The 53,999-nt window shown below is 59.8% G+C and carries 45 protein-coding genes, 1 tRNA gene and 5 pseudogenes; 37 read left to right on the top strand and 14 right to left on the bottom strand.

Annotated elements, in window-relative coordinates:
- Positions 1-383 precede the first annotated feature (383 nt).
- Positions 384-1,370: a GTP pyrophosphokinase gene (locus tag NKI52_RS29965; protein WP_352700547.1), complete on the bottom strand. Its 987-nt coding sequence runs from the start codon at positions 1,368-1,370 to the stop codon at positions 384-386.
- Positions 1,367-2,413, bottom strand: a complete 1,047-nt coding sequence (locus NKI52_RS29960) for a nucleoid-associated protein (protein ID WP_352700546.1) — start codon at positions 2,411-2,413, stop codon at positions 1,367-1,369. The genes NKI52_RS29965 and NKI52_RS29960 overlap by 4 nt, the downstream gene beginning before the upstream one ends.
- A 1,036-nt stretch (positions 2,414-3,449) precedes the next feature.
- Here NKI52_RS29960 and NKI52_RS29955 point away from each other — a divergent pair.
- Together NKI52_RS29955 and NKI52_RS29950 are read left to right on the top strand one after the other, a co-directional pair.
- The gene (locus NKI52_RS29955) at positions 3,450-4,046 is read left to right on the top strand and encodes a hypothetical protein (protein ID WP_352700545.1); all 597 of its coding nucleotides are present in this window, start codon (positions 3,450-3,452) and stop codon (positions 4,044-4,046) included.
- Positions 4,047-4,662: 616 nt separating this feature from the next.
- The gene (locus tag NKI52_RS29950; protein WP_352700544.1) at positions 4,663-4,938 is read left to right on the top strand and encodes a hypothetical protein; all 276 of its coding nucleotides are present in this window, start codon (positions 4,663-4,665) and stop codon (positions 4,936-4,938) included.
- A 612-nt stretch (positions 4,939-5,550) separates the two neighbouring features.
- Here the strand turns inward: NKI52_RS29950 and NKI52_RS29945 are convergent.
- The 5 genes from NKI52_RS29945 to hemP all read right to left on the bottom strand — a co-directional run bounded on the left by NKI52_RS29945 (position 5,551) and on the right by hemP (position 10,011).
- A complete protein-coding gene (locus NKI52_RS29945; protein WP_352700550.1) occupies positions 5,551-6,171 on the bottom strand; it encodes a nitrogen fixation protein NifQ in 621 nt (206 codons plus the stop codon).
- Between the two features lie 323 nt (positions 6,172-6,494).
- Positions 6,495-6,695, bottom strand: a complete 201-nt coding sequence (locus NKI52_RS29940) for a ferredoxin (protein WP_352491466.1) — start codon at positions 6,693-6,695, stop codon at positions 6,495-6,497.
- A gap of 40 nt (positions 6,696-6,735) precedes the next feature.
- The gene (locus NKI52_RS29935) at positions 6,736-7,953 is read right to left on the bottom strand and encodes a cytochrome P450 (RefSeq protein WP_352700543.1); all 1,218 of its coding nucleotides are present in this window, start codon (positions 7,951-7,953) and stop codon (positions 6,736-6,738) included.
- A gap of 853 nt (positions 7,954-8,806) precedes the next feature.
- Positions 8,807-9,874 carry a hemin-degrading factor gene (locus NKI52_RS29930; protein ID WP_352700542.1) on the bottom strand — a complete coding sequence of 356 codons (1,068 nt, stop codon included), beginning with the start codon at positions 9,872-9,874 and terminating at the stop codon, positions 8,807-8,809.
- Between the two features lie 32 nt (positions 9,875-9,906).
- On the bottom strand, positions 9,907-10,011 hold the full coding sequence (hemP, locus tag NKI52_RS29925) for a hemin uptake protein HemP (protein ID WP_352517086.1): 105 nt from the start codon (positions 10,009-10,011) through the stop codon (positions 9,907-9,909).
- A 588-nt stretch (positions 10,012-10,599) separates the two neighbouring features.
- Between hemP and NKI52_RS29920 the strand changes: the two genes are divergently transcribed.
- The 17 genes and pseudogenes from NKI52_RS29920 to NKI52_RS29840 all read left to right on the top strand — a co-directional run bounded on the left by NKI52_RS29920 (position 10,600) and on the right by NKI52_RS29840 (position 27,262).
- Positions 10,600-10,920: a HesB/IscA family protein gene (locus NKI52_RS29920; RefSeq protein ID WP_352700541.1), complete on the top strand. Its 321-nt coding sequence runs from the start codon at positions 10,600-10,602 to the stop codon at positions 10,918-10,920.
- A 264-nt stretch (positions 10,921-11,184) separates the two neighbouring features.
- Complete coding sequence (locus NKI52_RS29915) at positions 11,185-11,430, top strand: NifU family protein (protein ID WP_352700540.1); 246 nt, start codon at positions 11,185-11,187, stop codon at positions 11,428-11,430.
- Positions 11,381-12,598: a cysteine desulfurase NifS gene (gene nifS / locus NKI52_RS29910; RefSeq protein WP_352700539.1), complete on the top strand. Its 1,218-nt coding sequence runs from the start codon at positions 11,381-11,383 to the stop codon at positions 12,596-12,598. The genes NKI52_RS29915 and nifS overlap by 50 nt, the downstream gene beginning before the upstream one ends.
- Positions 12,595-13,804: pseudogene (nifV, locus tag NKI52_RS29905) on the top strand (homocitrate synthase). The gene nifS and the pseudogene nifV overlap by 4 nt, the downstream one beginning before the upstream one ends.
- Positions 13,801-14,181 (top strand): nitrogenase stabilizing/protective protein NifW, encoded by a 381-nt coding sequence (nifW, locus tag NKI52_RS29900; protein ID WP_352503026.1) that lies wholly within the window; start codon positions 13,801-13,803, stop codon positions 14,179-14,181. The pseudogene nifV and the gene nifW overlap by 4 nt, the downstream one beginning before the upstream one ends.
- Before the next feature lie 177 nt (positions 14,182-14,358).
- On the top strand, positions 14,359-15,210 hold the full coding sequence (locus NKI52_RS29895; protein WP_352472415.1) for an electron transfer flavoprotein subunit beta/FixA family protein: 852 nt from the start codon (positions 14,359-14,361) through the stop codon (positions 15,208-15,210).
- An 18-nt stretch (positions 15,211-15,228) separates the two neighbouring features.
- Complete coding sequence (locus tag NKI52_RS29890; RefSeq protein ID WP_352700538.1) at positions 15,229-16,338, top strand: electron transfer flavoprotein subunit alpha/FixB family protein; 1,110 nt, start codon at positions 15,229-15,231, stop codon at positions 16,336-16,338.
- Between the two features lie 9 nt (positions 16,339-16,347).
- The gene (locus tag NKI52_RS29885) at positions 16,348-17,655 is read left to right on the top strand and encodes an FAD-binding protein (RefSeq protein ID WP_352700549.1); all 1,308 of its coding nucleotides are present in this window, start codon (positions 16,348-16,350) and stop codon (positions 17,653-17,655) included.
- Positions 17,656-17,666: 11 nt separating this feature from the next.
- Positions 17,667-17,966 carry a ferredoxin family protein gene (locus NKI52_RS29880; protein ID WP_023678245.1) on the top strand — a complete coding sequence of 100 codons (300 nt, stop codon included), beginning with the start codon at positions 17,667-17,669 and terminating at the stop codon, positions 17,964-17,966.
- Positions 17,967-18,147: 181 nt separating this feature from the next.
- Complete coding sequence (gene nifA / locus NKI52_RS29875; RefSeq protein ID WP_352700537.1) at positions 18,148-19,911, top strand: nif-specific transcriptional activator NifA; 1,764 nt, start codon at positions 18,148-18,150, stop codon at positions 19,909-19,911.
- Positions 19,912-20,149: 238 nt separating this feature from the next.
- Complete coding sequence (gene nifB / locus NKI52_RS29870) at positions 20,150-21,628, top strand: nitrogenase cofactor biosynthesis protein NifB (protein WP_352700536.1); 1,479 nt, start codon at positions 20,150-20,152, stop codon at positions 21,626-21,628.
- Positions 21,629-21,660: 32 nt separating this feature from the next.
- Complete coding sequence (locus tag NKI52_RS32815; RefSeq protein ID WP_023678248.1) at positions 21,661-21,855, top strand: 4Fe-4S dicluster domain-containing protein; 195 nt, start codon at positions 21,661-21,663, stop codon at positions 21,853-21,855.
- 99 nt (positions 21,856-21,954) lie between these two features.
- On the top strand, positions 21,955-22,275 hold the full coding sequence (locus NKI52_RS29860; protein WP_352700535.1) for a nitrogen fixation protein NifZ: 321 nt from the start codon (positions 21,955-21,957) through the stop codon (positions 22,273-22,275).
- Positions 22,272-22,484, top strand: coding sequence for a putative nitrogen fixation protein NifT (gene nifT, locus NKI52_RS29855; protein ID WP_023678250.1), 213 nt, complete (start codon positions 22,272-22,274; stop codon positions 22,482-22,484). The genes NKI52_RS29860 and nifT overlap by 4 nt, the downstream gene beginning before the upstream one ends.
- A gap of 38 nt (positions 22,485-22,522) precedes the next feature.
- Positions 22,523-23,428 carry an SIR2 family NAD-dependent protein deacylase gene (locus NKI52_RS29850; protein WP_352700534.1) on the top strand — a complete coding sequence of 302 codons (906 nt, stop codon included), beginning with the start codon at positions 22,523-22,525 and terminating at the stop codon, positions 23,426-23,428.
- Between the two features lie 73 nt (positions 23,429-23,501).
- The gene (locus NKI52_RS29845; protein ID WP_352700533.1) at positions 23,502-25,370 is read left to right on the top strand and encodes an ABC transporter ATP-binding protein; all 1,869 of its coding nucleotides are present in this window, start codon (positions 23,502-23,504) and stop codon (positions 25,368-25,370) included.
- Positions 25,370-27,262 (top strand): annotated as a pseudogene (locus NKI52_RS29840) (ABC transporter ATP-binding protein). The gene NKI52_RS29845 and the pseudogene NKI52_RS29840 overlap by 1 nt, the downstream one beginning before the upstream one ends.
- 603 nt (positions 27,263-27,865) lie before the next feature.
- Here NKI52_RS29840 and NKI52_RS29835 read toward each other — a convergent pair.
- The 3 genes from NKI52_RS29835 to nifA (NKI52_RS29825) all read right to left on the bottom strand — a co-directional run bounded on the left by NKI52_RS29835 (position 27,866) and on the right by nifA (NKI52_RS29825) (position 32,147).
- The gene (locus NKI52_RS29835; protein ID WP_352700532.1) at positions 27,866-28,906 is read right to left on the bottom strand and encodes an LLM class flavin-dependent oxidoreductase; all 1,041 of its coding nucleotides are present in this window, start codon (positions 28,904-28,906) and stop codon (positions 27,866-27,868) included.
- A gap of 91 nt (positions 28,907-28,997) precedes the next feature.
- Positions 28,998-30,137, bottom strand: a complete 1,140-nt coding sequence (hisC, locus tag NKI52_RS29830) for a histidinol-phosphate transaminase (RefSeq protein ID WP_352700531.1) — start codon at positions 30,135-30,137, stop codon at positions 28,998-29,000.
- Between the two features lie 237 nt (positions 30,138-30,374).
- Positions 30,375-32,147, bottom strand: coding sequence for a nif-specific transcriptional activator NifA (nifA, locus tag NKI52_RS29825; RefSeq protein ID WP_352566037.1), 1,773 nt, complete (start codon positions 32,145-32,147; stop codon positions 30,375-30,377).
- A gap of 734 nt (positions 32,148-32,881) precedes the next feature.
- On the opposite strand from nifA (NKI52_RS29825), the gene NKI52_RS29820 reads away from it, so the two are divergent.
- From NKI52_RS29820 to NKI52_RS29810, 3 genes are all read left to right on the top strand, one after another.
- The gene (locus NKI52_RS29820; RefSeq protein WP_156937379.1) at positions 32,882-33,091 is read left to right on the top strand and encodes a hypothetical protein; all 210 of its coding nucleotides are present in this window, start codon (positions 32,882-32,884) and stop codon (positions 33,089-33,091) included.
- Positions 33,092-33,145: 54 nt separating this feature from the next.
- Complete coding sequence (locus NKI52_RS29815) at positions 33,146-34,474, top strand: dicarboxylate/amino acid:cation symporter (RefSeq protein ID WP_352700530.1); 1,329 nt, start codon at positions 33,146-33,148, stop codon at positions 34,472-34,474.
- 302 nt (positions 34,475-34,776) lie between these two features.
- The gene (locus NKI52_RS29810) at positions 34,777-35,808 is read left to right on the top strand and encodes a LacI family DNA-binding transcriptional regulator (protein WP_352700529.1); all 1,032 of its coding nucleotides are present in this window, start codon (positions 34,777-34,779) and stop codon (positions 35,806-35,808) included.
- Between the two features lie 581 nt (positions 35,809-36,389).
- On the opposite strand, the gene NKI52_RS29805 is transcribed toward NKI52_RS29810, so the two are convergent.
- Positions 36,390-37,319, bottom strand: a complete 930-nt coding sequence (locus NKI52_RS29805) for a LysR family transcriptional regulator (protein ID WP_352494956.1) — start codon at positions 37,317-37,319, stop codon at positions 36,390-36,392.
- 268 nt (positions 37,320-37,587) lie between these two features.
- On the opposite strand from NKI52_RS29805, the gene NKI52_RS29800 reads away from it, so the two are divergent.
- The 13 genes and pseudogenes from NKI52_RS29800 (at position 37,588) to NKI52_RS29740 (ending at position 51,194) form a co-directional block, all read left to right on the top strand.
- Positions 37,588-38,181 carry a NodA family N-acyltransferase gene (locus tag NKI52_RS29800; RefSeq protein ID WP_352457034.1) on the top strand — a complete coding sequence of 198 codons (594 nt, stop codon included), beginning with the start codon at positions 37,588-37,590 and terminating at the stop codon, positions 38,179-38,181.
- Positions 38,178-38,837 (top strand): chitooligosaccharide deacetylase NodB, encoded by a 660-nt coding sequence (gene nodB / locus NKI52_RS29795; protein WP_352466666.1) that lies wholly within the window; start codon positions 38,178-38,180, stop codon positions 38,835-38,837. Before NKI52_RS29800 ends, nodB begins: the two co-directional genes overlap by 4 nt.
- Before the next feature lie 14 nt (positions 38,838-38,851).
- Positions 38,852-40,210: a chitooligosaccharide synthase NodC gene (nodC, locus tag NKI52_RS29790; RefSeq protein WP_352700528.1), complete on the top strand. Its 1,359-nt coding sequence runs from the start codon at positions 38,852-38,854 to the stop codon at positions 40,208-40,210.
- Positions 40,211-40,258: 48 nt separating this feature from the next.
- Positions 40,259-40,855: a nodulation methyltransferase NodS gene (gene nodS, locus NKI52_RS29785; RefSeq protein WP_031194123.1), complete on the top strand. Its 597-nt coding sequence runs from the start codon at positions 40,259-40,261 to the stop codon at positions 40,853-40,855.
- Positions 40,856-40,890: 35 nt separating this feature from the next.
- A pseudogene (locus tag NKI52_RS29780) lies at positions 40,891-41,136 on the top strand (carbamoyltransferase N-terminal domain-containing protein); the annotation flags it as partial.
- A 43-nt stretch (positions 41,137-41,179) separates the two neighbouring features.
- Positions 41,180-42,091 carry a nodulation factor ABC transporter ATP-binding protein NodI gene (nodI, locus tag NKI52_RS29775; protein WP_023719311.1) on the top strand — a complete coding sequence of 304 codons (912 nt, stop codon included), beginning with the start codon at positions 41,180-41,182 and terminating at the stop codon, positions 42,089-42,091.
- Positions 42,092-42,094: 3 nt separating this feature from the next.
- Positions 42,095-42,883, top strand: a complete 789-nt coding sequence (locus NKI52_RS29770) for an ABC transporter permease (protein WP_352494954.1) — start codon at positions 42,095-42,097, stop codon at positions 42,881-42,883.
- A 67-nt stretch (positions 42,884-42,950) separates the two neighbouring features.
- On the top strand, positions 42,951-43,913 hold the full coding sequence (locus NKI52_RS29765; protein WP_352483784.1) for a LysR family transcriptional regulator: 963 nt from the start codon (positions 42,951-42,953) through the stop codon (positions 43,911-43,913).
- A gap of 8 nt (positions 43,914-43,921) precedes the next feature.
- Positions 43,922-44,184 (top strand): annotated as a pseudogene (locus NKI52_RS29760) (hypothetical protein); the annotation flags it as partial.
- 891 nt (positions 44,185-45,075) lie between these two features.
- Positions 45,076-45,867, top strand: a complete 792-nt coding sequence (locus tag NKI52_RS29755) for a calcium-binding protein (protein ID WP_352483785.1) — start codon at positions 45,076-45,078, stop codon at positions 45,865-45,867.
- 395 nt (positions 45,868-46,262) lie between these two features.
- Positions 46,263-48,032: a type I secretion system permease/ATPase gene (locus NKI52_RS29750; RefSeq protein WP_352700548.1), complete on the top strand. Its 1,770-nt coding sequence runs from the start codon at positions 46,263-46,265 to the stop codon at positions 48,030-48,032.
- On the top strand, positions 48,007-49,320 hold the full coding sequence (locus NKI52_RS29745) for an HlyD family type I secretion periplasmic adaptor subunit (protein ID WP_352548197.1): 1,314 nt from the start codon (positions 48,007-48,009) through the stop codon (positions 49,318-49,320). The genes NKI52_RS29750 and NKI52_RS29745 overlap by 26 nt, the downstream gene beginning before the upstream one ends.
- A 656-nt stretch (positions 49,321-49,976) precedes the next feature.
- Positions 49,977-51,194: a tyrosine-type recombinase/integrase gene (locus NKI52_RS29740; protein WP_352457555.1), complete on the top strand. Its 1,218-nt coding sequence runs from the start codon at positions 49,977-49,979 to the stop codon at positions 51,192-51,194.
- 21 nt (positions 51,195-51,215) lie between these two features.
- Here the strand turns inward: NKI52_RS29740 and NKI52_RS29735 are convergent.
- Positions 51,216-51,291, bottom strand: a tRNA-Ile gene (locus tag NKI52_RS29735).
- Between the two features lie 184 nt (positions 51,292-51,475).
- Between NKI52_RS29735 and NKI52_RS29730 the strand changes: the two genes are divergently transcribed.
- Positions 51,476-52,186, top strand: coding sequence for an SIMPL domain-containing protein (locus NKI52_RS29730; RefSeq protein ID WP_023678276.1), 711 nt, complete (start codon positions 51,476-51,478; stop codon positions 52,184-52,186).
- Positions 52,187-52,312: 126 nt separating this feature from the next.
- Here the strand turns inward: NKI52_RS29730 and NKI52_RS29725 are convergent, their stop codons facing one another.
- Both NKI52_RS29725 and NKI52_RS29720 read right to left on the bottom strand, forming a co-directional pair.
- Positions 52,313-52,672, bottom strand: coding sequence for a hypothetical protein (locus tag NKI52_RS29725; protein ID WP_023678277.1), 360 nt, complete (start codon positions 52,670-52,672; stop codon positions 52,313-52,315).
- A 242-nt stretch (positions 52,673-52,914) separates the two neighbouring features.
- On the bottom strand, positions 52,915-53,361 hold the full coding sequence (locus tag NKI52_RS29720) for a YcgN family cysteine cluster protein (RefSeq protein ID WP_023678278.1): 447 nt from the start codon (positions 53,359-53,361) through the stop codon (positions 52,915-52,917).
- 232 nt (positions 53,362-53,593) lie between these two features.
- Here NKI52_RS29720 and NKI52_RS29715 point away from each other — a divergent pair.
- A pseudogene (locus tag NKI52_RS29715) lies at positions 53,594-53,999 on the top strand (OmpA family protein); the annotation flags it as partial.

Below are 53,999 nucleotides of genomic sequence, written 5' to 3'. Positions count from 1 at the left end.
TCGGAGGACAGCCAGCCGGCCAGATGTTCGAACATCGCCGCCACATCTCAGGTGGCCACCGCTTCCGCGATTACTTCATGTTCGTGCATGAGGCGCATTGCAGCCCGGCTGCTGTAGGGCCGTTGCCGGCCTGGCGGGCTTCGGCTAGGATTTGCGATAAGCTGCCGTCCTGGACGGCGAACTCATTGCGGTTACTCGCCGTCAAATTCGAGAACCAAGATAGTGGCCCCTGTCGGCACAACTACTTCGGTCGAGCGTCTCTCAGGGGGAAATGGGCGACTAATAAGCCGCTGCTTCAGCGCAGGTCCCCTTCTGAGCGACCATTCATTTCGCAAGGCCCACCTCCCATTGACTTGAGCGTCGACGTCTTGGGGCTTTGTGGCCTACTGCGGAAGGGCCAAGCCAAGGTCGGAGTATATCGGCCCGAGTTCCTCGTCCGTCAGCAAACCTGGCGAGGTGGCGATGCTAGGAAAATTGCCCACCACGAAGTAGAGCAACAAGATCGAGGGCAAGGCGAACAGGGCCTGGTCCTCTCGCCGGCCCTTGATGCGTTCCCATATGAAATCCTTGGTGTTCAGCCAAAGGAGGATGTCTTCGATTGAGCTCTCGCCGGCCAGTGGGAGGTAGGCGTCCATCAGCTCGCCGTCGAGAGTGGTGACAGTCGCGTCCAAGCCGATCTTATCTCGGTAGTACACCGACAAGGCGCCGATCAATGCCTTGACGCTCTTGACCGATGCGTCGATGAGGTTGCCAACTTGGCGGAAGTAGTCGTCAGTCGCTTCGATCAACGCCATGGCCTTTGCCGCAGCCCGCATCATCTCAGGCGTCGATTTGACGCTTGGCTTGTAGATTGTGTCGTGGGTAACTTCGCTGAAGGCATGCTGAAGCAGCGTGCGGACCTGGATCTCGCACGGAATGTCCAGCGGTATAGGGACCCCTTCGAAGACGACCCCCGCCTTTGCCCGAACCACGTAGTGGACCGACTGGTACCCGAACTCCCAAGGCTTCCGGGCTCGCTCCTCGGCGAAGTCCCGAGCCTTTTCCCAGAACCAGTATTTGTCGCCGAATTCGGCGATCGCCTTCTCGACGATGGGTATTTCGTCGGAGGTGAGCACGACGAAGCGGATGCCCACCTTGTCCTCGATGTCGTCATACGGGCTTGGGTAGCCCTTGCCGCGATAGAGTGCCTTCTGGATGAGCGACTTGCTTTCCTTCAGCCTGTGCTTAACCGGAAGGCGCAAGAACAGGTCCGGCGCCTCCACTTGGGTCGAGAGCCCGTCGATGACCGCGTGGATGACGAACCTGCCCCAGGCATCGTAGTACTGCTGCTCCGCCTCCCAGCGTCGCAGGATCTCGAGCTCGGTGGTCATAGCTGTTCGGTGACTGGCCTGCGGACCGTGATCCTGGTCCAGCTTGCAGCCTCGCCTTCGGCATCATCACCCGGCGGCACATCCTCGATTGTCACGGTGCGATTCCGTATCGCGTCCGGGGACGCCGATAATTCGATGTCTGGACCGAACTTGTACTTCCGGCGCCGCAGCCTGCCACCCATCTCGCTGATGTCCCGAACCACGGCCCTATTGGTGGGGAATTTCCTGGCTTCGAGGAACTTGTTGAACGGGTCACGCAATTCGGGTGGCAGATACGTGTCGCCGAACTGCTGCGAGGTGAACGTGGGTGCCTGATCTACCTTAACGAAGGCGAATAGCGCGTCCCCCAGGTCCTTTCGGAGATCTCGGTCATTTACCGATGTGCGAACGAATTCCTTTGTGAGATCGAAGAACTTCGCGGTTTCATATTTCCCGCTCTCAGGAAAGGCGCAGCCAAGAAAGCCGTCGTAGAAATATACGGCCGCGTTCTCTCGGCGGGTCGCGGTAATGTTGCTGTCAAACACGAAGCATCGCCAACTTGTGCTCGCCGTGACAGCGACGTCTTCAGAGATGAACAGGGCAAGCTTGTAGAGCCTCGTGGCTGGCGTCAGGAAGATGTTCTCGAGGAATTCGGTCACAACTTTTGCCGCAGCCAGTCGGCGTTGAAAGCCGGACTGCATCTCCGCTTTGATCACCCCGACGAAGGGCTTTCCGTCGCCACCGACTTTCCCATCGAAGACTAGAAGCATTCCCCCGGGAATGCCTCGTGATTTCTGTGCGTCAGCCAGGGCATCGGCCATGTGATTGGAGACGTTGGGAAAATCGGTGTCGGTTGCCAGAACAAGACGTCGAGCGGTTCCAACCACGCTCGCGTCCTCGGTCTTCACTATCCGCATCTCTATGCTTTTGGACTGTGCGGACAGCGCGTCGGTGATACGCATCCCAAAATGACTGACAGCCTTGGCATCCAGTATTTCGAGCTCCTTGCCGTAGAATGGCGGCACTATATTTGGCCCGTCTTTCCTCTGGAATACCTCATGCATAACAACTCGGCCGATAGAAAGATTCTCTACAAACAAAACTGAAACCCCTGCGAAAATATCGAGGTAAATTATTCTAAGTAGGTTAAGAAATGATATCAGAACAAATCAAGAACGCAAGGCCGCCTACGTAAGAACAGTGCGGGAGGAAACTCAGGCATATGCCCTGCCGTTCGAAGCCATGCTGCCAACGCAGCGCGACGCGTTCGAGAGCGGTACCGCCGACGGTGAATTAGCCGAGTGGTCCAGGGTCGGCAGCCGGTTGCTGACCCGCATGACCGAAAGTCAGGACTTTGCCGACGGATGGGTTAATCGTCCAGCCGGGGCCGTATCGATATTCGGTGCAACAGACGGGCAACGCGCCAAGCCTGCGGGCAAGGGGGCAGGCGGATTACGAAGAAAGCCTCATGCCCTTCCTGAAATCGGCGCTGCAGTGGCTAGCTGACCAACGGGTCGTTGTTTTGGGCCGCACGACGCTACCCACAGCCCTTCTCACTGGGCAGGCGGATACGCTCATGAACGGGCTTTCAGGATTGATCGAGCATGTAAGCCAAGCCTGCGCGATGATTCGGATATCGACTATATCCAAAAGCTTCTGGCGATCGCCGCGGCAACCGCGCCGCACACAAGCGCGCCGAACGTCGATCTCATGCTGATAAGGCTGGTTGGCGGCGCGTATGTGACTGCCGGACGAGTCCAGCATGCTCGCAACCTGGCAGAACATGGCCTTCAGGTCGCAGGAGATGATCCGCTGCGGTCGCGTATCGCATGGTACGCTTTGCCGACATTTATCATCGCCTCCACAACCTGACCGAATCGCTTGTCGGAATGGCGTGCGCACTTTCATGCGAAGCGCCAGTCGGCCCCGAAGAAGCATGGTATGAAACTCATGGCCTGATCCGGCTGATGCGTGACCTGAACATGACCGCATTCGCGCGCTCGCTTCTGCCCGTTGCAAAGCAACTCTTCCGGACCATGGGGGTCGCAGGGGCATCGCCTCGAAACGATCGAAGTTGGCCTTCGCTTCCGCGAATTGCTGATGACGATCCCCGCTCGGGAAAACATGGCTGAGTTTCTTGCCACTCTTGCCGATAACTGCCAGACCGTAATCGACCTTCATGACGAACTCGCCCCCGTCTCGATTTTGCTGGCACAGGCGATCCGGATGGCGGAGGTCAATGGAGTTGCCGTACCGGAGAGGACGCGGGAACTGCTGGAGGCGGCCCTGGCAGCACTCGGCGAGCCGAACGCTTCGATGGTCCGGACTCTGTCTGTAGGGGGACCGGCGGCAAAAGATTTATTGTCTTTCGCGAAGCGCCTCGAGCCCGCGCGGCATTCGGAAGAAACGGCATACGATGTTCGTCCCGTGGCAATGGCGGCACGGAGGCTGCTGGCCTCTAAGGAGGCGGGCGACGATGCAAAAGTTGCGGCGTTCGCAATCGAGCTTCTCGCCGACCAGGCAATCAAACGTCAATCCGCCGACAGCGGTTCTGCCCTTCCATGCTTGATCGAGGAGCCTGCAGAAATCACGAAAGAAATCTCGCGCGCCGGTATCAGCGTCACTTGCTCGGTTTGGCGGATACAACCCGTGTGGTGCGCGTTACCGCAGAAGGTGGCGAGTTGTCGGCTACGATAGTTGAACCGGCGGAGGTTTTTTCCAAGGCAGCGTTCGACACGTGGGGGGAACAGTACCCGTACCAATACGCCGTTCGATTCAGACGATCCGAACGTGTTCTACAACAGCATGCGCGAACTTGGGATCAGCGCCGCCCCGACGACGCCCGCTCTGCTTGTTGCCGATGTTGCGCTGCAGCAACTCCCTGCGAACCTGCTCATGGCATCCGGCGAATTGCTCGGCCTGCAGGTCCCCGTGGCGGCCGCACCCTCCCTTTCTTGGCTTAATGAGGCAAGAAACCGCCCGGCAAGGACTGGTGCACCGTTGGCATGGATTCCCATCTCGGACGACCCGGAAGCTGTTCAGACTCTCGGAATGCTGCCGACCGGCTCAGCGGCACGCTTCGCGACCACTCGATCGACCTCCACACAGGGCTTGCGGTTCCGGACCGCTTGAAGGTGCCGAGTTGGCAATAGTCACGGCGCACGGAAGCGTCATTCCGGAAGGCCGGTTCTTTCGGGTTGTCGCAGATGATGCCGATATGAGGCTTACCCCCGACGCAACATCGAGCGCTGTGTGCAATGCAGGCGTTGTCGTTCTTTTTGTCTGTAGCGCCGGCAGGTTTGATAAACACCCCATGGCCGACACAACGACTGGGCTTGCAAAGGAACTGCTCGATCAGGGCTGTTCGGCGGTAGTCGCATCACCGTGGCCGCTCAATGCGAGCGTCCCCGCCTACTGGCTGCCTGCGTTTATGGACGCGTGGTCCGCCGGAGCGACTGTGATCGAGGCGAACTTCGAAGGCAACAAGGCCGTCGAACGCGCCCTCGGAAAGTCCCCCGCAAACCGCCTTGCGCTGACCGTCTTCGGCGATCCCCTGGCGACAAAACGGCGGGAAACAGAACCTGCATGACGTCGAGCACGATTGGGATGAGTCATCAGCTTGCGAATGGGCTAAACGTTCAAGCGGCTCTTGATGAGTGCTCGTTAAATTTATCGCTTATAAGGATAGTCGTCGTGCCAGCCGATCTGCAGGTTTGGGGGACGACAAGACTATTCAACGACCGATAGAGGGCGCATTCCCACCGCTCGCTGGTATCAGCCGCAATGTCCGCTTCTGGGCGAAGACAAGGTTGCCTGAACGTCCTACTTGAGGCGCATAGCTGCCCCAATACGACACGTAGAGTTAAATGCCTTCGTGCTGACGGACAATCTGGCCGCCCCAATGGGTGATCGAGGCGAAACTGTGCACCAGCGCGAACAATGACGGCGGTGAACCGCGGCCGCCCAGGCGCCGCAACCGCCAGGCAGGCGAGCAGCAACGGCCCGGAGAATACCAGTTGCTCGGCGGCGATGGTGCGGGTCGCATCCTGCACCGCCATCATGACGGCGCCCGCCGAAGCGAGCATGGCGAGCAATCGGGCAGCAGGCACAGCATTCAATCCCCGAAGGCGTCAGTCGACATTCGAGAAGAGACATATGGCGCGGCGCGAGCGCTGGGGCTTACGACTGACGGAAGCGGCTCTCAATCCGAGGCGATGCCGTTCTTGATCCGTGTGAGGTGGCTTTCGCCTTCCTCCGGGCCGAAGCAGCTTTCGAAATCATTGCATTCCCGGCAACTGGGCGCGCTGCACAGCGAAAAACCTTCGGCCTCGCAGAGCTTGCGGTAAAAGTATCTCTTCCATTTCATGTTTTGGGTGTTGCCGGCCGCCAGCGTCGGAAAATGCGAGGCGAGCAGGCAGCCGAGGTCGCTTCGATTAAAAAGGCCAAGGTCCTGCCAGAGATGGTCATTGCGCATGGCACGCCGGGCGATGATCTTGGCGAAGCGGGCGCTCGCCGGGTCGCCCGGCCGGGCATGCTCCAGCAGCAGTCCGCGCAGAAGTTCTTCCTCCGGATCCGGCTCGGGCTCGCTCACCTCTTCCAAGGCAAACGCTTTGATAGGAATAGCAGGGAAACAGCGGGCCAGGATATCGCGCAGCTCGGCGCGCGAAAGGCCGGTTGCCTCCGTCACCGTCGCCTCGCCGGCCTCGATCTCCTCGAGCGCACGTGAAAGCACACAGGCAAGCACATGCTGGTCGAACCTCCTCTCCAGCTCGATGTGCGGCCATTGGCCGGTGCTGAGCCGGGCATAATGTTGGGCAAATATGGTGCGTTCTCCTGGTTTCGTCCTATCAAATCATGCAGAGACCCGGCCTGCCGCAACATGGGTCGGGCAGTCCTTCGGTATGGCACTCCGGGTCGCCTCGCGTCGAGTAGTTCGGCAATTCTCGTCTGGTCCATCGGCTCTGACGCAAATTCTGTGATTGGAAGAGGGGTTCGCGAACCCCTGCCCTGCCGTTTGCGCCTCACGGGGAACACTGGCGCCGGAAATGCCCCTGCAGAGTTGGACGTGAACCGTGCGGGACAGAGGTCGCGTGCTGAGTGCGGCCACATGGTTCAAGCCCGCCAGACTCTCGGTTGAATGAGTCCTCAAAGCGCGCAGCGGGTGAGTTCCAGCGCACGTTCAGGACAGGATCGCGCGCCCCGCGATGCAGGCAGTTCCTCCCCTTCCGCAACTTCAATGTCACCAGGCAGGATGTAGCCCTCGTCATCAAGCTTGAAGATGTCCGGCGCTTGCGCCGCGCATCGCGCGTGACCCTGGCATTTGGCCTTTTGGACGATGATGCGCATGGCGCTGCCTCCATTGTCTGTGCCCCGTGTCGGGGCGGGCCTAAGACCAGTCCAGGATCAAATTTTCGATCCCGAACACATGGCCGCCAGAAGTTATCGGAGCCGTACCCTGCTTAATCCTGAAAGCCGGGATGCGCGCCAACCACTCCTCCAGGCCAATGACAATCTCCCGCCGGGCAAGGTGTGAGCCAAGGCAACGGTGGGGACCATAGCCAAACGCTGCGTGGCGGTTGTCCTCCCGCTCCAAATCGATTGTGTTGGGGCATTCGAATTCCGCCGGGTCACGATTGGCAATCATCGTGGCGCAGGAAACATAGTCCCCCTTCCGGATCGGCGCGCCTTCGAAGTCGATATCTTTCGTAGCCACGCGGATCAACTGAATGGGCGGATAGGCCCGCAGCAATTCTTCGGTTGCGAGCAGGATGCGGTCCGGTTCGCTCCGCAGCAATTGCTGATCTTTGAGGTTGCGCGCGAGGTACGCCAAGTCAAAGCCTATAGCTGCTGCGACCGTGTCGAGCCCAGCGACGAAGACAAGCACGCCGATGCCGCGGACTTGGGTGTCCGTCAGCCGGCGGCCCTCGACCTGTGCCTGCACGATAAAGCTCATGAAATCGTCAACCGCCTCCTGGCGGCGCATGGCTGCAAGTTCGTCGATGAATGCCACGATCGTCCGGGCAGCCACAGGTCGTTCCTTATCGTCGCCGTGGAGCAGATCTTTCCCCCAGCCGACGAATGTATCGAGTCGGTCATCGGGCAACCCCAGAAAGCGAAGAAAGGTGCTCACCGCGAAAGGAAAGGCAAAATCCTTCATCACGTCGCAGCTTGTGCCCGACGCGGCGATCCTTTCGATCAGCTCGACCGCCCGTTCGCGGACAGCCGGTTCCAAAGCCAACACCCGCTTTGGCGAAAGCAGCGGATTGAGCAGTGAGCGAAAGACGCCATGGGCCGGTGGATCGAGCTCAAGCGGGATCGTCGGCCAGTTTTCACCCAGTATGGAGGAGAAGATGCTGCGATGGCTGGAAAAAGTCTCTGCGTCCTGCAGCACCTTCCGCTGGTCCGCGGCACGGGTGATGACCCAGGTACCCCGGCCATCTTGCGTGTTGTAGCGGGAGTAAAAGATCGGAGGCCCGTCATGTACGCAAGCGACAGCTGCGTGTGGATCCCCGTTGGGTGTTGGTGGCATCCCTGGCGATGTAAACAGGCTGAAGTCCCTCACCATTTCGGGCGGGACATGATCTGGAACGGGGTTGGTCGCCATTTTGTTTTCTCTACATTGGCGTTCATGGCTCGATTGAGATTGCACCGCTGTTCATAAAGTCGATTTCCAGCATGGGCACGTCTCTTGTCGGGCGCCTTCTAGATTCTGTCGCCTGATACAGCCCACCTGCACCAGCGCGGATGAGATCGGTTGCGAAGTCGATCAGAAGGGGCATCTCCGCCGCGCTGCGGTCATGAAGCAAAGCCGCCGCTTATCCCCGTTAGGGTTGAGAGGCTGGTCAATCACCTCTGAGCTCCGTGACGCACTGCTGATGCCCTGCTGATCAAATTGTCGAAGCAAGTCGCGTGCCGGATAGGCGTACCCATGGCGCTGCACCAAGCAATGCCAGCCTGCACTAGGCCCGCCGCTGATGATCACCTGTCCATCATTCTTAGGACAACGTCCGACAACCGACATCCGTGGTCGGTTTTGTCGAGTCCGCGACATCGGGCTGTTCGGCTTGGCTGCTGCTGCACAGCCTTCCGGTCGACGAGCGAGGAGATCGCTCGCACGGCCCGGATTGAGCAACGACGCGATCCAGCGCAAGGTTCGGGTGCGGTCCGACAAGACCCGGCCGCGCTTCCGCTTCGGTTCGGCGCTGATGGCATATGCGTTGTTGTAGCCGCTGCAAGGATTTCCGGTCAGACGAGCGATGCACTCGTGCGCAGCGATCCGGCCGGCGACGAGCCTGACTGTATCGATGCGGTCAATTCCGGCGTGCACACCTGACCGTGCGTATGCGCTAACACGGCAAGCTCTATCGCACATGGACCTATATTTCCTCGCGAGCCGCAGTCGGAACGTGGTGCCGAGTCCTATGGCGGCCGGTTCAATCCGAGGGCCTGTCGGCACTCTACACATCCCGGCCGGTCGGACCGGGAACGCGTGGCAGACTCTCGGCCAGAAACCGCCAGTCGCTGCGCTCGCGTTCGCCTTCCTTGCGCGTGCCGAAGAACTGGACGATCATCTTGCCGTCGGCGCCATAGGCTTCAACGGACGTGACGTGACCGTCCCTCGTCGGCTTGCGCACGGCCCAGACCTCGCGGATGTGATGAGTCCTAAGATGGAGATGGAAGTTCTCGTCGAGCACATTGATCCGCGGCCCGATCTGCTTCACCGACTTGATCGGGCCGGAATGGATCTGGATGCAACCACGATTGCCGACAAAGCACATGATCGGCATCTCGTCTTCGGCCGCCTGTTGGAACAGGGCGCCAACGGCATCATTGTCGAGCAGCCAGGCGTAATCCTCGTCGGCCATACGCATCGCCTGGCAGCGGCTGAGCTTCAGGGTCTTCAACATATGGTAGAACTGATGCACGTCGCTCAGCCGGCTCCAGTGCTCGCGTAGGTCGTCGACCGTGGCGGCTTGGTCTGGACTCACTGCATTATCGAGCGCCCCGCTCGCCTCGACCGATATGATCGGCTCCTGGTCGGAGGATACAAGCTCTGCCGCCAGATTCTGATAGGCGTGCAGGTTCGAGGCGGGCCTGAGATGTACTTTGTGCATCGCCTCGCCGGTGGCATCAAAGAATTGCAGGCTGCGGCGGATCTCGGCTCCCTCGCGCTTCTCGACGGCGAAGCCATACGCCCACGCTTTCGGGAAGATGCGCAGGTCGATCTCGTCGCCGAGCACCATGGCATGCGGGTTGCCGGTGACCACTTTGTCGTAGACGCCGATCTTTTGGTGCACGGCACTTTGGTTGCGGGTGACCGCCATTACCTCGCCGACCGCTTCGAGGCCGGTCAGCAGATCATCGACGCGCGGCTCGATGCGCACCGCGCCGTGACCACAATGCGCCGCGACCAATTCGGCTTCCGAAATGCCCAATCGAGCGGCGAGATCATGCTCCCGGATTTTCGGATTGTCTTCGCACGCCCGCCGGATTTCGTCCGGCGATGGTTTCTCGCGCTGGTCCATGTCTTACCCCTGCTTCCACCTACGTGTGAGGATCAGCTGCACTGCCGGGGAACCTTCAGCCGATAGGGCGCGCCGTAATGCTCGATCCTGATCTGCTGCTCGCCCAGGAAAAGAGTGTCGCTGGAGAGCGTGCGCACGTCGTCGCACCCGCCCGAAAACCGGGGGTGCTATCGGAGCGGCGAGACCCGAGTGACACGTGCAGGCACATGCCGATGGAATCTCATCGAGCCGGTCGGTGGCCACCGGGCGGTGGTGAGCGATTGTGGGTGTTGTCGCAATCGGCCAATCGGTCATTCGGATGCCACGGGCGGCGCTGCTTCGCCAAACAAAGCGTGTCTGACCCAGTCCTGACATGTTGCTCCCTTGCTTCGCCGCATCGATCGCGAGGGCACCCACGACACGATTGTGGATCGGCAGTCTCTTGCCGCCTCGCCAGTGGAGCTTCAAAAACTGTGCCAATTGCGCCGAAGCAAGCTCAGAAGGAGTCTTCTGTAATGGTCATTGGTTTAATGTGAGTTCAGCCAACAACTCAGGCCCAACATCCCGCGTGGCGGACCCGACAAACCCGACAGTACGTGTCGGTTGGCCGACACCTTCGCAGCAATGGACTCACAAGAACCACCGCAGTGTCAGAGATGCCGCGCTGTGTTGAAACATTTTTTCGCTTTGGCACGGTGCATGCAACCTGATGCGCAAGCACGTCCCGGACTGAGGAGAATGGAGCCATGATTACGCTCACCGACAACGCTGTTGCCGCCATCAAGACTGCTCTTTCCCGCGCCAGCGAGCCGGCGGAAGGCTTTCGCATCATGGTCCAGGCCGGCGGTTGCGCCGGCTTCAAATACTTAATGGGCCTGGAGAGCGTGTCGCGCGAGGGCGACGCGATCACCGAGACAGATGGGATCAAGCTGTTCGTGGACGCGGGCTCCCAACTGCATGTCGCCGGCATGACCGTCGACTTCCTCACCGGGCTCGAATCTTCCGGCTTTGTCTTCGATAACCCCAACGCGCGCGAGAAGTGCGGCTGCGGCAAGTCCTTCAGTTGATCGCCCGAAGCGCCTGTGCGGGTCCATGAAGCGATTGCCGCCGACGGACTCATTTGCGGCAGAGGAGGCTTATATGGCCGGCACAACAGATGTCCCTGTCCTCAAGAACAAAGCAAGGTCGAAGCCGATCTTGGGACCGGCAATCGCTTCAGGTAGGATGCAAAGAACGTCGCCTCCCGAAACAGTTCGGTTCCTAGTGGCACCCAAGCTGCTGGCGGCCAAATCGCGCCGCTGCGCCAAATTCGGCTTATCGATAACGTTGTCGTGTTCGGGCGTCCTTACCTGCGGGCTGACGGCGGCGACTGCGGACTCGTCCATGTCCACGCCGATCCGGTCTACGTCAAACTCTCGGGCGTCTGCGCCGGCCGCCAGTTCGGGCCCATCATCATCAACGGCATACGCCAGAGGCTCAATGAGGCGGTCGCGCGCTCGCGTCATTCCGGTCAACTGAGGATCGCACATGAAACCTGTCTACCTCGACAACAACGCAACCACACGGGCCGATCCTGAGGTCGTGCAAGCGATGTTGCCGTTCTTTAGGGATCAATTCGGCAACCCTTCGTCGGCGCACGCTCTTGGCGCCTCAGTCAGTGCGGCGGTGAGAAAGGCGCGGAGGCAGTTGCAAGCTCTGATCGGCGCGGAGTTCGACGATGAGATCACCTTCACCTCGGGTGGGACAGAAAGCGACAATGCAGCGCTTCTTTCGGCGCTCGAGGCGGCGCCCAACCGAACCGAGATCGTGACGTCCGCGGTCGAGCATCCGGCCGTGCTGACGCTCTGCGCGCATCTTGAGAAGACCCGCCGCGTCAAGGTGCACAGGATCCCGGTGGATTGCCGTGGCCGGCTCGACCTCGACGCCTATATGGCCGCCCTCACCCCACAGGTGGCAATCGTCTCGATAATGTGGGCGAACAATGAGACTGGTGTGATCTTCCCCGTGGCCAGGCTTGCCGAGTTGGCCAAGGAAGTGGGCGCCCTTTTCCATACCGATGCTGTGCAGGCGGTCGGCAAGCTTCCGATGCACCTGAAGTCGACCGCAATCGACATGCTGTCGCTCTCCGGCCACAAGCTGCATGGGCCGAAAGGGATCGGCGCGCTTTTCGTAAAACGTGGCGTCAATTTCCACTCGCTGATCAAGGGGGGCCACCAAGAACACAACCGGCGTGCTGGCACCGAGAATACGCCCGGCATAGTCGGGCTCGGCATGGCGGCCGAACTCGCCTTGAAATTCATGGACGACGAGACCACACGGGTAAAGTCGCTCCGCGACCGTTTAGAGGACGGGATTCTCCAGCGCATCCCAAGCACCTGTGTCACTGGAGATCCCCTGGAACGGTTGCCCAACACCGCAAACATCTCCTTCGAACATGTCGAAAGTGATGGAATTCCACTCCTCCTCAGCCGCGTGGGCATCGCGTGTTCCTCCGGCTCTGCCTGCACCTCCGGCTCTCTGGAACCGAGCCATGTCCTGAGCGCGATGAAAACGCCACACGCGGCAGTCCGCTTCTCCTTGGCGCGGGACAACGGCGAAGCGGACGTCGACCGGGTGCTCGAGGTCATGCCGGCAATCGTGGAGAAGCTGCGTGGCTTTCCCAGTTCTGGGCCGGGTAAGCGAAGCTCCGAAGACGTTCAATCCGGTCTATGCCTGAGCGGCAGCAGAACCGGCTACCGTTCATGACCCGTCATGTCTTTCTCAACGATACGACCTTGCGCGATGGCGAGCAGGCGCCCGGCGTCGCCTTTACCACGACGGAAAAGCAGGAGATCGCCGAGTCTCTTGCGGCGGCCGGCGTCACAGAGATCGAGATCGGCACGCCGGTCATGGGCGCCGACGAGATCGAAACAATTCGCGCCGTGGTCGCGCGGTGTCTCCCGGTTCGGCTCATGGCCTGGTGCCGGATGACGTCGCTGGATCTCGATGCAGCGATCGAGAGCGGCGTCCACGCCGTCAATCTATCGCTGCCTGCGTCGGACATCCAACTTGCCGCCAAGCTCGGCCTCGATAAGGCGGGAGCGCTCCAGGTCATCGAACATATGGTGAGGCGCGCAGCCGCCGCCGGCTTCTTCGTCGCGGTGGGCTGCGAGGATGCCTCGCGGGCCAATCGGGATCATCTCGCCCGCGTCATCGAGACGGCTGCACGCGCCGGCGCAAGCCGCGTCAGGCTAGCCGACACAGTCGGCGTTCTCGACCCGTTTTCGACCTTCGAACTTGTCGCCCAGCTTGTGGCGCAGTCTCCAATCGACCTTGAATTTCATGCGCACAACGATCTCGGACTTGCTGCCGCCAACACGCTGGCCGCGATCCGCGCAGGCGCGCGCCATGCGTCCGTCACCGTCCCTGGGGCTCGGCGAGCGTGCGGGCAATGCCGCGCTGGAAGAGGTGGCCGCCGCGATGGCGGTCTTCGACGGCGCGGATACCGGCATCGAGCTGACCGCATTGCCCGACCTCGCCGCCCAGGTGGCTTGGGCCGCCCGCCGGCAGACCGCGGCCATTAAGCCGGTCGTCGGCGCCGATGTTTTCACCCACGAATCCGGCATTCACGTCGCAGGGCTGCTGAAGGACTCGCGTACTTATCAAGGGCTCGATCCGGCTCTCGTGGGCCGCTGCCGGCGTATCGTCATCGGCAAGCATTCCGGCGCCACTGCGATTGCCCATGTGCTGAGCGAAAGCGGTCGCGATCTCGACCCGGATCTGGCAGCCGCGATGGTGGCCCGCGTCCGGCGCGAGGCGGCCGAGACCAAATCGACCGTCACTGCAACTCAACTGGTCGAGCTCTACGATGGAATGTGCAGCGAGGCATCCCTCGCGGAGCTGTGCGGGTCCAGGTCAGCCGTGCGCGAGCGCACCGACACCACAGTTTTCCGACCAGGGAGAATGCAATGAATTGTTCCGCTGACAGCCGCCCCATCGATGTCACCGACATCCTCGCACGACTGAAGCGCCTGTCGGCTGCGGAGGAGTTCTTCGCAGTCCTTGGCGTCTCCTATGATCCGAAGGTGCTGAATGTCTCGCGGCTCCATATCATGAAGCGCGTGGGCCAATACCTTGCCGAAGAAGATTTCTCCGGTCTGCCCGACCAGGTGATTGCCGCGCGGGTGCGCGCGACGCTCGAACGCGCTTACGAGGACTTCGCGGTTTCCTCGCCGCTCACCCATCGGGTCTTCAAGGTGCTCAAAGACCACGATCCGAACAAACCTGCCACGCCGGGCCGCACCTTTGTCCCGTTCGACTCCGTACTGAAGCGGTTCGGACAAGAATGACCGCGACACGGGTTGCGACGCGACAATGTCGAGAAGCCGACAAATCCAGTCATCACCAGGCGCCCTCAGAAGCAACCAAGCGAAGTTCTAGGAATAGGGGGCAGCGCAAAACAGTTGGCACGAATGATGCGCACCAAAGAGATAACCGCCAAGCCCGCATCCGGACAGGAGCCCCCAATGCACATCGTAATCTGCATCAAGCAGGTGCCGGACTCGGCACAGATAAGGGTCCATCCGGTGACGAACACGATCATGCGCCAGGGTGTTCCGACCATCATCAACCCTTACGACCTGTTCGCCCTCGAAGAAGCCCTCAGACTGCGCGACGCCTATGGTGGCGAAGTCACCGTGCTCACTATGGGTCCGCCCATGGCAGAGGACGCGCTGCGCAAGGCGCTCGGTTACGGCGCCGACCGAGCGGTGCTCTTGACCGACCGCTATTTTGCCGGCTCCGACACGCTGGCGACCTCGTTCGCCCTTTCCCAGGCAATCGCGAAGGTTGGCGAGACGTTCGGCACGCCAGACCTCGTCTTCACCGGCAAGCAGACGATCGATGGCGACACCGCCCAGGTCGGGCCCGGCATCGCCAAGCGCCTCGGACTCCTGCAACTGACCTATGTCGCGAAGATCGCCTCTATTGACCTTGCTGCACGCGAGATCAGGGTCGAGCGCCGCTCCGAAGGCGGCACACAGATGCTGAAGAGCAGGCTCCCTTGCCTCATCACCATGCTGGAAGGCACAAACGAGATCCGCCGGGGCTCGATCCAGGACGCCCTGTGCGCCGCGCGCAGCCAGGTTTTGAAATGGAGTGCGGCCGACGCCGGCATTGAGGATCTCACCAAATGCGGCCTGCGCGGTTCACCGACGGTCGTCAAGCGTGTTTTCGCGCCTCCTGCGCGGGCGGAAAAGGCGGCAAAAATCGACACCGCCGAGATGGCCTTGCGCGATGTCGCTGACGAACTCATCACGGCAATCTTCACCCGCCAGCCGGCATTGGAACATGAGCTCGCCTTCAACGGCGGCGCGTGAGAAGGCAAGGATCAGACGATGTCGAACGCGAACCGAGAAACCCCTCGCCCTGGCGCCGGCCGTGCCGGCATAAAGAAGGAGCTGCCCGCGCATTTCAAGGACTACCGGCACGTTTGGGTTTTCATCGAGCTCGAACGCGGCCAGGTCCATCCCGTATCATTCGAACTGCTCGGCGAAGGCCGCAAGTTAGCACACAAGCTTCAGGTCCAGCTTGCGGGCGTTGTGCTTGGACCGCCGGGAGAGGCCATCGGGAACGCCGTCGCTGAAGCGTTCGCTTATGGCGCCGACCTTGTCTATATCGTCGAGGCGCCGCTGCTCGCCGACTATCGGAACGAGCCATTCACCAAGGCGATGACGGATCTGGTCGATACCCACAAACCCGAGATCCTTCTTCTAGGTGCCACCACACTCGGCAGGGATCTTGCCGGCTCCGTGGCGACGACCTTGCAGACAGGGCTCACGGCCGACTGCACCGAACTCGATGTGGATACCGACGGTTCGCTCGCCGCCACCCGTCCGACTTTCGGCGGTTCCTTGTTGTGCACGATCTATACGCTCAATTTCCGCCCCCAGATGGCGACAGTGCGACCGAGGGTCATGCCCATGCCGCAGCGGGCGGACAAACCGGTCGGGCGTGTCATCCGGCACAAGCTCTCGGTAGCCGAGGACGAGATCGTTACCAAAATCCTCGGCTTCCTGCCGGATAGTCAGTCGGCAAAGGCAAATCTTGCCTATGCCGACGTCGTGGTTGCGGGAGGCCTCGGTCTAGGCGCGGCGGAGAACCTGCAGCTTGTGAAGAATCTCGCGCGAGCAATCGGCGCCGAGCACGGCTGTTCGCGCCCGTTGGTCCAGAAGAGCTGGATGCCAGCTGATCGGCAGATCGGCCAAACTGGCAAGACCATCCGGCCGAAGCTTTACATAGCGGCCGGGATTTCCGGCGCCGTCCAGCATCGGGTTGGCGTGGAGGGGGCGGATCTCATCGTGGCCATCAACACCGACCCGAACGCGCCGATTTTCGATTTCGCTCACCTCGGGATCGTCACCGACGCGATCCGCTTCCTGCCCGCACTGACGGAAGCCTTCACCCGGCGGCTGTCGCCCCACAGTCGCGACAAGCTTGCGAGCTAAGGGATGGACATGATTGAGGAACAATTCGACGCCATTGTTATTGGGGCCGGCATGTCCGGAAACGCAGCTGCTTACACCATGGCCAGCCACGGCCTGAAGGTGCTGCAGTTGGAGCGGGGTGAATATCCGGGCTCCAAGAATGTCCAGGGTGCCATCATGTACGCGAACATGCTGGAGAAGATCATCCCGGATTTCCGGGACGATGCGCCTCTCGAGCGGCATTTGGTTGAACAGCGGCTTTGGGTGATGGACGACACATCCCATACCGGGATTCACTATCGGTCGGACGACTTCAATGAGGCGAAGCCCAACCGCTACACGATCATCCGTGCCCAGTTCGATAAATGGTTTTCGCGTAAGGTGCGCGAGGCCGGCGCGACGGTTCTATGCGAGACGACCGTGACGGAACTCATCCGTGACGCCAAGGACAGGGTGATCGGCGTCCGCACAGACCGGGCCGGCGGAGCCATCTACGCGGACGTGGTCGTCCTCGCAGAAGGTGTATGCGGACTGCTTGGCACGCGGGCCGGCCTGCGCGAGATGCCGAAGCCGCAAACCGTGGCGCTCGCCGTCAAGGAAATGCATTTCCTGCCCGAAGAGGTCATTGAGCAGCGGTTCGCGCTCAAAGGCGATGAAGGCTGCGTGATCGAGGCGGTGGGCACGACCTCCCGCAGCATGGCCGGGCTCGGCTTCCTCTACACCAACAAGGAGTCGATCTCACTGGGCATTGGCTGCCTCGTCTCCGATTTCGCCGCGATGGTCGAGAGCCCTTACGTCCTCCTCGACGCCTTAAAAACCCATCCTTCGATCCGTCCGCTGATCGCCGGCTCGGAAGTGAAAGAATATTCCGCGCATCTCATTCCCGAAGGCGGCTACAAGGCTATTCCGCAGCTCTTTGGCGACGGTTGGGTCGTGGTCGGCGATGCCGCGCAACTGAACAACGCCATTCACCGCGAGGGTTCGAACCTCGCCATGACCTCCGGCCGCATCGCGGCTGAGGCAATCATCGAGGTCAAGAGCCGCAACGGTCCTATGACCAAACGGAATCTCGCCCTTTACAAAGCCATGCTGGACAAGTCCTTCGTGGTCAAGGACCTAAGGAAATACAAAGACATGCCGGCCTTGCTCCACACCAATTCCTGCAATTACTTCACGGCTTATCCGCGGTTGATGTCGCAAGCCGCGCAGAACTTCATGCGTGTCGACGGCACGCCGAAGATCGAGAAGGAAAAGGCGACCACGGCGGCCTTCATCAAGGCGCGCTCGCGCTGGGGGCTGGTCAGCGACGCGGTCCGCCTTGCATTGGCGTGGCGCTGAGGGGAGACGAAATGACGATCGCAGTGACGAAGTCACGTGTCGAGGACAAGCTTTACCAGAACCGCTACTTGGTGGATTCCGGCCGTCCGCATATCAAAGTGCGACCGCACGAGAGGCCAAGCGCGAACTTGCTCGCGCTGACCCACGTCTGCCCGGCGAAATGTTATGAGTTGAACGACAAAGGTCAAGTGGAGATCACTGCCGACGGCTGCATGGAGTGCGGCACCTGCCGGATTTTGTGCGAGACCAGTGGCGAGATCGAGTGGAACTATCCACGCGGCGGCTTCGGAGTCCTCTTCAAATTCGGATGAGGACGCACGCACCGTATCAACAGGGTCAATCTTGGTACACCTGAGGTCGCGACCAACGCCAAGTCTATCTTTGCTTGAATTGCCGCGCCACGAAGAGAAGCTCGTGAATACTGTGCTTTCAGAATTCAGACTCAGACACAAAAGGAGGAGCACTCTGGACGACAACCGCTGAGGTGTTTCCATGGCTCACGTACCGCAAGATCGGGTCGACGAGGTAGCACCTCGGGATACCCGCCCTGAACCGCCCATCAAAAGCATGCCCCAAGCAGATATCGCGCTCAGGGGACTCTACGAGATATCGAAGGTGCTGACCGCCCCCAGCGAGCTGGAGATTACGCTCGCCAATGTCGTGAACATCCTGCCTTCGTATCTGCAGATGCGTCACGGAGCAATCGTCGTCCTGGACGCTGAAGGAGAGCCGGAGATTGCCGCAACTGCCGGCAATACCGACGCACCTCAATCAGGCACTCGCCGCGTCATACCACAGGCCATAACAGATCAAATCGTCGCTACGGGGACGCCGCTCTTCATACCGGACGTCCGCAAGTCCCAACTATTTCAGGCTGACCTTCAAACATCTTCGAGCAGCGGCACCATCCCAATTGCCTTTATCGGTATCCCGCTAGAGGCTGATCATAAAATCCTTGGGACATTGTCGATCGACCGCGCCGGAGACGGCGCCACCGACTTTCGCGACGACGAGGACACATACTTCCTGACGATGGTCGCCAACCTTGTCGGCCGGACGATCCGTCTCCATCGCATCCTGAGTACAGATCGTCAGCGGTCTGTCCATGAGCAATGGAGACCGGAGAAATCGCCCAACGAGGGGAGGACCTACGACCCTGCCCGGCATGCGGAGGTCAAAATCGACGGGATCATCGGGGAAAGCCCCGCACTCAAGCAGGTGCTCGAAACCGTCTCGGTCGTAGCAGGGACCAATTCCACCGTGCTACTGCGGGGTGAAAGCGGCACCGGCAAGGAATTCTTTGCGCAAGCCATCCATAAGCTCTCACGTCGGAGGAAGAAGTCTTTCGTCAAATTGAACTGCGCCGCACTGTCTGAAAGCGTTCTGGAGTCAGAACTGTTTGGGCATGAAAAGGGCGCTTTCACGGGTGCTATCTCCCAGCGCGCCGGTCGTTTTGAATTGGCAAATGAGGGAACGCTGCTACTTGATGAAATCGGCGAGATTTCGCCGGCCTTTCAAGCCAAACTGTTGCGTGTCTTGCAGGAAGGCGAGTTGGAGCGAGTCGGCGGCACCAAAACGCTACAGGTCGACGTGCGCCTCATATGCGCCACCAACAAGGACCTCGAGACGGCCGTCATAAAAGGGGAGTTCCGGGCCGACCTTTATTACCGCATCAATGTGGTGCCAATTATCCTGCCTCCGCTCAGAGAGCGACCCGGCGATATTCCACGCCTTGCGAACGCCTTCCTCAACCGATTCAACAAGGAGAACGATCGCGCACTCGCCTTCGCGCCGTCGGCGCTTGACCTGATCTCGCAATGCTACTTCCCTGGTAACGTCCGCGAGCTGGAGAACTGCGTCCAAAGGACGGCCACACTTGCGCGTTCAAGGACGATCACGCCATCCGATTTCGCCTGTAAGAAGAGCCAGTGCCTTTCCTGGCTCCTCTGGAAGCGAGCCGACCGCTCGAATGGCGGCAATACCATCGACGATCTCGCACGGGTCAACGCAGTGCCGGTCGGATTGCGGCTGCCGGCCAGTCGCATCGGTGCCTCCGCAGGCAACGTATCTCCCCTTGCGGCCGGCGATCCAAACGATCCCGCTTGTCCCCCGCGTCTGACGGAACGCGACCGGCTGATCGACGCGATGGACAAGGCCGGTTGGGTTCAGGCCAGGGCGGCTCGTATCCTCGGCCTCACGCCGCGGCAAATCGGCTACGCGCTGCGCCGATATGGCATCGAGGTGAAGAAATTCTAGACGTCGTGATGACGTCAAACGTAAGTCCGGAGTAGTCTCCCTCACACCCTTCGCGCCCAAGGCTGGTAGCCTTCGCGACCCGATTTGCTTGTCCACTGTCGGAAGCCCGACAAAGATGTGTCGGAGCAATCCGACGGAATCCGACACGAAAGCCAATTCGTGAACCAAAACCGCTCTTTGAGCTGGCATAGCTCTTGCGGTTTGAACTGCGACATTCACCCAGCAACGGAGCCGTTCGATGTCCGCACCGGCAATTTCGCTTGAGAGCCTCAGCACGACATTCGGTGACCAGTTGCTTGCCACCGTGAAAGCCGGTGGCTGCGCGTCTTCGTCCTGCGGCTCGTCGATAAAGCCGGACGACACGGATCCGGCTATCTGGGAGAAGATCAAGGATCACCCCTGCTTTTCAGAAGAGGCGCATCACTATTTCGCGCGCATGCACGTCGCGGTCGCGCCCGGCTGCAATATCCAGTGCAACTACTGCAATCGCAAATATGACTGCGCCAACGAAAGCCGGCCTGGGGTGGTCTCCGAAAAGCTGACACCCGACCAGGCGCTACGCAAGGTGGTCGCGGTCGCCAACGAGGTGCCGCAACTCTCCGTGCTCGGCATCGCCGGACCGGGCGATGCCTGTTACGACTGGAAGAAGACGAAGGCAACGTTCGAACGAGTTGCCAGGGAAATCCCAGACATCAAGTTTTGCATCTCCACGAATGGGCTCGCGCTGCCGGACCATGTCGATGAGCTTGCCGACATGAATGTCGATCACGTGACGATCACCATCAACATGGTCGACCCTGAGGTCGGTGCAAAGATCTATCCTTGGATCTTTTACGACCATCGCCGCTACGTCGGCATCGAAGCCGCCCGGATCCTGCACGAGCGGCAGATGTTGGGTCTGGAGATGCTGACCGCGCGCGGCATCCTCACCAAAATCAATTCAGTGATGATCCCCGGCGTGAACGATGAGCATCTGATCAAGGTGAATAGATGGGTCAAGGAGCGAGGCGCGTTCCTGCACAACCTCATGCCGCTGATTTCGGACCCGGCGCACGGCACGCACTACGGACTGAGCGGGCAACGCGGCCCAAACGCAATGGAGCTGAAGGCTCTTCAGGATCGTGTCGAAGGCGGCGCCCAGTTGATGCGCCACTGCCGGCAGTGCCGGGCAGATGCCGTCGGCCTGCTCGGAGAGGATCGTGGCCAGGAATTCACAGTCGACCGGATTCCCGGCGAGGTCACCTACGATGCCAGCAATCGCAAGGCCTATCGGGAGCTGGTCGCGGAGGAGCGCCGTGATCACGTGGCGGCTAGGAGAGAAGCGATCGGATTGGTCAAGGCAGCGAGCCCCGGCAAGTCCCTTCTCTTCGCGGTGGCGACCAAGGGCGGCGGCCGCGTCAATGAACATTTCGGCCATGCGAAGGAATTCCAGGTTTATCAAGCCTCGCCGAGAGGGATCAGTTTTGTCGGGCATCGGAAGGTGGAGCAGTATTGCCTCGGCGGCTGGGGCGGAGAAGCCGCCCTCGATGGCGTCATCGCAGCGCTTGAAGGCATAGATATCGTGCTGTGCGCCAAGATCGGAAACTGCCCGCAGGATCAGCTCGCCGACGCTGGAATCCAAGCCACCGACGCATATGCCCACGACTATATCGAGACCGCAATCAGCGCGATTTACGCGGCCGCGTCTGGGACCCCCGCACTCGCGGCGACGGCCTGAGCGCGTCTCATCCATTCGGACCAGGAGTTAAAATGGCTTTCAAGATCATCGCATCCCAATGCACCCAATGCGGCGCCTGCGAATTCGAGTGTCCCTCCGGCGCGATCAAGTTCAAAGGCGAGAGCTATGTGATCGAGCCGCAAAAGTGCACCGAATGCGAGGGCGTCTTCGATGCGCAGCAATGTGCCTCGGTATGCCCGGTGCCGAAGACCTGCGTTCCTGCGTGACGGACATTCGGCCGCCGACATGGTCGGGGATGCCTTCGCAGGACGCCTGGAACGCCTTTGTTCACAATCTGCAGCCTCAAGGGAAATCAGGGAACGGACATGTCGCTCGGACGCGAAGAGGAGGTCGAAATCCGCAGGCCTCCACGATTCATGCCGGGAGAGCGGGTACGTGCCACTCGCCACATAAAGAATGACGGCACCTATCCTGGCAGGGAGATCGGCGAAAATCTCGTGCGGAAGGGCGACGAGGGATATGTGCGCGACATTGGCACCTTTCTCCAGCAGTTCTTCATCTATGCGGTCGAATGGATCGACGGTGGCACAGTCGTCGGCATGCGAGCGCGTGAACTGATGAGCCTCGACAAAGCCGAGGTGCCCTGCAGTGCTGATAGCAATACCAATGAAGGGACGGCCAGATGAAAGTCATGATCCGCAGGACCGATGCTGGCTTGTCGGCGTATGTCCCGAAGAAGGACCTCGAAGAGCCGATCATCAAGCTCGAGAAGGAAGAGTTGTGGGGCGGAACTGTGACGCTCAGGAACGGGTGGCGGCTCCTCCTACCCGATCTCCCACGGGATACGCGTCTGCCGATCACCGTCGAGGCAAGGAAGGTTTCCGAAGAGGACTGATGCTGCCCGTTCATAAGGTGCGTCGCGAGGAAACGAGCATGAACACAATCCTGACATCGGGCCACCTGGTCATCGTGCGGGACAGTTTTGCCGAAAAGCTGCTTGACCTTGCGAAGGAAGCGCTCGCCTCCGATGAGGTGATCCCCTATCTCGGTCCGGGTCTTCTTGGGTTCAACTGTGCGGAACCGCCTGTGCCGCATACGCCCGAGGTCGTTGCCGCGGCACTCAATGCACGGGCGCCAGCCCCTTCCAGGATCCGCACCAATATGTGGTCGGTTGCGCAGTTCATCGAACAGCGCCGGCATCGCCGAACGCTTCAAGCTTGGATGACCGACATATTCGCAGCGCCGGTGGCGCCGACCCTCCTCCACGCCTGGCTCGCAAGGCTGCCGCTCTCCCTCATCGTCGACAGCTGGTACGACGGCGCGATGCGCACGGCTCTCGTAGAGACCGGCCGAACGGACGTCGTTGAGATACAAGGCGTCACGCGGGCGAACGAAATCGGTAAAATTTGGACGAAAACCTACGATTTGTCCGGGAGGGAACTCGACCCCCGATCGGGGGCAAAGACGGTTCTCTATACACCTCACGGGAGTATTAGGCCGGCGCAAAACTTTCTCGTCGCAGATTCCGACTATGTCGAAGTCCTGACCGAAATCGATATCCAGACACCGATCCCAGACGTGGTGAAGGAACGGCGCATCACCCGCGGATTTTTCTTCGTTGGCTGCCGCTTCAACGATCAGATGCTGCGCACCTACGCCAGGCAGATCATGAAGCGCTCCCGAGGTCCACATTGCGCGGTAATGGACGCGGAAACGCTGACCAGAAACGAAGCGCGTTTCCTTGCGGCAAGCGGAATCACGGTGATCGACATGCCAGTAAGTGAAGCCGCGGCTCGGCTTATAGGAACGGGCACTGCTGCAGGTGGTGGACAGGATTAACAATGGCGGGCCCCTTTGATGATTGGTCCTTCGGCTTGCCTCGAAGGCGCAAAATGCAGTCGGGAATACACCCGTGAGCAGTGATGCTATCGGCAGCGCAACGAACGCTCTGAATTCGTTGACCCATGTGGAAGCGGCGCGCTGGGGCCGGGATTTGAGTACGCTGTTGCGCATCACGCGTATGAATTTGCGGCATCCCTGGCAGGTCGCCTTCGCTATGGGCTCGACGGTCCTGGCGGCAATCCTCCAGTTGCTCATTCCCCAGCTTCTCGGCCGGGCCGTCGACCTGACCCAGACAGCCATCGGGGGCGGTGTCGCGGGGACCGCGGCAGGACAAGCGCTCTGGATCCCGGCTCTCCTGCTGCTCGCCGTCAGCGCGCTACGCGGCCTTTTCACGATGGCGCAGAACTATTTTGCCGAAGCCGTCGGGCATCATGTCGCGTACGAACTGCGGCTCGCCTACTACGACAAGATCCAGCGTCTCAGCTTTTCCTTTCACGACCGGGTCCATTCAGGCGATCTGATCACCATCGGAATGCTCGATCTCCAAGGCGTGCGGATGTATTTTTCCACCGCGCTCGTTCGCGTGCTCCTGCTCAGCATGCTGATCGGGATCGGCGCCTACATGATGATCTCGACCGATCCCATGCTCGGCCTGATCGCGCTGAGCTTCGTGCCTTTTGTCGCCTGGCGCTCATCGGCCACACAGCTTAGGCTGCGCGCCACCTGGCTCGACCTGCATGAGCGGCTTTCGGTACTAAGCCGCGTGATGGAGGAAAATCTCGCAGGCATCCGCGTGGTCCGCGCTTTTGCGGCTCAAGCCTATGAGATGCTAAAGTTCGACGGCGCTTCCAAGAACGCGCTCGACCTCGCCCACGACCGAGTTGACATCTACGTGCCCAGCACGTCGGCGATGACCTTGTCCTTCTTTTTCGCAATGGGATTGGTGCTCTGGATCGGTGGCAGCAGGCTCGTCGCTGGCGAGATCAGCGTCGGAACGGTGGCGACCTTCCTGACCTTCATGACAATCCTGCAAATGCCAGTCCGCCAGATCGGCCTCATGGTCAATGCCTTTGCCCGCGCTTCTAGCTGCGGTTCGCGGCTTTTCGGTCTCCTCGACCAGGAGATCACAATCAGGGATGCTCTCGAGGCCAGACCGCTCGAGATAAGCGACGGCACTCTGCGCTTCCACAATGTCTCGTTTGCGTACCCCAGCGCCGAAAACCGCGCCATTCTGAAGAACCTCAGCTTTGAGGCCCGTAGAGGCCAGACGATCGCGATCGTCGGTCCGCCGGGTTCGGGCAAATCGACGATGGCTCATCTGGTCCCCCGCTTTTACGACGTGACCGGTGGCGCCATCACGCTGGACGGCCAGGACATACGTAATGTCACCCTCGCGACGCTTCGCAAGGCGGTCGCCGTCGTACAGCAGGATGCATTCCTATTCACCACCACGATCGAGAACAACATCGCTTATGGCGATCCCTGGGCGAAGAGACAGCGAATAGAACGCGCTGGCGAATTCGCCCAGCTCCACAACTACATCCTCGGGCTCCCAGCAGGCTACGAGACGGTCGTGGGCGAACGCGGCGTCTCTCTCTCTGGCGGCCAGCGCCAGCGTCTCACGATTGCTCGCACCATGATGCTGCGCCCCTCCGTCGTCGTTTTCGACGACTCAACGGCGGCGATCGATGCCGGCACCGAGCAGCGCATCCGCGCGGCGATGCGGCGCTTCGCCAAGGATCGGGTGACGATCATCATCGCGCACCGGCTGAGTGCGCTTATGCACGCCGATCAGATCCTTTTTGTCGATAACGGCGAAATCGTAGAACGCGGCACGCATCAAGAGCTTTTGGCGAAGCGGGGACGCTACAGGGCCCTTTACGATCTCCAGACGCGCCCGGGTGATGACATCATGACCCAGTATGGGGGCGCCCGCTGATGGCGCAGGGCCGCGCCGGCGAACTCGAAGCCGAACGTGACGACGGCAGACGCCCTCCGCGCGCCGTTGTCGGCTCGCACCGCATCGAGGAGGAGATGTTCGGCCGGCTTTCGACAAGAGCATCCTCCGGCGCATCTGGACCTTCGTCCGTCCCTATCGGGCCAGGGTAGTCATCACGATTGCAGCAATGCTGATCTTCACCGGGACGCAGCTTCTCATCCCGTTGATCATCCGCTACGCGATCGACCAGGGCATGAACCCGGCAAGGACCGATCGCTCAGCCCAGCTTGCGGCCGTCGGCGCGTTCGTTTTGGCGATTTTGGTCAATTTCGCTGCCGGCTACATGCAGGAAACCGTGGTTGGGAAAGTGGCCGAAACTGTCCTGTTCGACATCCGCCGCGCCATGTTTGGCCATCTGCAGAAGGTGTCGCTCTCCTTCATGGACAAGACCGAGGTCGGACGCCTCATGTCGCGCCTGCAAGGCGACGTCAACTCCATACAGGAATTCCTCGAAACCTCGGTATATTCCGTAGGCGATGTTGCGCTTCTCTTCGGCATCGTTTTCGTAATGCTGTGGCTCGACTTCCGCCTCGGCCTCCTGACGCTCTCGGTTCTGCCGGTCCTGGTGATCGTCCGCATTGTCTGGCTGCCGCGTGCCCGCGCCGCCTTCATGGCTGCACACGAGACTAATTCCGTCGTCAACGGCGCGCTGGCCGAAGCCATTCACGGCGTGCGCACCGTCCAGTCCATGGACCGCCAGCAGGTGAATTTCATCCTTTTTGACGACAAGGCCCATGCCAACCTCAGCACCCACCTGATCGCTGCCAAATATGCACTGGTCATGGTGCCTATCGTCGATGGCCTCACCGGCCTCGCCATGGCCGCCGTTATTGTGGTCGGCGGCTCGATGGTCATGAATGGCCGCATAGATGTGGGCGTATTGGTTGCCTACCTATTTTACATCCAGCGCTTCTTTGACCCGATCCGCTCACTCACCCTGCAATATTCGGTCATGCAGCGCGCCATGGCCTCAGGCAAGCGCCTGACCGATGTGCTCGACGTCAAGATCGATGTTCAGGACAAACCCAATGCCGAGGTGCTTTCGCCCGAAATGGACGGCTCGGTCGAGTTCAGGGACGTCACCTTCGGCTACAATCCGAACCGTTCGGTGCTGAAAAATGTTTCCTTCCGGGTCAATCCCGGCGAGACGGTCGCACTGGTCGGGCCGAGCGGTTCTGGCAAATCGAGTGCGATGGCCCTGGTCCACCGCTTCTATGATGTTCAGCAGGGCCAAGTGCTGGTCGGCGGATATGATGTGCGCGATCTCACCCAGGAATCGCTCGGCCGCCAGGTCGCCATGGTGCTGCAGGAGCCATTCCTGTTCACCGGGACGGTCTTCGAGAACATTCGATACCACAAGACAGAGGCCACGCGAGACAAGGTGATGGAGGCGGCCAAGGCGGTCGGCGCCCACGACTTCATCATGAGCCTCGCCGATGGGTATGAGACCCAACTTGGCGAACGCGGCGATAACTTATCTCTCGGCCAGCGCCAGCTCATCAGTTTCGCTCGCGCCCTCGTCGCCGACGCCAAGATCCTCGTGCTCGACGAAGCTACCGCCAACGTCGACAGCTACACGGAAATGCAGATTCAGAAGGCTCTGATAAAGCTGCTTGAAGGCCGTACTGGCCTCGTGATCGCCCACCGTCTTGCCACGATCCGGGGTGCCGACCGCATCATCGTGCTTCAGAATGGCCAAGTTATTGCGACTGGCAACCACGATCAGCTAATAGCCACAGGGGGCCTATTCCAAACTCTACAATCTGAACTACGCCTCCTTCGACGATATTCCCGAACACGATACGACCGTACAAGCCGGCTCCCAGACCTGACGTCTTGTCGGCCTTGTGGTACTGGCATTGACTTCGGGCGTGCCGGCGGACACTCAGGCCGCCGCAGACGAGGAAGCAGGCAGCATTCATGCAAAGTACTCGCGCAGATCGTGAAGACCGGCTGCTCCAGCATCGTTATCGGACCGCGGTGCACCCCGCGACATCGGGCGAACTCGCTCCAGGTGGTGTCGCTCGGCGTAGCAAAGCCGCTCGCGAGCGCGCCCTCAACAGCGCCGTAGCGAGTGACGGCTTTGCTATCGCCGAGCCGCTGATGAAGCTGGATCTGGGCGCCGCACCGGCGCCGCCCCGGGCGAGAAGAACCTCTGCGGCGGGCTATGGGCAACGAGTAGCGCGAGCGCGACGAGCAGACGCGTGCCGGTATCGTGACGCGCTCGGCCATCATCTCCTTAGGATCGCACAGGTTCACACGATGGCCCAGACGCCAGCCAACGCACAAACCTGGTAATCTGTGCCGCCGGCTCGTCGTCAGTTTGGCCTCACGCCCGATTGCCCGCCCCCATCACGTGCACGCTCGAGCACGTGGATGTGAGCGAGCGCTGTTACTACGAGTTTAACCTTCAGATCTGACCGCGAATTTCATGGTCAGACAAATCGAGCCATGATTTCGGATTGAATGGTCGTCGCGGTGTACAGGGAAGCATCTAGCGGCAGATTTCCAAATGCCAGTTGACAAAGCAGGTAGTTGGCACCTGCCTCTTCCAACTGATCTAACAGAGCTTTTCGCACAGATTCTGCTGATCCTACCACGCACAATTCACGCTCTACTGCCTCATCGAAGGTCAGCGGCAGGTTTGGTGGAGTCGGGATGGCATTAAGGTCGTAAAGGAATTGGAAGCTCTTGAGCCATCGTTCGTAAGCAGGTGCCGCGATCGAATACGCGTCTGTTTCAGAACGCCCAATCACCACCATTCGGAGCAATCCAATAAATAGCGCTCGATCGCCGGTGTCAGTGTTGTCCTCTCGATAGGCGCGGAAGGCATCTGTAGTTTTGCGAACAGAAGAGGAAGGCCCTACACACGCGATGTTTGCTCCATTCGCAGCCGCCCAGGCTGCCGACTCGGGTCGATTGGCGGCGACCCATGTCGGCGGATGTGGACGCTGATGAGGTCTTAGCGTCAAAGGAACGTCATTGAGCTCAAAATGGCGGCCTTGATAGCACAGCGTGCCAACCTTCATGGCATTAACAAGTATTTCAACAAGAATTTCGCTGGCTTCCGCATAGCGGCCCGGCACCGCGTCCGCACCAATCCCGAAGTAACCCAATTCGATCGGGAGAGCACCGCGCCCTATGCCCAGTTCGAGCCTGCCACCGCTCAACTGGTCCAGCATACAGATCTCTTCGAACGCACGCAGCGGATGATAAAGCGCAAGCAGCATCACCAAAGGTCCGAGACGCAGGCGCCGGGTGCGCTGGGCGACGCTCGATAAGAACAGATTCGGCGATGGACCTCTCCCATGGGGGGTACAGTGGTGCTCTGCGAGATGATAGGCATAGAACCCTAGCTGATCGCACGCCTCTGCTAATATCAGGCGATCTTCATACTGCCGGCCGATATCGCGGCCGTCCTCGTCCAGATGATCGAAGATGCCGAAGGCTAGGTTTGAAGGAAAGACGTTTGTCACTCGATATTATCCCCGATTTTAAACAAAAATGTTGTCATGCTTGGGTGACCAAGCAAGTCTAAAGATAGCAATGTGTGATATCGGATTAGCGTCAGCGTACCGAACGAGCAGAGCCTGACGCTCCCCTGCCCGTGGTGCTTGGTATGTTTAAGCTTCCAACTATATCGCGAGCGGCAGCAAGAAATGCATCCAATTGCTCTTTTGTGCCGATGCTGACGCGGATGCAATGTTCCAAACCACTGTCCGGAAAGTAGGCAACGAGTATCTTTTGCCTCTCCAAGGCTGCTTGCCACCATGAGCCGTCCTGTCCCGCTGGCACACGGGCTAGCAAGAAATTTGCGTGGGAGGGCGTTACGGAAAATCCAAGTTGCGACAGTGCGGCTGTCACTCGCTGTCGTTCATGTCTGATGTGCTTGTGGTTCTCTGCGTAGGCGCCGCGATGCGCAAGCACGCTGATACCAACCGCATGCCCGATCACGTTCATGTTGAAGACATTCTGGATGTTGCGCAGCCTGCCAATAATCTCAGGGTGACCGAAACCGAAACCGACGCGAATGCCGGCGGCGGCATAGCTCTTCGAAAATGTTCTCAAGATCAGAAGGTTCGAATAACGGTTGATGAGGCGCAGCCCGTGATCGGGTGCAAAGTCGACGTAGGCCTCATCAAGGACGACCAGGCGATCCGATTGTGCCACGAGGCGTTCGATATTGCTTATCGAGAGGAATGTTCCGGTCGGATTGTTTGGATTGGCCACCAGAATGAACTTGGCGTCTTTTGCCGGACCGGAAAGCAATTGCTCCATTGGCAGCGAATGAGTTTGACATCCGATCTCGAGAAACTCAGCACCATGCAACATGGCAAGTTTGCGGTTGAACGAAAACCCTGGCGATATCATCGCCACCTTGTCGCCAGGGGCGAGGAAAGCTCTGTAGATGAGTCCGAGCAGTTCAGACGACCCGTTGCCTGCGATGACCTGATCCGTGGATACGCCATAGGTATTGGACGCTGCTTCCCTCAAGCTGATGTTATCGTCGTCCGGATACAGATACTGGCGATTGAGGGCCGCCACTGCACTTTGCATTATGATTGGCGGCAACGGAAACGGGTTCTCATTCGTATTCAGCTTGACAAAACTTCTGTCCGGCGCTGGTCCGTTGGACGGCAGAGCATCTAACTGTCGCGTCCCTTGCGGAAGAGACGAAAGCACAGCTTGCAGTTTTGCATCGGACATATTTTATCTCCGTTTCAGTCGCACAGGGCATCCGTATGAGCTCGCAACGAGAGCAACATGGCGGACGGATTGACGATGGCAGCGTCGCCTTTCACTAGATGGTCGCAACGCCGGCTGCCACGACGGGAATTCGGCCAGGCTGTCCTCGGTCGGATCGACTTGACGCGGACGCGGATCTGCATCCCTGCGCGGGCCAAGCCGCTAAGCGGTCTCAGCTAATCCGCCTGAGTCATGCTTTCACAGACGCTTGACCTCGATGCCGTATTTCCTCAGCACGTAGCCAATCTGGCGCGGGGTCAGTCCAAGCAGGCGCGCCGCCTTTGCCTGCACCCAGCCACATCTTTCCATGGCAGCAATGACGCGCTCGGCGTCGGTGGTCCTCGCGCCCAATGAGTGGGTTGCTCCGGCAGGCGGGACTGTGGTGGCGGCCGAACGAGCGGCCGCATCCGGCGGCGTGGCCGGATTCACTGCCTCTGGGAGGATCGGCGCTGGTTGCAGCGCGGCCTTGCCCGATCTGCTCTTCCGCAGCGCCTCGGCAAAGCATTGGTCGTGGGAGCACGCAAAGTCGTTTCTCCCGATTGATCGTCCCTCCGCCAGGATCGCTGTCCGGTGCACGCAATTTTCAAGCTCGCGAATGTTGCCGGGAAATTCACATTTCATCAGTACTTCAATCGCACGCGCATCGAAGGTCAGCGTACGGCCGTTCTCATCGTTGAAATTCTTGAGAAACTCAGCTGCGAGGAGCGGAATATCGCTGCGCCTTTGGCGTAATGCCGGCACCAGCAAGGGAACCACGTTGATGCGATAATATAGGTCGGCGCGGAACTCATTCCTTGCAACCGCCTCTTCAAGGTTCCTGTTCGTGGCGGCAATCACGCGAACGTCGACCTTGATGGTCTGGTTGCTGCCGACGCGCTCAAACTCCTGCTCCTGCAGCACGCGCAGTAGCTTTGCCTGGAAGGAGGCCGAGATCTCGCCGATCTCATCCAGAAACAACGTCCCCTTGTCGGCGAGCTCAAAGCGACCCTTGCGGGAATTGAACGCGCTTGTGAAGGCACCCTTCTCATGACCGAACAATTCGGATTCCAGGACTGTCTCTGGCAGGGCTGCACAATTGAGTTTGATGAAGGGCCGCTTGGCGCGCGGCGACAACTCGTGAATTGCCTTGGCGACCAGCTCCTTCCCGGTACCGGATTCGCCTCGCAACAGAACCGTGGTCTTTGCCTTAGCTACCACTGCGATCTTCTCGAGCAGCGCGCTTAGCGCCGGACTATCGCCAATCATCCCCTTGACGTGAACCTTCTTGCGCTGCGGTGCAGGGTGCTTGACATCAGAGAATTGCGTTTGCAGCCGATCTTCCACCTCTGTCGGTCGTTCGCGGTCGCCCGCGGAGAAGCGGTGCAACTTGACTGTCTGTCCCACCATGTTGGCGATCATCGTGAGCAGCCGGACATCATAATCGAGCCGATACGTTGACCTGCTGTCCAAGGCGCGGTCGATAGTCAGCGTGCCTACGGCGTTCCCATCAACACGAATGGGAACGCCGATGAAGGACACGGTGTCGGAGGCCCCAAGCACCTCTATGTCAGCGGCAGTGAAGGCCGAATGCACCGCTATGTTCTCGGCGACGAGCGGCGTGTCCGTCGTCACAATCAGATCGATTGCCTTGCGCGGCAGGCGCATCCGGGAGCGCTCATCGCTGTTCTCGTCGCAGCCGGTGACTACGGTGATGTCCAGTACGCCCTCAGCGTCGAAGAGAGCGATGATGCCGTGCCGCATCTGCACAAACGAGGGCAGGAGATCGACGACCTTGGCCAACGTGACTTCGAGCCGGGCGGGGTCGGTGAGTACTTTCGATATTTCGAAGATGCCGGTAAGCGCGTGCTCGTGCGATGGCACAAAAGGGACCGCGGTGTTCATCTCGGACTTTGGGTAAGCCCTTTTCGCATCCGGAAGCGAAATGCGGCACTCGCTGGCATTTTGTTCTGATTTGGGAATGTTGTGGTGCATATGATCCTCGATCTCGCGCCATGAAATGCATGCCGGCGGCATGTGCGCCCGCGACGTCGCGGGCAAGCGCGAAAATGCTCTGACGTGAACTCGTCCCACCGCCGTGTGGTCGAGTGCAAAGCGGGTCGACCCCTGACGCATCGCTTGGCTCTCCCTCCACGAAGCTTGGCCACGTTCTCGGCTTGCACGGGGGCAACCACACGTTGATTTTCAAAAGACTGGAGCGAGGCGGGATAGTCAATCGAGCTTTCTTTCATTCGTGAAAGGAAACCTCGCGGCCTATGATAGAATTCATCAGTTCTAATTTTGTCGGCGATGTTGAACGACAGAAATACGGCGCCGGCGATGCGGTGCCCGAGCGGCTGACCGCGCCGAGTTGCCGGGCCGTGCCAGTCACCAGCGCCTGCGAACCAGGGGCGGGAGCGATAATCACTGCCGACGACACTGGTCGGTCGCGGCAACCGCCATTTCCTCGATATTGATGACGCAGATAAGGCGGCGGCGTCGCGTGTGAAGGCGCGAAGGTGGCGGTCGAGCGCGGCTTTCTCCGCGGTGCTCGGAACTTCTGAACCGCATCGTGGCGGTCAGCACCAGCGGCGTCAATCCCTACGTCTCGACGTCGCTTTCAAGCTGTCGCTGCAGCGGGAGCGCGGCAAAGAACACGGCAATTCTGCGCCCTGGTGCCAGCGATGCGGCCCTTCCCAAAGTCGGCAAACCGAGGAGCCCGCCACGATGTGCAGCAAAACCGCAAGCCAGAGAGATCGACCGGCAATCTGCCGGAGAACATCAAGCGCGTGCTGGACGGCGGCCTTGTCATTCCCGTCTTGTGCCACCGCATTCATCCCATCATAGGCGAGCCCAACGTCAGTTCAGGTCATGCGGATCCATTTGGCATGGGTATTGCGGCGGCGTTGGTGCAGCGTTCGACCGGAGCGCCGCGATAGGGAGAAGCCCGGGAGAAGTCACGCCACCTCGATTCGGTCAGGGAGAGAGAAACAGTGTCAGCTGCACAAGTCCGCGGCGCGAGTCCCGCGCCCCGCAAACCCTTCTATGCCAAGCTTTACGCGCAGGTGCTTGCCGCCATCGCCCTCGGCATCGCAATTGGCTATTTCTATCCGGGGACCGGCGAGAGCCTGAAGCCGCTGGGTGATGCCTTCATCAAGCTGGTCAAGATGATCATCGCGCCTGTCATCTTCCTGACAATTGCGACCGGCATTGCCGGCATGAACGATCTTCACAAGGTCGGCCGGGTCGCCGGCAAGGCAATGGTCTATTTCCTCACCTTCTCGACGCTGGCGCTGATCGTCGGCCTCATCGTCGCCAATGTCGTCCAGCCTGGCGCCGGCCTCAACATCGATCCGGCCTCGCTCGATGTCCAGGCCGTGAATACCTATGCCGCAAAGGCCCACGAGCAGTCGGTCACCGGCTTCCTGATGAACATCATCCCGCCAACGATTGTCGGTGCCTTCGCGGAAGGCGACATCCTGCAGGTGCTGTTCTTCTCGGTTCTGTTCGGCATGGCGCTCGCGATGGCCGGAGAGACGGGCAAGCCTGTCGTTTCCTTCCTTCAGGCGCTCATCGCGCCTGTCTTCAAGCTCGTCGGCATTCTGATGAAAGCCGCGCCGATCGGCGCTTTCGGCGCAATGGCCTTCACCATCGGTAGATATGGCATCGGTTCGGTCGTCAACCTCGCGATGCTGGTCGCGACGTTCTATTTCACCGCCTTCCTCTTCGTGTTCGGGGTTCTCGGCGCGGTCTGCCGCTACAACGGCTTTTCGATCTGTTCTCTCATTCGCTACATCAAGGAAGAGCTGCTGCTTGTCCTCGCAACGTCCTCCTCGGAGGCCGCGCTCCCCTCGCTCATGCAGAAGATGGAGAAGGCGGGCGCCAGGCGTTCGGTTGTGGGTCTCGTCATCCCGGCCGGATATTCGTTCAATCTGGACGGCACGAATATCTACATGACCCTGGCGGCCCTCTTCATCGCGCAGGCGACGAACACCGATCTGTCAATCGGCGATCAGGTGCTGCTGCTGCTCGTTGCGATGCTTTCCTCCAAGGGCGCTGCAGGTGTGACAGGTGCGGGCTTCATCACCCTGGCTGCTACGCTCGCCGTAGTTCCGAGTGTTCCCGTTGCTGGGATGGCCCTGATACTCGGCATCGACCGCTTCATGTCCGAATGCCGGGCGTTGACGAATTGCGTTGGTAACGCAGTGGCATCCCTCGTCGTCGCCCGCTGGGAAGGAGAATTGGACCAAGCGCAGATGAAAGCCGCCTTCTGCGGTCATCAGCTTGCCGAGGCATCAAACCGGCTATCCTCCGCCGAGTAAGGGCGACGCACCGCGACCGGTTTCGCCAAGCTGGTCACATGACCTGAACGATCGACTCGCAGGCTCTAAACGGCGCCTCACGGACCATGTATCAGAAGCGCTAAATGTGTGAGTGCAAATCATCGCCGCCCTAAGCGAATGAACCTTCCGTTATACCCGGCCGGTCTACGTCTGGAGTAGTCCAATACGCTGTCGATCATTCAGTATGCGGGCGTCTTCACTTTGCCCACCCGAAAGCATTGTCGAATCGCGCTAGGTGACAGAGAGCCAGCCTGCGTCAAAAACCAATCAGAATAGGACCCATGACCAAGCGCCCCACAATTACCGATCTCGCCCGCGAAGCCCGAGTCAGCGTAGCAACGGTCGATCGGGTTCTGAACGCCCGCCATCCGGTGCGCGAGGAGACCGCGCGGCGGGTCCACGACGCCGCCCACGCGATCGGCTATCATGCTGCCGGGCTCATCAAGCAGCGCTTACGGCGAGACCTACCGTGCTACCGTCTGGGCTTCATCTTGAGAAAACCGGCCCAGCATTTCTACCAAGACTTTGCGCGCGAGGTCAAAGCGTCGGTCAATTTGGCCCAGTCCTTCCACGGCATTCCGCTCATCCAATTCGCCCCGTCACATATGCCGAGCGACCTAATCGCACCGCTCAAGGATTTGGGCGCACGCTGCCATGCGATCGCGATGGTGGCACCGGACCACCCAAAAATTACAGCAGCGGTTGAGGACCTCAAGGCCAAAGGCATTCCGGTTTTCTCGCTGCTTTCCGACTTCGCCGCCGGCGTGCGACAGGGCTATATCGGCCTCAACAACCGCAAGGTGGGGCGCACGGCCGCTTGGATGGTGTCCAAGGTCGCAAAACGGCCCGGCAAGGTGGCGGTGTTTGTCGGTAGCCATCGTTTCCAGGGGCACGAGCTCCGTGACGTCGGCTTTCGCTCCTATTGCCGTGAGAACGCGCCGACGTTCGAGGTGCTCGATCCGCTTGTGAACCTGGAGAAACGGCAGGTCACCTACGAGGCAACGCTTGATCTCATGCAGCGGGAACCCGAGCTCGTCGGCTTCTATGTCGCCGGGGGCGGCATGGAGGGCGCCATCTCCGCGGTCCGGGAAGAGGGTAAAAGTCGCGATCTCGTCGCGATCGTGAATGAAATCACGCCGGAATCTCGGGCGGCACTCGCTGATAACATCATCACGATGGCGGTCGCCACGCCAATGCGCCGGCTTTCCCAGGAGCTGATAACGCTGATGACGCGGGCTATCGAGACCGGCACTGCTGAAACACCAGGACAGACATTTCTGCCGTTCGACATCCATCTGCCGGAAAATATATGAAACTGATGGCTTCTATCGTAAGCGGGGAGTTTCCTTTCATGAATGAGAGAAAGTTGATTGATTATCCCATCCACGCGGGGTAGCCGCACCCCACAGGCCTCAGCCGCGGCCAAGGATGAAAGCGCCGATTGAGTGAACGGATCGGCCGCGCGTTCAGGCGGAAGCGCGAGGTAAATTCCCTACATCCGCAGCGTCAATCGCGACCGGCTTCATTGCCAACATCTCGACGTTGTCGGTGCAGGGCGGTGTCGTCAAGGATGCCTCACGCCAGTAGCCGAGCGAGGCCGGCACAGTCCATTGGGATTGACCTCGTCGACCGGCATCTCCTCGCCTGGCCGCGCGTGAAAAGCCGCGGCAAGGCCGGCAAAGTTGGCATTTGAGTGGGGCTAGACATCTTCTGGGACTTCGCACGCGAAATCGGAGGCGGCAGTCAACTCAGCACCAACCCGGGCATGTGTTCTGCTCGTTCCTGGCCCTCGTACTCAGCAAGGAACTGCGCCGCTCTGCCGAGCCAAAGGCCTGACGCCCGAATGGCAACCGCTCCTACGCGATCGCGACCGCCTCCAGGAAGCCCGAGACGCTCAATAGCTTTCAGGCAAAGGCGCCAGGCGAGATGCCTCCTGCAACATCATTTCCCGCATCCACAGGCTTGCCGGATCAGTATTGTGAAGCGCAGGCCATTGGACGGCCTCCGTGAATGCGGGATGAGGAAGTGGCGGCGGAAGTCCGACAATCCGCAGGGGTGTTGTTTTTGCGAAATGCTGCGCCAGCCGTAAGGGCATGGTCCCGATGCGGTTGGTGCCTGATAGGACGGGCGCGATCAGGCTAAAGCCCTGTACGACGACCTCGATACGTCTCTCGAAACCGTGCTCGAGCAAATACCACTCCTCCATGGTGGGCTGCCGGGTGTGCCTGAATTTGAGCACGACATGCCCCATCGACAAGTATCGCTCGAATGTAAGTGGCTCTGACAGCTGCTTGTTCGTGCCGCAGCCTACGCATACGAGCATATCTTCGAACAGGGCTGCGCGAGGATGTTTCGACATGAACACTTCCGGCATAATCAGAAAATCAACGTCGCCGCGCCGGAGAAGCTCCTCGGGGTCGTCGCAAATAGGCAGACATTCGAAGCGGACGGCGGGAGCTTCCCGCGCAGTACGCTCTACGATCCTCTTAAAAAGCACGAGCGTGAGGTAATCGGAAAGCATGATTCGGAAGAGACGATCCGATTGGGCTGGGTTAAAGGCGTCGGAGGAAATAATCGATAGCTGGATGTGCAGCAATGCGTCCCGGACTGCTGGGGCAAGCCCCTCCGCGCGCGGTGTCAAAATGAGCTCGCGGCCGTTCATCGTAAATAGCTCATTGCTGAAGTAGGCGCGTAACCGAGCGACGGCGGCGCTCATGGCCGGCTGGCTCAGGTTAATACTGTTGGCCGCGGCAGTGACTTTACGCTCCCTGATCAGAGCGTCCAGCACAACGAGGAGATTCAGATCCAGCCCCTTAAACCGCATATCCTGATCTATCCAGCGTGTGGATGGGCATCATCTAAACAATCAATTTTACGAATTTACGAACCATGCATTAGAGGAACGTAAATGACCGACGTCAAGCTCAAATCGACGGCGCCGCCACACGGGCGGGAACATCGAGAGAGCTCATTGGCGAGCCCCACCGGCTGGCTCACCGTCGCTAACGACAACGGTTGAGTGCAGCCAACAACGCCGCCGCTTTGGCCGGGTAATGCGGCCCGCAAGAAACCATTTTGAAGAGAGGTCCTGAATGCGCCCTCAGGTGCAGTGGAAATTGTGCTGGGAAAACGAGTTGCAGCTCTCGGACCACGTCGAGCTCGCCCAGTTCTTTCGTAATACCTACGGGCCGACTGGGGCGTCCAACGCAGAACCGTTCGAAGGTAGTCGAAGCTGGGCCGGAGCCAGGCCTGAACTCCGCGCAATCGCCTATGATTCGAGCGGTGTAGCGGCTCACATGGGCATACTGCGCCGTTTCATCAAGGTTGACGCGGTCGATCTGTTGGTGGCTGAGCTGGGCCTGTACGGGGTACGTCCGGATCTTGAGGGTCTCGGAATCGCCCATTCAATCCATGTCATGCTTCCAATACTGCAGGAGCTTGGCGTTCCATTCGCTTTCGGAACCGTCCGGGACGCGCTCCGGAATCATGTTGAGAGGTTCGCGCGGCGATACAGCCCTTTGGCCGTTTTGTCGGGAATTCGCGTGCGCTCCACCCGACCAGAGGCGCGCCTCGACCTGCCGCCCACACGCATCGATGACGCACTCACCATTGTTCTGCCAGTTGGACGGCCGATCAGCGAATGGCCCACGGGCACGATGATCGATCGGAACGGACCAGAGCTATGAGCCGTCCCGATTGCTTGTACGAAGTGCGCCGTGAGTGCTCTGACGGCACCGGCCGTCGCAGCGTTTATCTGACGTTTGACGACGGTCCCAATCCACTTTTCACACCGGAGATTCTCGATGTGCTGGCAGAGCAGCGGGTGCCGGCGACTTTCTTCGTCATCGGCGCCTACGCCTTAGAGCACCCGGATCTAATCCAACGAATGTTTGCAGAAGGGCACGAGCTAGGCAACCACACGATGACTCATCCGGATCTGTACAAATGCGGCTTCGGCGAAGTGCAACGTGAGATTTTTGAAGCGAACGGCGCCATCATGAGGGCGTGCCCTCAGGCCTCGGTGCGCTATATTCGCGCGCCCTACGGCGCCTGGAGCGAAGAAATCTTCACAGCGTCACAGATCGCCGGGCTGACGGCCCTCCATTGGTCCGTCGACCCTCGAGATTGGTCTCGCCCTGGGGTCGACGCGATTATCGATACCGTGCTCGCCTCTGTCCGGCCGGGCGCAATCGTACTCTTGCACGACGGATGCCCTCCCGGCGAGTTGAGCCAGGGCGCTCACGCCGGTCTGCGCGACCAGACGGTCACGGCGCTGTCCCGTCTGATTCCAGCACTTCATGAGCGCGGATTTGTAATCCGCTCACTTCCTCAACATCACTGAACAAACGAGATCCCATGACTCTTCTTGGTACAACCAGCACTGTGGCCATTTCGCTTTATGCACTGCTCTCGACTGCTTATAAGAGCATGCAGGGGATTTATGCTCTGCCGACAAACGACTCATCGGCGTTGGAGGATCTCGTCGGCTCCGATCAACTGCCCAGCGTGGATGTCATCGTCCCCTGCTTCAACGAGGATCCGCGCACGCTTTCAGAGTGCCTGGCGTCCATTGCAGACCAAGAATACGCCGGAAGACTTCGGGTCTATGTGGTTGATGACGGTTCTGGAAATCGCGAAGCCGTAGGAACTGTCCACGAAACCTACGCGCGCGACCCTAGGTTCGACATCATTTTGCTTCCCGAGAATGTTGGAAAGCGCAAGGCGCAGATCGCCGCGATACGCCGCTCATCCGGGGATTTGGTGCTTAACGTTGATTCAGACACGATACTCGCGCCCGACGTCATCACCAAGCTTGTACCGAAGATGCGAGATCCAGCGGTCGGCGCAGTCATGGGTCAGTTGATTGCCAGTAACCGGAGCGAGAGCTGGCTGACAAGGCTGATAGACATGGAGTACTGGCTGGCTTGCAACGAGGAGCGCGCGGCACAGGCTCGCTTCGGTGCCGTTATGTGCTGTTGCGGCCCATGTGCCATGTACCGCCGGTCTGCGCTCCTTTTGTTACTGGACCAGTACGAGTCGCAATTTTTTCGGGGCAAGCCAAGCGACTTCGGGGAGGATCGCCATCTCACTATCCTCATGCTGAAAGCAGGCTTTCGAACCGAGTACGTTCCGGGCGCCATCGCGGCCACAGTCGTTCCGAACAGACTCGGACCGTATCTGCGCCAACAACTCCGTTGGGCACGAAGCACATTCCGGGACACGCTGCTTGGGCTGCGCTTGCTGCCCGGCCTCAATAGCTATCTCACGTTGGACGTGGTCGGACAGAATCTCGGGCCGCTACTCCTCGCCCTATCGGTACTAACGGGCCTCGCACATTTCGCACTGACAGGCACTGTGCCTTGGTGGACAGGACTGATGATTGTGTCCATGACCATGCTCCGATGCAGCGTGGTAGCATTTCGTGCTCGACAGTTTCGATTTCTGGGCTTTTCCCTGCACACGTTCATCAACATCTTTCTCTTACTTCCCTTGAAGGCCTACGCGCTGTGTACATTGAGCAATAGCGATTGGCTGTCGCGAAGCTCTGCTGTCCCTACATCGAACACTGGGGGAAAACAGGCCCCCCACCCAAACTCCGATCACTGGATCAAGCAGGGCAGAATTCTCACCGCATGCGGCTCCGCTTCGCAGGCTCAATCTTGCGCGGATTCTTCGGGATTAGCGCTGTCGAGCAACATCTGCGGCGACGAGTGATCGCTAATTACCTAGGTGGACGAGAGGTGGACGAGTTTGACCCAGAACATGAATCATCAGTTGCTCGATCGGGAATTGGCCGCAGACGATCCGTGGCGCCTCGACGGCAATCCGTTCGAGCGGGAGCGCCACACGCAAATGCTCCAGCTGGCGCTTGCCCAAGGCTCCATTACAAATGCCCTCGAAGTCGGGTGCGCTGCCGGCGCATTCACGGAAAAATTAGCTCCCAACTGCCAAGGGCTCACCGTCATCGATGTCGTGGCGCAAGCGATTGCTCGAGCACGTCAACGGATAAAGGAGCCGTCGCGCATCAACTGGATAGTCTCCGATGTTCAACAGTTTTCGACCGACGAGTTGTTTGACCTGATCGTTGTGGCGGAGGTCCTATACTACCTCGAAGACATAGCCGAGATGCGCGCGGCCGTCAAAAACCTGGTGCGGGTGCTTGCGCCAGGCGGGCATCTGATCTTCGGATCGGCAAGGGATGCTAATTGCCGTCGCTGGGGTCACGCCGCTGGTGCTGAGCCGGTCATCGCCATGCTGAACGAAACGTTGATCGAGGTAGAGCGTCTTGAGTGTCGGGGCGAGTCGGTCAACGAAGACTGCTTGCTCGTCCGTTTCCGGAACCCGCTTTCCGCTTCCTGATCAATCGAATCTATCGCCGTTAACGTGGAGACACTATGCGCATCTGTGGTACCAAGCTGACCCATGATGGGGCGATCGCCCTTGTCGAGGATGGACGGCTCGTCTTCTGCGTTGAGCAGGAAAAGCGGCACAACAATCCGCGTTATCAAACCATCGATAATCTCGACGCAATTGTCGCCGCTTTGGCGGAACAGGGGCTAAATCCTTGTGATGTCGATCAGTTCGTTATCGACGGCTGGGATGGCGAAGACGAGTCACAGTTTCAGGTCCGGCAGGCAACCAAGCAACCGCCAGTCTTGGCGTCCCTCTCGGTAAAATGAACCCATGTCCATGGTAGCGATCGATCTTACTGACGTAAGCAAAACTTATGACAAGCTCGTTGTCGACAGACTGTCGTTCCGCGTTGCGGCGGGGGAATGCTTCGGGCTCCTGGGACCGAACGGTGCGGGCAAAAGCACGATTGCGCGTATGGTCCTCGGCATGACATCGCCTGATGCGGGGAAGATTACTGTGCTCGGCGCTCCAGTGCCGGCGCGCGCGCGTTTGGCACGTATGCGCATCGGCGTGGTCCCGCAGTTCGACAATCTTGATACCGCGTTCACTGTACGCGAGAACCTGTTGGTGTTCGGGCGCTACTTCCGGATGAGCAGACGCCAGATCGAAGCGGTCATACCATCGCTGCTTGAGTTCGCCCGCCTCGAGAACAAAGCGGATGCGCGCGTCGCCGAACTGTCCGGCGGCATGAAGCGGCGCCTGACGCTCGCGCGTGCGCTGATCAATGACCCGCACTTGCTGGTGATGGACGAGCCGACCACCGGCCTCGATCCGCAGGCCCGCCACCTGATCTGGGAACGGCTGCGATCGCTGCTGGCGCGGGGCAAGACTATTCTTTTGACTACCCATTTCATGGAAGAGGCCGAGCGGCTGTGCGATCGGCTGTGCGTTATGGAGGAGGGGCGCAAGATCGCCGAAGGCCGCCCGTCCGCACTCATTGACGAGCAGATCGGCTGTGACGTGGTCGAGGTCTACGGCGGCAATCCGCATGAACTGGGTGCGCTGATCCGGCCGTACGCACAGCGCATCGAGGTGAGCGGTGAGACGCTTTTTTGCTATGCACCCGATCCGGAGCAGGTGCTGGTGCAGCTACGCGGGCGCGCCGGTCTGCGCCTTCTGCAGCGTCCCCCCAATCTCGAGGATGTGTTCTTGCGGCTAACCGGGCGCGAGATGGAGGACTGAACAATGGGCGAACGTTATGCGGCGGCCATGCCCGCCAATGCGTGGAATTGGGTCGCGGTTTGGCGCCGCAACTATCTTGGATGGAAGAAAATCGGGCTTGCATCGGTTCTCGGCAACCTCGCCGATCCGATGATCTATCTGTTCGGTCTCGGTTTTGGCATCGGAACAATGATAGGTCCTATTGAGGGCACGTCGTACATTGCGTTTCTCGCGGCTGGCATGGTTGCCACAAGCGCGATGGCATCGGCGACTGCTGAAACGGTTTACGGGAGTTTCGGCCGCATGGACAACCAGCGCACCTGGGAAGGAATGTTGTGCACTCAGCTGACGCTTGGCGATATCTTACTCGGCGAATTGGCGTGGGCAGCCACCAAGGCCCTGATGGCGGGCACAGCAATCACTGTTGTTGCCACCACGCTCGGCTACACATCGTGGCCATCCATCCTCTGCTTGCTGCCAGTCATCGCTCTCAGTGGCCTCGCCTTCGCGAGTCTAGCGATGGTCGTCACGGCGCTTGCGCCCAGTTATGAATATTTCATATTTTATAATACGCTTGTTATAACACCCATGCTGTTCCTTTGCGGCGCGATGTTTCCGGTCAACCAATTGCCCGGCACTTTTCAGGACGTCGCCTCCTTGTTGCCGCTCGCACATGCAATTGACCTCATTCGTCCGGCGATGCTTGGCCGTCCGGCCGGCAGCATGGGCCTGCATATCGGCGCGCTTTGCATATACACGGTTTTGCCGTTCTTCCTATCGGTTGCTCTATTTCGTCGTCGGCTGATGCGTTGACGCTACTCACCATTCGTAAAATTGATTCTTTGGGCGATACCCATCCACGCGTCGGATAGGTCAATACATGCGTTTTAAGGGACTCGATCTAAATCTCCTGGTTGTGCTGGACGCTTTGATCAGGGAGCGTAAAGTCACCGCCGCGGCCCGCAGTATTAACCTGAGTCAGCCGGCCATGAGCGCCGCCGTCGGTCGGTTACGCGCCTATTTCAGCGATGAGCTATTTACGATGAACGGCCGCGAACTCATTTTGACACCGCGCGCGGAGGGGCTCGCCACAGCAGTCCGGGACGCATTGCTGCACATCCAGCTGTCGATTATTTCCTGGGACGCCTTTAACCCGGCCCGATCGGATCGTCGCTTCCGCATCATCCTTTCCGATTACCTCACGCTCGTATTTTTTAAGAAGATCGTAAAGCGTGCTGCGCGGGAAGCTCCCGCCGTCCGCTTCGAATGTCTGCTTATTTCCGACGACCCCGAGGAGCTTCTCCGGCGCGGCGACGTTGATTTTCTGATTATGCCCGAAGTGTTCATGTCGAAACATCCTCGCGCAGCCCTGTTCGAAGATATGCTCGTATGCGTAGGCTGCGGCACGAACAAGCAGCTGTCAGAGCCACTTACATTCGACCGATACTTGTCGATGGGGCAGGTTGTGCTTAAATTCGGGGACACCCGGCAGCCCTCCATCGAGGAATGGTATTTGCTCGAGAACGGTTTCGAGAGACGTATCGAGGTCGTCGTACAGGGCTTTAGCATGATCCCGCCCCTTCTATCAGGCACCAACCGCATCGGGACAATGCCCTTACGGCTGGCGCAGCATTTCGCAAAATTAACACCCCTGCGGATTGTCGAACTTCCGCCGCCACTTCCTGCCGCATTCACGGAGGCCGTCCAATGGCCTGCGCTTCACAATAATGATCCGGCAAGCCTATGGATGCGGGAAATGATGTTGCAGGAGGCATCTCGTATGATTACCCCGCCTAAGAGCACCGGACGTCTCAGTTGTCGGCCGACGACCCCTCGGTTATGAGAGGAGGCATGGATGGCGATTGGGATTGGGCGATTCCTGCATTGTCGAGAACGATGCAGGGAGAGCAGATCCTTCAGCCTGAAGAGGTGGCAGCGATGCTGCCGCTGCATGAGCTTGGCTGGGGAACCGACGGGCGAACGAATTCGGGTGCGCTCGCAACACGGTGCCTCGGTATCTAAGCGAGGGCGGGACTGTTCCGTTTCGCAAGCCTGTGCGGCCGACCGCGTTTGACGGACTGGACGATTGGCTGCGGGAGCGCTTCTTCCTCCATGGCTCGGGCTGGATGACGATCTCGACCCGCTCCAGATGCGCCGGGAACGCCTTGCGCGGTCGCGCAGCACGTCGCGGCTCGCCTGTCGGTCTTGCGGCCTCGAGCTCGGACTCAATCGCGCCGAGCCCGGTCTGGATTTCGAAGGCGAAGGCCTGCTAGGCACGTTCGAGCTTCTCGGAGCTGCGACCGAAGCGGCGCGCTCCAGCTGCTTGACGATCCCATGAAGGTCGGCGATCCTCACCTGGGCACGCTCGTTGAGTGTCGCCATCCGGACGATCTCGGCCTTGAGTGTTTCGCTCCGGAGTTGTTGCAGTTCGGCCTTCTCCGCCGCCATGGCGACGAACATCGCCTTGAGCGTATCGATTTCGTGGGGACGGGCCGAAGCGCTTCTCATCATGACGCCGACAGAAGCTTATTGTGCACGGCCTGAAGCCCGCCTTTTGCGCCTGAGTCACTTCGCCACCGCCTTCCGGCCGGACGCCGTCGCCGTTCGGCTCGAACGCGTGTCCAGTCCATGCCTTCGACGAGCGCCATCAGTTTCGGCGCGGCAAGCCGATCACGCCGTTCTCCGCCAGCGGAACTTGTCCTCGTCCAGCGCTCACGGTGCGGGTATGCCGGCGTCGAGCAAACAGAGAGAAGTTTGGGGCCCAACCAGGACGGCCCCGTTACGAAGTTCGTCCTAGTCCCGGTTTGAGTGTCGAATCTTCATCGATTGCTTGGGCGACCAGCGTCCCCGCCGCCAGCGAGCCCGCAACTGCTCAGCAGAAGGGCGAAGTGAACGTGAATGCATCCATTTCGTAAATGTGTGTCTATCCAAGCAATCGATTTCTCTAATTATCCGATGAGCAATATGAACGCGTCAGGCAGGGTGCATCATTAGGAGTATTTTCGATGGCAAAGATTATCGAGGGTGGCCCGGGTGCCGAAACACTCATCGGCACCGAGCTTGACGATTGGATGGAGGGTTTCCAGGGCGGTGACTGGATTGACGGTCGTGGCGGCAACGACGAGATCTCGGGTGGCCCGGACAGTGACCGACTCATCGGCGGCAAGGGTAACGACCGCATCTTCGGCGGAGATGGCTGGGACGATCTCTCCGGCGACAACGGCCGCTTCAACCCGCGCGTCTCCGGTGAGGACAATGACAGGCTCAGCGGCGGTCCCGGCCAGGATGTCCTCTACGTGGGTGACGGCCAGGACACGTTGACCGGGGGCACCGACAGTGACACGTTCGTGTTCCAGTTCCACAATCCGGTGCCTGGGGTTGTCGGGTCGAAGTCGGACATTACCACTATCACCGATTTCAACCCGGCGGAGGACAAGTTCGCCTTCGATGCGGTGGGCCTCTACAATGACGGTTTTGGCGCGAACTTCGTCAACAACGCCAGCATACAGTCCGGCTACCCGGTGAGCAGCTTCTACAGTGGTGCGGCCTCAGGTGCGAACGGCGAACACGTCGTGGTAATCACTGGCGAATCTTTCAACTCTGCTTCTGAAGCCGCGAGTGCGATCTCCGGCGAGCACGCCGGCGACATCATTGTCTACCAAAGCAGCTACACCGACAGAGTCGCAACTCTGGCCTATGTCACCGCCGACAACAACGCGCATGAATTCGTCCACCTGGGCGGTGTGGTCACCGTGGCCGACCTAGGCCTGACCGCGTCGGACTTCACCTTCGTTTGATCCAGAAAACCCATACGGAACAGCGCCCCGCCCCCCGGGGGCGGGCGCTTCCGTTTCCGCTACTTGCGATGGGCCGGGGCGCCCGGGAGCAGTCGCAGCGTGTACAGCTTGACGAAGCCCTGCACGTCGCGCTGGTCGTACACCGAAATCTCCCTGAAGGCGTGGAGGCGGAAGCCTGTTCGGGCCCTTGCGGCCGGCCACGATGACGTTGCCCTTCCAAACCTTCAGCCGGACGGTGTTGTTGTTGACCCGCTCCATTAGATGCCAAACCAAACACATTCGGCGGGAGCACTGATCCTGAATCAGCGAGCGGATGCAGTCGGTTGCCGCTCGGGGAGCAATATAGGGAGCTGGGTCGCCAGATCCTCACGGAGACCTACGTGAGTAACCATTCCTTGAAGGATTCAGCTTTGAGACCTTTCCCTCTGACTTCCGCTATTTGGGGAATTCTGTTGATCAGCGGCGTGGTCAACGTGCTTGCGCTGATCTCGCCGCTGTTCATGCTTCAGGTCTACGACCGCGTTCTGGCAAGTGGCAGCGTATCGACGCTAGTGGGGCTCGTCGTGCTTGCTGCAGGGCTTTATGCGTTCCAATGCCTGCTCGACGTTTTGCGCGCCCGCGTGCTGCTGCGGATTGGCGAGCGTTTCGATGAACAGTTTTCCGGACGCGTTCACGATGCGATCGTTCGCCTTCCGCTTTTAACGCGCATGCCGGGCGACGGCTTGCAGCCGCTACGCGATCTCGACAATGTTCGCGGATTCTTAGGTGGAAACGGCCCGACAGCGTTCTTCGATCTGCCATGGATGCTGCTTTATCTTGGCATTTGCTTCCTCTTTCATTTCTGGATCGGCATGACGGCACTTATCGGGGCGATCGGTCTCACATCTCTGACACTCCTTACCAACACTCTCTCGCAAGGGCCGATACGCGATACCATTGACCACAACATGGTACGCAATGGTCTACTGGAAGCAGCGCGCCGCAATGCCGAGGTCGTGCAAGCTCTCGGTCTCGCAAAGCGGATCGCTGCCCGATGGCACAAGGCCAATGCCAAGTATCTGGCCGCCAACCGGAAAGTCGGGGACGTGGCAGGTGGGCTGGGTGGCATTTCAAAGTCGCTGCGCGTGCTGCTGCAATCGGCCATTCTTGCCGTCGGCGCGTACCTTGTCATCAGGCAGGAGACTACGGCCGGGGTCATGATTGCCAGTTCGATCACGATGGGGCGTGCGCTGGCTCCGGTCGATCTGGCCATTTCAAGCTGGAAACCCTTCCTCATGGCGCGCCAGGGTTGGGCGCGGCTGGAGGACCTCTTGGGAAAGGTTCCTGAAACCGCTCCTGTTATGCCAATGCCTGCACCTGAACGCGAACTCCGCCTCGAAGGCGTGACAATCGTTCCGCCCGGCGAAAGGAAGCCGACCGTGACCGGCCTTGCGTTTGCCGTTCAGGCGGGAAGCGCACTCGGGATCATCGGTGCATCGGGTTCGGGCAAGTCGACACTCTCGCGCGCCATCGTCGGCGCATGGTCGCCGGTCGCCGGAAAGGTTCGCATCGACAGCGCAAGCCTCGATCAATGGGACCGGGAAGCGCTAGGCCGTCATATCGGCTATTTGCCGCAAGGTGTTGAACTATTCGACGGCACCATTGCCGAAAACATCGCTCGTTTTGAAGATAATCCTGACCCTGAGGCTATTGTCACCGCGGCGAAAGCAGCGGGCACGCACGAACTGATCCTCCGATTTGAGCACGGCTACGAAACTCCGATTGGTGAGGCCGGATCGGCACTTTCCGCCGGGCAGCGCCAGCGTATCGGTCTTGCCCGTGCTCTTTATCGAGACCCTTTCCTTGTTGTGCTGGATGAACCCAATGCCAATCTCGATGCGGAAGGCGAGGCTGCGGTTGTCAAGGCGATCGCCTCCGTGCGCGAGCGCAAGGGCATTGCGGTTGTCGTTGCCCATCGGCCGAGCGCCATCCGCGCCGTGGATTTGGTGTTGGTGATGGAAGGTGGACGGCAGCGAGCATTCGGTGCGCGTGATGAGGCGCTTTCCAAAGTCCTTAAGGGGGCAGCGATGGCATCAGGCGCTGGGGTCAAGGCCATCGAGTCTACACAGGATAACGAGCGCGCTGACATGGAGGATCCCGGTGTCCGGCATTCATCAGAACAATGACGTTTCCAGGTCCATTCGCCGGCACCTGGTGGCGGGCCTGCTGGCGAGCGTGATCTTTGTGGGAGGAGCCGGAGCCTGGGCGGCCTTCACGAATCTCTCCGGCGCGGTTGTCGCGTCCGGACACTTTGTCGTCGATTCCTATGTGAAGAAGGTGCAGCACCCGACCGGCGGGGTGGTGGGAGAAATCCTGGTGAGCGAAGGTGATAAAGTAAAAGCCGGCGACATCCTCATGCGGCTCGACGCCACCCAGACGCGCGCCACTCTCGCTGTAGTCACCAAGCGGCTCGATGAGCTGGCCGCCAACCTGGCACGACTCGAAGCTGAGCGTGACGATCTGGCGGAGATCGCCTTCCCGGACTGGCTGCTCGCCCGCAGAGATGTTCCGGACGTAGCTTCGGCAGTACATGGCGAGACGCGGCTGTTCGAATTCCGCAGACAATCCCGCGACGGAAGGCAGGCGCAGCTAGCGGAACGCATCACTCAATATGAGCACGAGATCGAGGGGCTCAAGGCGCAGGCAATCGCTTGTGAGAAAAGCACCGAGATCCTCCAAAAGGAAATTGCTGCCCTGAGTGGGCTGCGCGACCAAGGCATTGTCTCGGACCAACGCTTGAACAGTCTGAAGACGCAGGTTGCCACTTTCGGCGGCGAACGCGGTGAGAAGATTGCACATCAGGCACAGACGGCAGCCCGCATAGCCGAAACGCGCCTGCAGATCCTGCAGATCGATCCGGATTTCAAGACGGAAGTCGGCCAGGAGCTCAGAGAGGTTCAGGCGCAGGTTGGGGAGTATGTTGAGCGCAAGGTGGCGGCTGAACAGGAACTGCGACGGATCGATATTGTCGCGCCGCAGTCAGGCGCCATTCAACAACTCGCAGTTCATACGGTCGGAGGAGTGATCACGCCCGCCGATCCGATTATGCTAATCGTGCCGGAAGGCGACGATCTTGCGCTTGAAGCACGAATCACCCCGAAGGACATCGACCAAATCCAGCTTGGTCACAAGGCCGTGCTGCGGATGTCAGCCTTCAATCTGAGGACCACGCCGGTATTGAACGGATATGTCAGCCGGATCGCAGCCGATCTGGCGACGGACGAAAAAAACGGCGTTTCGTATTACCTGGTGCGTCTGTCGGTTCCGCATGCGGAACTGACGAAGCTCAAGGACCTGACGCTCGTGCCCGGCATGCCGGCCGAAGCGATGATCCAGACGGGCGAGCGTACGGCGCTTTCTTATTTTGTGAAGCCGCTGTCGGACCAAATCAGTCGCGCATTCCATGAGGAATGAAAGTAACCACAGAAACATTTTGTTGGTATTCTTGTTGGTTGTTACGCATGCATGAGAGTCATAACCGTCTGAAACCACAGCCATGATTCCGCCTCTGACTCAGATTCGTGGTTCCACGGTCATTTTGCCCTTCCAAGTCGCCGACCATTCAGTTCTTGGCCTCTAGCGCATTAAGATACCCATCATCGTACACAAAGGCTGGAAAAGAATCCGGTGTCTTGAGCGATCCTGAGGTCTGGAGACCTAGGGTGAGCCTGCAAGCACAGGGCTAGGACATGATTGAGCGTCTGCAATATTCGGACAGGTACATAGGAAGACAGGCAGGCGTCAAAAACGCGCTTTCAACGCGCTAAACCGATGCTACGCACCCCGAGCGTCTTGCCGCCCTCGCTCCCGCCGGTAGGAATCAATCGCGAGCAGGCTGCGACGTTCATCGGCGTAAGCTCAACGACCTTTGATGAAATGGTCCAGGACGGCCGGATGCCCCAGCCACGAATGCCGAGCAAGGGGCGCATTGTTTGGGACGTCGAGGAACTTGTATTGGCCTTTCGAAAGCTCCCTCACCGCCAAATCGGAGGAGCACCAAAGCTTGACGAAGATTCGCCGCCACTAGACAATCCTTGGGATCGAAAACCACGAACATGACGGATGAGCCCGTGAAAATCGATCTTAAGGGCGTAGTGAAGGACACTGATCGCCACGGCAATGATCGGTACTATTTTCGCGCACCGGGTCGGAAGAAGGTCCGGCTCCGTGAACCGACCGGCAGCGACGAGTTCCTCGAGGAACTGCGGTGCGCGCGCGCCGAGGTCACTTATGTTCGGCCCGGCACTCTTCCCGAGATTTGCCGGCGCCTCCCCAAGCCTTCCGAGCCAGCGAAGAAAGGCACGTTGCTGTGGCTTTGCCAGGAGTATTACCGTCGGGGCGGCACGGAAATCACCCAAGACACTATGGCGCGCCGACGAGCAATTCTGGAGCGCGTATGCGAATTACCTCATCCCCTCGAAGGTGACCCGGATCCTCAGTATCCCACCAAGGGATCTCTGCCATTCGCCGGTATGAAACGGTCTCATGTTAAGGAGATCAGGGACACCAGGCTCGACGCCCTTGGCGCGGCAAACAATATCGTAAAAGCCATCAGCGCGATGTTTGAGTGGGCAAAGGACACAGAGATTCCGGGCGTCGACTCCAATCCCGCCCGCGGCATCAGACGGCTAAAGAGCGGCGACGGCTGGCACCCATGGGACGTGTCGGAGATCGTTCAATATGAGAAGCGGCATCCGCTGGGTACCGCAGCCAGACGTGCGCTCTCGATCTTCATGTTTACTGGCCTGCGGTTGTCCGACGTCGCGATCTTCGGTCGACAGCACATCACGCTCGTCTACAACGAGGAGACCGAGCAGTGGGAGAAGTGGATCAGAATTAAGCCTGGGAAGACCAGTCGTAACAAGGATGCGGTGTTGGTGGAGCTCCCGCTTCTGCCCGAACTAGAGGCGGAACTTGAGCACACGCCCTCCGACCAGATGACCTTCCTGGTCAATGAGTATGGTCGCCCGTTCTCGGAGAACGGTCTGGGCAACAAGATGCGCCAGTGGTGTGATCAAGCTGAGCTGCCGCACTGCAGTGCTCATGGAATTCGCAAGGCCGGCGCGACGATCGCCGCTGAGAACGGCGCGACGCACGAGCAGCTGAAGGCGATATATGGGTGGACTACGTACCAGCAGCCCGACCACTACATCAAGAAAGCGCGTCGCCGGAAGGTAGCGAGAGCGGCGAAATACCTGCTGGTTATCGATCGAAAAGAGAACAAAATTGTCCCACTTTCTGAGGGGGTTGAAAGAGGTGGGACAAAAATGGCCAAAAAATCCAATTAAATCAACGGCCACAAAAGCCAATGGTGGGCCCGGAGGGACTCGAACCCCCAACCAAGCGGTTATGAGCCGCCGGCTCTAACCATTGAGCTACAGGCCCCACGGCGCTGGATTAGTGTTTTTCCCTGAACCGCACAAGGCTTTCCGAGGCCTTTCCGAGCAGGCGTTCCAAGGGGGCTGGCAGAGATCGCCCAAATCAGCCCATATTGATAACCTATTGCACGTCGCCCATTGGACGCCGGCCAACACTCGGCTGTCTTGGGATCCCAGATCGAGGAGATTTCATGACCAGACGTATTTTGCCCCTGGCGATTGCCGCCGCAATCGCATTTCCGGCGATCGCGGCCGCCGCCGATTCGCCACCGCCGCCGCGTATCGTCGTCACCGGTGAAGGCGAGGCGGCGATAGCACCCGATCTGGCTCTGCTGACGCTCAGCGTCATGCGCGAAGCCAAGACGGCACGTGCAGCGCTCGATGCCAATAACGACGCCATGGCCGCAGTGATCGCTGCCATGAAATCGTCCGGCATCAAGGAGCGCGACCTGCAGACCGCGGGCATCCAGATCAATCCGCGCTATAACTACACCAACAAGCCCGACGGCAGCCAGGAGGCCGAGCTTGTCGCCTACCAGGTGACCAACACGCTTTCGGTGCGCATCCGAGACATCGACAAGACCGGCGACATTCTCGATAAGGCGGTGTCGCTCGGCGTCAACCAGGGCGGCGGCATCTCCTTCTCCAACGACGATCCGGCGGCAGCCGTCACCGAGGCGCGCAAGAAGGCCGTCGCCAATGCCATGGCCAAGGCCAAGACGCTGGCCGAAGCGGCCGGCGTCGGCATCGGCCGGGTCCTGGAAATCACCGACCAGAATTTCGCACCACCGCCGATGCCGATCAACGCCAAGGCATTCGATGCCGCCGGTGCGTCGGTCCCGGTGCAAGCCGGCGAAAATTCCTATACCGCACAGGTGACGGTGACTTTCGAATTGAAATGATCATCGCTTGCAGCATGAAAAACCCCGGAGGATCGATCCTCCGGGGTTTTTTGAGCCGCGCTTCCTGGCGGAAAGGGCTCCGCTACTCTACCGGCTGCAAGTCAGCCGGCCGCAGGCCCGAAGACCTTAGCGATAGATGATCGGACAGCCGCGCTCGTTGGCGAATACGATCACGACGCGGTCGCCATACTGGCGGCCGGCGACCTTGACCGTGCGGCGGTTGATGTCGATGATGCGGGCGCGGTGCAGGCCCATGCGTTCGGCCTTGTCGATGGCACGCTCCGGCGAACAGGACCGGCGCCAGCCGCCATGACGGCGGTGTTCGCGATAGTAACCATCATCTTCGTCGCCGGTATAGACGCCGACGCGCGGATCCTGGTTGTTGCCGAAGCCGAGATAGATGCTGTCAGCATGAGCGGGGATGGCAGCAAGCGTGCCAAGGCCGACAAGAGCCGAAAGAGCCGCCGTCTTGATGGTGTTGAACATTGTCTTCTCTCCTTGTTGAGGGTTTCCACACGTTTTCGTCGAACCGATGGGAGGAGAATGCACCCGTCTGTCTGAATTTTTTGCGAACCGGCCGTTCATCTCCAGTTCATGAGGCAGAACCGGAATAGTCTCTCGCTTCTGGAACCGGTGTTATGGACGGCGGTGCTGCATAGGGTGGGCATGGTGGATGGACAACGTCCGTTTTGCCGTCGGTTCCGGATTCTCGATTTCGCGGTAAAATCCTAAGGCTCGTCCGCGAGCATATGGTCGAAATAGTCGTCCGGCTCGGCAAGGTCGGTCTCGCTGGCGCTGACCCGGCCGCGCATCGAGATGCCGGCCTCGTGCACGGTCTCGTCGCTTCCCGACACCAGCCTGTGCCACCAATAGAGATCGCGGCCCTCGGCCACCAGCCGGTAAGCGCAAGTCTTGGGCAGCCAGCTGATGGTGCGCACATTCTGCGGCGTCAGCCCGACGCAATCCGGAACACGCGCCAGCCGGTTGGCATAGTCGGAGCAGCGGCAGCTTCCAGCGTCGAACAGCCGGCAGCCGACGCTGGTCCAGTAGATCTCTCCGGTGTCCTCGTCTTCGAGTTTGGACAGGCAGCATTTGCCGCAGCCGTCGCAGAGTGATTCCCACTCGGCCGGGGTCATCGCCTCGAGCGTCTTGGTCTTCCAGAATGGCTTTTCCATCGTCGGCATGTGGCCCTCGGACGCTTCAAGGTCAAGCACGGCAACCGTGCACCCTCGTCCGAACGATACGCCGGGACAATACGCCGGAACATGCGCCAGGACCATACGAATGACATGAAGTCGCCTTCAAAACGCCGGTCAATCGCCCTGTGCCACAGCTAGAACCTACAAACAGGAACCAAACATGGTTGCTGAAAGTTTGGGCAGGGATGGGACGCCACAAGGAGTGTTTATGATGAAACGCCAACCACGGATTCTGGCAGGCACGGCGCTTGGCCTGTTGATGGCGTCCGCGCCGCTAGGCGCGTTCCCGCTGCAAGGCAATGCCGCATTCAGCCCCGTGCAACGTACCGCAGCGCCGCTCATCCCAGTGCAATCGAGTTGCGCCGAGGGCGAGTCGGCGGAGGCCTGCGCGCAAAGCCAGCAGGCAGAGCAGCCCAGAAAGAAGAAGCGCGACCAGCAGCAGCAAACGGAATCCGCTCCGGCCGAGCAGGCGGCTCCAGCCGAGTCCGAGCAACCCCGCAAGAAGCGGCGCAATCAGCAGCAGCAAACGGAATCCGCTCCGGCCGAGCAGATCGCTCCAGCCGAGTCCGAGCAACCCCGCAAGAAGCGGCGCAATCAGCAGCAGCAAACAGAAT

This window comes from Mesorhizobium sp. M0590 (assembly GCF_040320905.1).
Lineage (GTDB): Bacteria > Pseudomonadota > Alphaproteobacteria > Rhizobiales > Rhizobiaceae > Mesorhizobium.
Note: the sequence above shows the minus strand (reverse complement) of the source record. Positions and strands in the feature narration are given on the sequence as shown.

What these genes read in the sequence shown, in the direction of transcription:
- NKI52_RS29965 (WP_352700547.1), bottom strand. Translation starts at nt 1,370, where the DNA reads ATGACCACCGAGCTCGAGATCCTGCGACGCTGGGAGGCGGAGCAGCAG.
- NKI52_RS29960 (WP_352700546.1), bottom strand. Translation starts at nt 2,413, where the DNA reads ATGCATGAGGTATTCCAGAGGAAAGACGGGCCAAATATAGTGCCGCCA.
- NKI52_RS29955 (WP_352700545.1), top strand. Translation starts at nt 3,450, where the DNA reads ATGACGATCCCCGCTCGGGAAAACATGGCTGAGTTTCTTGCCACTCTT.
- NKI52_RS29950 (WP_352700544.1), top strand. Translation starts at nt 4,663, where the DNA reads ATGGCCGACACAACGACTGGGCTTGCAAAGGAACTGCTCGATCAGGGC.
- NKI52_RS29940 (WP_352491466.1), bottom strand. Translation starts at nt 6,695, where the DNA reads ATGCGCATCATCGTCCAAAAGGCCAAATGCCAGGGTCACGCGCGATGC.
- NKI52_RS29935 (WP_352700543.1), bottom strand. Translation starts at nt 7,953, where the DNA reads ATGGCGACCAACCCCGTTCCAGATCATGTCCCGCCCGAAATGGTGAGG.
- NKI52_RS29930 (WP_352700542.1), bottom strand. Translation starts at nt 9,874, where the DNA reads ATGGACCAGCGCGAGAAACCATCGCCGGACGAAATCCGGCGGGCGTGC.
- NKI52_RS29920 (WP_352700541.1), top strand. Translation starts at nt 10,600, where the DNA reads ATGATTACGCTCACCGACAACGCTGTTGCCGCCATCAAGACTGCTCTT.
- nifS (WP_352700539.1), top strand. Translation starts at nt 11,381, where the DNA reads ATGAAACCTGTCTACCTCGACAACAACGCAACCACACGGGCCGATCCT.
- nifW (WP_352503026.1), top strand. Translation starts at nt 13,801, where the DNA reads ATGAATTGTTCCGCTGACAGCCGCCCCATCGATGTCACCGACATCCTC.
- NKI52_RS29895 (WP_352472415.1), top strand. Translation starts at nt 14,359, where the DNA reads ATGCACATCGTAATCTGCATCAAGCAGGTGCCGGACTCGGCACAGATA.
- NKI52_RS29890 (WP_352700538.1), top strand. Translation starts at nt 15,229, where the DNA reads ATGTCGAACGCGAACCGAGAAACCCCTCGCCCTGGCGCCGGCCGTGCC.
- NKI52_RS29885 (WP_352700549.1), top strand. Translation starts at nt 16,348, where the DNA reads ATGATTGAGGAACAATTCGACGCCATTGTTATTGGGGCCGGCATGTCC.
- NKI52_RS29880 (WP_023678245.1), top strand. Translation starts at nt 17,667, where the DNA reads ATGACGATCGCAGTGACGAAGTCACGTGTCGAGGACAAGCTTTACCAG.
- nifA (WP_352700537.1), top strand. Translation starts at nt 18,148, where the DNA reads ATGGCTCACGTACCGCAAGATCGGGTCGACGAGGTAGCACCTCGGGAT.
- nifB (WP_352700536.1), top strand. Translation starts at nt 20,150, where the DNA reads ATGTCCGCACCGGCAATTTCGCTTGAGAGCCTCAGCACGACATTCGGT.
- NKI52_RS32815 (WP_023678248.1), top strand. Translation starts at nt 21,661, where the DNA reads ATGGCTTTCAAGATCATCGCATCCCAATGCACCCAATGCGGCGCCTGC.
- NKI52_RS29860 (WP_352700535.1), top strand. Translation starts at nt 21,955, where the DNA reads ATGTCGCTCGGACGCGAAGAGGAGGTCGAAATCCGCAGGCCTCCACGA.
- nifT (WP_023678250.1), top strand. Translation starts at nt 22,272, where the DNA reads ATGAAAGTCATGATCCGCAGGACCGATGCTGGCTTGTCGGCGTATGTC.
- NKI52_RS29850 (WP_352700534.1), top strand. Translation starts at nt 22,523, where the DNA reads ATGAACACAATCCTGACATCGGGCCACCTGGTCATCGTGCGGGACAGT.
- hisC (WP_352700531.1), bottom strand. Translation starts at nt 30,137, where the DNA reads ATGTCCGATGCAAAACTGCAAGCTGTGCTTTCGTCTCTTCCGCAAGGG.
- nifA (WP_352566037.1), bottom strand. Translation starts at nt 32,147, where the DNA reads ATGCACCACAACATTCCCAAATCAGAACAAAATGCCAGCGAGTGCCGC.
- NKI52_RS29810 (WP_352700529.1), top strand. Translation starts at nt 34,777, where the DNA reads ATGACCAAGCGCCCCACAATTACCGATCTCGCCCGCGAAGCCCGAGTC.
- NKI52_RS29805 (WP_352494956.1), bottom strand. Translation starts at nt 37,319, where the DNA reads ATGCGGTTTAAGGGGCTGGATCTGAATCTCCTCGTTGTGCTGGACGCT.
- NKI52_RS29800 (WP_352457034.1), top strand. Translation starts at nt 37,588, where the DNA reads ATGCGCCCTCAGGTGCAGTGGAAATTGTGCTGGGAAAACGAGTTGCAG.
- nodB (WP_352466666.1), top strand. Translation starts at nt 38,178, where the DNA reads ATGAGCCGTCCCGATTGCTTGTACGAAGTGCGCCGTGAGTGCTCTGAC.
- nodC (WP_352700528.1), top strand. Translation starts at nt 38,852, where the DNA reads ATGACTCTTCTTGGTACAACCAGCACTGTGGCCATTTCGCTTTATGCA.
- nodS (WP_031194123.1), top strand. Translation starts at nt 40,259, where the DNA reads ATGAATCATCAGTTGCTCGATCGGGAATTGGCCGCAGACGATCCGTGG.
- nodI (WP_023719311.1), top strand. Translation starts at nt 41,180, where the DNA reads ATGTCCATGGTAGCGATCGATCTTACTGACGTAAGCAAAACTTATGAC.
- NKI52_RS29770 (WP_352494954.1), top strand. Translation starts at nt 42,095, where the DNA reads ATGGGCGAACGTTATGCGGCGGCCATGCCCGCCAATGCGTGGAATTGG.
- NKI52_RS29765 (WP_352483784.1), top strand. Translation starts at nt 42,951, where the DNA reads ATGCGTTTTAAGGGACTCGATCTAAATCTCCTGGTTGTGCTGGACGCT.
- NKI52_RS29755 (WP_352483785.1), top strand. Translation starts at nt 45,076, where the DNA reads ATGGCAAAGATTATCGAGGGTGGCCCGGGTGCCGAAACACTCATCGGC.
- NKI52_RS29730 (WP_023678276.1), top strand. Translation starts at nt 51,476, where the DNA reads ATGACCAGACGTATTTTGCCCCTGGCGATTGCCGCCGCAATCGCATTT.
- NKI52_RS29725 (WP_023678277.1), bottom strand. Translation starts at nt 52,672, where the DNA reads ATGTTCAACACCATCAAGACGGCGGCTCTTTCGGCTCTTGTCGGCCTT.
- NKI52_RS29720 (WP_023678278.1), bottom strand. Translation starts at nt 53,361, where the DNA reads ATGGAAAAGCCATTCTGGAAGACCAAGACGCTCGAGGCGATGACCCCG.